This window comes from Massilia sp. CT11-137 (genome assembly GCF_047302885.1).
Taxonomy (GTDB): Bacteria; Pseudomonadota; Gammaproteobacteria; order Burkholderiales; family Burkholderiaceae_D; genus Telluria; species Telluria orientalis.
In genome coordinates, this window is sequence record NZ_JBKYMP010000002.1 from 1,317,444 (window position 1) to 1,375,114 (window position 57,671).

49 protein-coding genes (2 of these 49 cut by a window edge) are annotated in these 57,671 nt (G+C 66.4%); 32 read left to right on the forward strand and 17 right to left on the reverse strand.

What is annotated here, in order from left to right; all coding sequences use genetic code 11:
- The 13 genes from ACEN98_RS22600 to ACEN98_RS22660 form a co-directional block, all read left to right on the forward strand.
- Positions 1 to 231, forward strand: partial view of a TonB-dependent receptor gene (locus ACEN98_RS22600; protein ID WP_413387186.1) — the 3' end only. Its footprint begins 2,415 nt before the window's first position; the window shows 231 of its 2,646 coding nt (coding positions 2,416-2,646); its start codon lies beyond the left edge, outside the window; it ends in the stop codon at positions 229 to 231.
- Positions 232 to 317: 86 nt separating this feature from the next.
- Positions 318 to 1,664 (forward strand): MFS transporter, encoded by a 1,347-nt coding sequence (locus tag ACEN98_RS22605; protein ID WP_413387188.1) that lies wholly within the window; start codon positions 318 to 320, stop codon positions 1,662 to 1,664.
- Between the two features lie 114 nt (positions 1,665 to 1,778).
- Complete coding sequence (locus ACEN98_RS22610; RefSeq protein WP_413337194.1) at positions 1,779 to 2,726, forward strand: glycoside hydrolase family 43 protein; 948 nt, start codon at positions 1,779 to 1,781, stop codon at positions 2,724 to 2,726.
- A 12-nt stretch (positions 2,727 to 2,738) separates the two neighbouring features.
- A complete protein-coding gene (locus tag ACEN98_RS22615) occupies positions 2,739 to 3,794 on the forward strand; it encodes an aldose epimerase family protein (RefSeq protein ID WP_413387190.1) in 1,056 nt (351 codons plus the stop codon).
- Positions 3,795 to 3,910: 116 nt separating this feature from the next.
- Positions 3,911 to 4,798, forward strand: a complete 888-nt coding sequence (locus ACEN98_RS22620) for an SMP-30/gluconolactonase/LRE family protein (protein ID WP_413387192.1) — start codon at positions 3,911 to 3,913, stop codon at positions 4,796 to 4,798.
- Positions 4,799 to 4,938: 140 nt separating this feature from the next.
- Positions 4,939 to 6,681 (forward strand): IlvD/Edd family dehydratase, encoded by a 1,743-nt coding sequence (locus tag ACEN98_RS22625; RefSeq protein ID WP_371765825.1) that lies wholly within the window; start codon positions 4,939 to 4,941, stop codon positions 6,679 to 6,681.
- A 73-nt stretch (positions 6,682 to 6,754) separates the two neighbouring features.
- Positions 6,755 to 7,747, forward strand: a complete 993-nt coding sequence (gene araD1, locus ACEN98_RS22630; RefSeq protein WP_413387194.1) for an AraD1 family protein — start codon at positions 6,755 to 6,757, stop codon at positions 7,745 to 7,747.
- Complete coding sequence (locus ACEN98_RS22635) at positions 7,744 to 9,324, forward strand: aldehyde dehydrogenase (NADP(+)) (protein WP_413387196.1); 1,581 nt, start codon at positions 7,744 to 7,746, stop codon at positions 9,322 to 9,324. Before araD1 ends, ACEN98_RS22635 begins: the two co-directional genes overlap by 4 nt.
- A gap of 144 nt (positions 9,325 to 9,468) precedes the next feature.
- Positions 9,469 to 10,236: an SDR family NAD(P)-dependent oxidoreductase gene (locus ACEN98_RS22640; protein WP_413387198.1), complete on the forward strand. Its 768-nt coding sequence runs from the start codon at positions 9,469 to 9,471 to the stop codon at positions 10,234 to 10,236.
- Between the two features lie 170 nt (positions 10,237 to 10,406).
- On the forward strand, positions 10,407 to 11,960 hold the full coding sequence (locus ACEN98_RS22645; protein ID WP_413387200.1) for an alpha-N-arabinofuranosidase: 1,554 nt from the start codon (positions 10,407 to 10,409) through the stop codon (positions 11,958 to 11,960).
- Positions 11,961 to 11,963: 3 nt separating this feature from the next.
- Entirely contained in the window at positions 11,964 to 13,505 is a 1,542-nt protein-coding gene (locus ACEN98_RS22650; protein ID WP_413387202.1) for a glycoside hydrolase family 43 protein, read from the forward strand.
- Between the two features lie 15 nt (positions 13,506 to 13,520).
- A complete protein-coding gene (locus ACEN98_RS22655) occupies positions 13,521 to 14,537 on the forward strand; it encodes an arabinan endo-1,5-alpha-L-arabinosidase (RefSeq protein WP_413387203.1) in 1,017 nt (338 codons plus the stop codon).
- On the forward strand, positions 14,534 to 16,885 hold the full coding sequence (locus ACEN98_RS22660) for a beta-L-arabinofuranosidase domain-containing protein (RefSeq protein WP_413387204.1): 2,352 nt from the start codon (positions 14,534 to 14,536) through the stop codon (positions 16,883 to 16,885). Before ACEN98_RS22655 ends, ACEN98_RS22660 begins: the two co-directional genes overlap by 4 nt.
- Before the next feature lie 125 nt (positions 16,886 to 17,010).
- On the opposite strand, the gene rsgA is transcribed toward ACEN98_RS22660, so the two are convergent.
- Complete coding sequence (gene rsgA, locus ACEN98_RS22665) at positions 17,011 to 18,039, reverse strand: ribosome small subunit-dependent GTPase A (protein ID WP_413387206.1); 1,029 nt, start codon at positions 18,037 to 18,039, stop codon at positions 17,011 to 17,013.
- A 371-nt stretch (positions 18,040 to 18,410) separates the two neighbouring features.
- On the opposite strand from rsgA, the gene ACEN98_RS22670 reads away from it, so the two are divergent.
- The 9 genes from ACEN98_RS22670 (at position 18,411) to ACEN98_RS22710 (ending at position 28,530) form a co-directional block, all read left to right on the forward strand.
- Complete coding sequence (locus ACEN98_RS22670) at positions 18,411 to 19,373, forward strand: ABC transporter substrate-binding protein (RefSeq protein ID WP_413387207.1); 963 nt, start codon at positions 18,411 to 18,413, stop codon at positions 19,371 to 19,373.
- Between the two features lie 11 nt (positions 19,374 to 19,384).
- Complete coding sequence (locus ACEN98_RS22675; protein ID WP_413387208.1) at positions 19,385 to 20,902, forward strand: sugar ABC transporter ATP-binding protein; 1,518 nt, start codon at positions 19,385 to 19,387, stop codon at positions 20,900 to 20,902.
- Positions 20,899 to 21,933 carry an ABC transporter permease gene (locus tag ACEN98_RS22680; RefSeq protein WP_413337207.1) on the forward strand — a complete coding sequence of 345 codons (1,035 nt, stop codon included), beginning with the start codon at positions 20,899 to 20,901 and terminating at the stop codon, positions 21,931 to 21,933. Before ACEN98_RS22675 ends, ACEN98_RS22680 begins: the two co-directional genes overlap by 4 nt.
- Positions 21,930 to 22,913, forward strand: coding sequence for a galactofuranose ABC transporter, permease protein YjfF (gene yjfF / locus ACEN98_RS22685; RefSeq protein WP_413337208.1), 984 nt, complete (start codon positions 21,930 to 21,932; stop codon positions 22,911 to 22,913). Before ACEN98_RS22680 ends, yjfF begins: the two co-directional genes overlap by 4 nt.
- Positions 22,914 to 23,010: 97 nt before the next feature.
- Positions 23,011 to 23,964, forward strand: a complete 954-nt coding sequence (locus ACEN98_RS22690; RefSeq protein ID WP_413337209.1) for a glycoside hydrolase family 43 protein — start codon at positions 23,011 to 23,013, stop codon at positions 23,962 to 23,964.
- Between the two features lie 53 nt (positions 23,965 to 24,017).
- Positions 24,018 to 24,959, forward strand: coding sequence for a LysR family transcriptional regulator (locus tag ACEN98_RS22695; protein ID WP_036238599.1), 942 nt, complete (start codon positions 24,018 to 24,020; stop codon positions 24,957 to 24,959).
- A gap of 154 nt (positions 24,960 to 25,113) precedes the next feature.
- A complete protein-coding gene (locus tag ACEN98_RS22700) occupies positions 25,114 to 26,799 on the forward strand; it encodes a methyl-accepting chemotaxis protein (RefSeq protein ID WP_413387209.1) in 1,686 nt (561 codons plus the stop codon).
- 97 nt (positions 26,800 to 26,896) lie between these two features.
- Positions 26,897 to 27,595 (forward strand): fumarylacetoacetate hydrolase family protein, encoded by a 699-nt coding sequence (locus ACEN98_RS22705; protein WP_413387210.1) that lies wholly within the window; start codon positions 26,897 to 26,899, stop codon positions 27,593 to 27,595.
- A gap of 5 nt (positions 27,596 to 27,600) precedes the next feature.
- A complete protein-coding gene (locus ACEN98_RS22710; protein WP_413387211.1) occupies positions 27,601 to 28,530 on the forward strand; it encodes a 2-hydroxyacid dehydrogenase in 930 nt (309 codons plus the stop codon).
- Between the two features lie 74 nt (positions 28,531 to 28,604).
- Here ACEN98_RS22710 and ACEN98_RS22715 read toward each other — a convergent pair whose 3' ends face one another.
- The 4 genes from ACEN98_RS22715 to ACEN98_RS22730 are packed head-to-tail and all read right to left on the reverse strand — an operon-like array spanning position 28,605 to position 33,173.
- Entirely contained in the window at positions 28,605 to 29,753 is a 1,149-nt protein-coding gene (locus ACEN98_RS22715; RefSeq protein WP_413387212.1) for an HlyD family efflux transporter periplasmic adaptor subunit, read from the reverse strand.
- A gap of 3 nt (positions 29,754 to 29,756) precedes the next feature.
- Entirely contained in the window at positions 29,757 to 31,181 is a 1,425-nt protein-coding gene (locus tag ACEN98_RS22720; protein ID WP_413387213.1) for an efflux transporter outer membrane subunit, read from the reverse strand.
- A 16-nt stretch (positions 31,182 to 31,197) separates the two neighbouring features.
- Positions 31,198 to 32,700, reverse strand: a complete 1,503-nt coding sequence (locus ACEN98_RS22725; protein WP_160410626.1) for an MDR family MFS transporter — start codon at positions 32,698 to 32,700, stop codon at positions 31,198 to 31,200.
- 26 nt (positions 32,701 to 32,726) lie between these two features.
- Positions 32,727 to 33,173, reverse strand: a complete 447-nt coding sequence (locus tag ACEN98_RS22730; RefSeq protein WP_413387214.1) for a MarR family winged helix-turn-helix transcriptional regulator — start codon at positions 33,171 to 33,173, stop codon at positions 32,727 to 32,729.
- Between the two features lie 163 nt (positions 33,174 to 33,336).
- Between ACEN98_RS22730 and ACEN98_RS22735 the strand changes: the two genes are divergently transcribed.
- Entirely contained in the window at positions 33,337 to 34,662 is a 1,326-nt protein-coding gene (locus tag ACEN98_RS22735; protein WP_413380582.1) for an IS4 family transposase, read from the forward strand.
- Positions 34,663 to 34,693: 31 nt separating this feature from the next.
- Here the strand turns inward: ACEN98_RS22735 and ACEN98_RS22740 are convergent, their stop codons facing one another.
- On the reverse strand, positions 34,694 to 35,773 hold the full coding sequence (locus tag ACEN98_RS22740; protein WP_413387215.1) for an asparaginase: 1,080 nt from the start codon (positions 35,771 to 35,773) through the stop codon (positions 34,694 to 34,696).
- A 332-nt stretch (positions 35,774 to 36,105) separates the two neighbouring features.
- Here ACEN98_RS22740 and ACEN98_RS22745 point away from each other — a divergent pair, with 332 nt between their 5' ends.
- Entirely contained in the window at positions 36,106 to 36,474 is a 369-nt protein-coding gene (locus ACEN98_RS22745) for a hypothetical protein (RefSeq protein WP_413387216.1), read from the forward strand.
- Positions 36,475 to 36,538: 64 nt separating this feature from the next.
- Here the strand turns inward: ACEN98_RS22745 and ACEN98_RS22750 are convergent, their stop codons facing one another.
- Entirely contained in the window at positions 36,539 to 37,393 is an 855-nt protein-coding gene (locus ACEN98_RS22750) for a pirin family protein (protein ID WP_413387217.1), read from the reverse strand.
- 119 nt (positions 37,394 to 37,512) lie between these two features.
- Here ACEN98_RS22750 and ACEN98_RS22755 point away from each other — a divergent pair, with 119 nt between their 5' ends.
- The 6 genes from ACEN98_RS22755 to ACEN98_RS22780 all read left to right on the forward strand — a co-directional run bounded on the left by ACEN98_RS22755 (position 37,513) and on the right by ACEN98_RS22780 (position 47,300).
- Positions 37,513 to 39,054: a dipeptidase gene (locus tag ACEN98_RS22755; protein ID WP_413387218.1), complete on the forward strand. Its 1,542-nt coding sequence runs from the start codon at positions 37,513 to 37,515 to the stop codon at positions 39,052 to 39,054.
- Positions 39,055 to 39,376: 322 nt separating this feature from the next.
- Positions 39,377 to 40,471: a galactose-1-phosphate uridylyltransferase gene (gene galT, locus ACEN98_RS22760; RefSeq protein WP_413387219.1), complete on the forward strand. Its 1,095-nt coding sequence runs from the start codon at positions 39,377 to 39,379 to the stop codon at positions 40,469 to 40,471.
- Complete coding sequence (locus tag ACEN98_RS22765; RefSeq protein WP_413387220.1) at positions 40,468 to 41,571, forward strand: M24 family metallopeptidase; 1,104 nt, start codon at positions 40,468 to 40,470, stop codon at positions 41,569 to 41,571. Before galT ends, ACEN98_RS22765 begins: the two co-directional genes overlap by 4 nt.
- A gap of 1 nt (position 41,572) precedes the next feature.
- Complete coding sequence (galK, locus tag ACEN98_RS22770) at positions 41,573 to 42,685, forward strand: galactokinase (protein WP_413387221.1); 1,113 nt, start codon at positions 41,573 to 41,575, stop codon at positions 42,683 to 42,685.
- Complete coding sequence (locus ACEN98_RS22775; protein WP_413387223.1) at positions 42,672 to 44,474, forward strand: glycoside hydrolase family 2 protein; 1,803 nt, start codon at positions 42,672 to 42,674, stop codon at positions 44,472 to 44,474. The genes galK and ACEN98_RS22775 overlap by 14 nt, the downstream gene beginning before the upstream one ends.
- Before the next feature lie 222 nt (positions 44,475 to 44,696).
- Positions 44,697 to 47,300 (forward strand): NAD(P)-binding protein, encoded by a 2,604-nt coding sequence (locus ACEN98_RS22780; RefSeq protein WP_413387224.1) that lies wholly within the window; start codon positions 44,697 to 44,699, stop codon positions 47,298 to 47,300.
- A gap of 22 nt (positions 47,301 to 47,322) precedes the next feature.
- Here ACEN98_RS22780 and ACEN98_RS22785 read toward each other — a convergent pair whose 3' ends face one another.
- From ACEN98_RS22785 to ACEN98_RS22815, 7 genes are all read right to left on the reverse strand, one after another.
- Positions 47,323 to 47,994, reverse strand: coding sequence for a hypothetical protein (locus tag ACEN98_RS22785; protein WP_413387225.1), 672 nt, complete (start codon positions 47,992 to 47,994; stop codon positions 47,323 to 47,325).
- A 141-nt stretch (positions 47,995 to 48,135) separates the two neighbouring features.
- The gene (locus ACEN98_RS22790; protein ID WP_413344336.1) at positions 48,136 to 48,537 is read right to left on the reverse strand and encodes a VanZ family protein; all 402 of its coding nucleotides are present in this window, start codon (positions 48,535 to 48,537) and stop codon (positions 48,136 to 48,138) included.
- A gap of 72 nt (positions 48,538 to 48,609) precedes the next feature.
- Positions 48,610 to 48,933 carry a hypothetical protein gene (locus ACEN98_RS22795; RefSeq protein WP_413387226.1) on the reverse strand — a complete coding sequence of 108 codons (324 nt, stop codon included), beginning with the start codon at positions 48,931 to 48,933 and terminating at the stop codon, positions 48,610 to 48,612.
- Positions 48,934 to 49,467: 534 nt separating this feature from the next.
- Positions 49,468 to 50,247, reverse strand: a complete 780-nt coding sequence (locus ACEN98_RS22800; RefSeq protein ID WP_413387228.1) for an SDR family NAD(P)-dependent oxidoreductase — start codon at positions 50,245 to 50,247, stop codon at positions 49,468 to 49,470.
- Positions 50,248 to 50,350: 103 nt separating this feature from the next.
- Positions 50,351 to 50,860 (reverse strand): TPM domain-containing protein, encoded by a 510-nt coding sequence (locus ACEN98_RS22805; protein ID WP_413387229.1) that lies wholly within the window; start codon positions 50,858 to 50,860, stop codon positions 50,351 to 50,353.
- On the reverse strand, positions 50,860 to 51,720 hold the full coding sequence (locus ACEN98_RS22810; RefSeq protein WP_413387230.1) for a TPM domain-containing protein: 861 nt from the start codon (positions 51,718 to 51,720) through the stop codon (positions 50,860 to 50,862). The genes ACEN98_RS22805 and ACEN98_RS22810 overlap by 1 nt, the downstream gene beginning before the upstream one ends.
- A gap of 9 nt (positions 51,721 to 51,729) precedes the next feature.
- Complete coding sequence (locus ACEN98_RS22815; protein WP_413343666.1) at positions 51,730 to 52,308, reverse strand: LemA family protein; 579 nt, start codon at positions 52,306 to 52,308, stop codon at positions 51,730 to 51,732.
- A gap of 153 nt (positions 52,309 to 52,461) precedes the next feature.
- Between ACEN98_RS22815 and pyrF the strand changes: the two genes are divergently transcribed.
- Entirely contained in the window at positions 52,462 to 53,283 is an 822-nt protein-coding gene (gene pyrF / locus ACEN98_RS22820) for an orotidine-5'-phosphate decarboxylase (RefSeq protein WP_413387231.1), read from the forward strand.
- A 98-nt stretch (positions 53,284 to 53,381) separates the two neighbouring features.
- On the opposite strand, the gene ACEN98_RS22825 is transcribed toward pyrF, so the two are convergent.
- From ACEN98_RS22825 to ACEN98_RS22835, 3 genes are all read right to left on the reverse strand, one after another.
- Positions 53,382 to 54,626 carry an MFS transporter gene (locus ACEN98_RS22825; protein ID WP_413387232.1) on the reverse strand — a complete coding sequence of 415 codons (1,245 nt, stop codon included), beginning with the start codon at positions 54,624 to 54,626 and terminating at the stop codon, positions 53,382 to 53,384.
- A gap of 45 nt (positions 54,627 to 54,671) precedes the next feature.
- Positions 54,672 to 56,120: an exodeoxyribonuclease I gene (gene sbcB / locus ACEN98_RS22830; RefSeq protein WP_413387233.1), complete on the reverse strand. Its 1,449-nt coding sequence runs from the start codon at positions 56,118 to 56,120 to the stop codon at positions 54,672 to 54,674.
- 76 nt (positions 56,121 to 56,196) lie between these two features.
- Positions 56,197 to 57,150, reverse strand: a complete 954-nt coding sequence (locus ACEN98_RS22835) for a GGDEF domain-containing protein (protein WP_413387234.1) — start codon at positions 57,148 to 57,150, stop codon at positions 56,197 to 56,199.
- Positions 57,151 to 57,258: 108 nt separating this feature from the next.
- Between ACEN98_RS22835 and ACEN98_RS22840 the strand changes: the two genes are divergently transcribed.
- Positions 57,259 to 57,671 carry the 5' portion of a helical backbone metal receptor gene (locus ACEN98_RS22840; RefSeq protein ID WP_413387235.1) on the forward strand. The gene runs 376 nt beyond the window's last position, so the window shows 413 of its 789 coding nt (coding positions 1-413); it begins with the start codon at positions 57,259 to 57,261; its stop codon lies off the right edge, out of view.

Sequence of the window (57,671 nt, forward strand, 5' to 3'; positions counted from 1 at the left end):
TTCGTGGACACGTACAACTACCGCGGCCTCGGCCTGGACCTGGTCGTCGACCCGATCAAGACGCTGGATGCCTCGATCTCGTACAAGATCACGGACAACCTGACGGCAACCCTGGACGGCAGCAATCTGCTGGACCAGGAGTACCACGACTACCACGGCACCCCGTTGCTGCCGCGTGACGTGCGCCGTTATGACCGTGTCGTCGGCTTTGCCCTCCGTTGGAAACACTGATTCAGGTTTCTAATCACTAGGCAATAATCAGGGTGCTGCGCGGAACGAATCCGAGTAGCACCTTCGTCGTTTGGAAAGAGGTCCGTATGCAAACCCAGAAACTCTCCACGCTCGAAAAAGTGGGCTTTGGCGCCGGTGACATGGCGCTCAACGTGGTGATCTCATCGATGATGCTGATCATCACTTTCTTCTATACGGACGTCTATGGACTCAAGACGACCGACCTCGCGCTGCTGTTCGTGCTCGTCAAGATCGTGGGCGCGATTTCCGACCTGATCGTCGGCCAGATGACGGACAGTTTCCTGTCCCGCTGGGGCCGCTACCGTCCGTATTTCCTGTTCCTCGCGATCCCGTACGGCCTGTCCGTGTACGCCGTGTTCAGCACGCCGGACTGGAATTACGACGCCAAGCTCGTGTGGGCCTATTCCACCTACATCGTCATGACGCTGATGACGTCGGGCGTGGGCGTGCCGTACATCTCGCTGATCAGCGGCCTGACGAGCGACCCGCAGGAGCGCCTGTCGGCCAACGGCTACCGCCTGTTCCTCGCGAAGGTCGGCGCGTTCATGGTCACGATCGTCGTGCCGATCCTCGCGCAGCGCTGGGGCAACGGCAACCAGGCCGCCGGCTACCAGGCGGCGATGGCCCTGATGGCGGTGCTGGGCGTCGTGCTGTTCCTGTTCACGTTCTTCACGACGACCGAACGCGTCGTCTACAAGACGAAGCGCCAGCCGCTGCTGGAACAGATCGCGGTGCTGGCACAGAACGACCAGTGGCTGATCCTGTGCGCGGTCTGCGTGACGGGCACCATCGGCTACGTGATCCGCGGCTCCGTCGCGATTTATTACGCCAAGTATTATCTGCACGGCGACACGGAGACCGTGTCCGCCTTCCTGTCGACAGGTGTCGCGGCCGCGATCATCGCGATGGTCGTGTCGACGTGGGTGACCAAGTTCTATTGCAAGGTCAAACTGTTCCGCTACACGCAGCTGATGGTGGCGGTGCTGTCCGTGATGATTTATTTCCTGGTCAAGCCGGGCGACACGGCACTGGCCTTCTTCCTGTACTTCCTGCTGTCGCTCGTCGTCGACCTGCACGCACCGGTGTTCTGGTCCGCGATCGCCGAGACCATCGACTATGGCCAGGTGAAAACGGGCAAGCGCGTGTCGGGCTTCGCGTTCGGCGGCATCTCGGTCGCGCAGAAGGCCGGCATGGGACTCGCGGGCGGCATGGTGGGCCTGCTGCTGAATTATTTCCACTACCAGCCGAACCAGGAACAGAGCGCGCTGGCGCTGCAGGGCATCGCCCTGATGCTGTCCGTGATTCCCGGCTTCTTCCATTTCCTGATGGGGGCGCTGATGTTCAAGTACCGCATCAGCGATGAGTATTACTCTACCGTCAAGGAAGATTTGCGGGCGAGCCAGGCGACTTAACCAGCGTCGTCCCCGCGGAGGCGGGGACCCAATTTTGCATGCGTGATCGGTAGCACCCACTTGGGCCCCCGCCTGCGCGGGGGCGACGTATCAAATGTAACTCTAGAGAACACGATGGAAACCGTACTGAAACCCCTCATCGAACAACGCGCCGACCCGTACATCTACAAGCACACGGACGGCTATTACTACTTCACCGCCTCGGTCCCGCAATACGACCGCATCGAACTGCGCCGTGCAAGGACGATCGCGGAACTGGCCGCCGCACCCACCGTCGACGCGTGGGTCAAGCCGGACACGGGCCCGTACAGCGAGCTGATCTGGGCGCCCGAGCTGCACTTCAACATGGGCGCGTGGTACGTCTATTTCGCCGCCGCGCCGAGCCGCGAGATCAAGTACAAGCTGTTCCAGCACCGCATGTACGCGATCCGCAATACCAACGCGAATCCGCTCGAAGGCACGTGGGAATTCATGGGCCAGGTCGACACGGGCATCGACACGTTCTGCCTGGACGCGACCACGTTCAACCACAACGGCGTGCTGTACTACCTGTGGGCGCAGAAGGATAACGAGATCGAAGGCAATTCGAACCTGTACATCGCGAAGATGAAGACGCCGTGGCAGATCGAAGGCAAGCCCGTGCTGCTGTCGAAGCCCGAACACGATTGGGAAATCCGCGGCTTCTGGGTCAACGAAGGCCCGTCCGTCCTGCGCCGCAACGGCAAGATTTTTATTTCGTATTCGGCCAGCGCCACCGACGAGAATTACGCGATGGGCCTGCTGTGGGCCGACGAGAATGCGGACCTGCTCGATCCGGCCGTATGGACAAAGTCGCGCGAGCCCGTGTTCCGTACATGCTACGATCACGGCATTTACGGACCCGGCCACAACAGCTTTACCTATGCTGAAGATGGCGACACCGTGATGCTCGTCTACCACGCGCGCACTTATACGGAAATCGTCGGCGATCCGTTGTGGAACCCGGACCGCCATACCTTCGTCAAACCGCTGCGTTGGGACGAGAACGGCATGCCGGTATTCGGGCGGCCATCTACCCTCTGAGGAAACAACAACGTGCAAAACGGAATTACCCAAGCGCCGTTCGGGACCTTGCCCGACGGTCGGCAAGTCAACCAGTACACGCTCAAGAACAATAACGGCATGGTCGTCAAGGTGCTGGACTTCGGCGGCATCATCACCGAGATCCACGTCCCGGACCGCGACGGCGTCTTTGCCGACGTCGCCCTCGGCTTCGAAACGCTCGAGCCCTATGTCAAGGACAGCCCGTATTTCGGCGCGCTGATCGGCCGCTACGGCAACCGCATCGGCAAGGGCCGTTTCACGCTCGACGGCAAGGAGGTCCAGCTGACGACCAACAACGGCAACAACCACCTGCATGGCGGCGATCCGGGCTACGACAAGGTGTTGTGGACGGCCGCTGTCGAAGGCGACAGCCTCGTCCTGCGCTACCACAGCCCGGACGGCGAGCAGGGCTATCCCGGCAATCTCGACGCCATCGCCACGTATGTGCTGACCGACGACAACGAGATCGTCGTGCGCTTCCACGCCGTGACCGACCAGCCGACGCCCGTCAACCTCACCCAGCACAGCTATTTCAACCTGGCCGGAGCAGGGCAGGGCGACATCCTCGCTCATGAGATCACGATCGACGCGGATAAATTCGTGCCCATCGATGCGGAATCGATCCCGTTCGGCGAACTGGCCCCCGTGACGGGCACGCCGTTCGATTTCCGCAAGCCGCGCGCGATCGGCGAGCGCATCACGCAACCGGACAAGCAACTGCGCCACGGTACCGGCTACGACCATTGCTGGGTGCTGAACAAGCACCTGGGCGACAAGAGCCTGAAGCGCGCCGTCCACGTGTTCGAGCCCACGACGGGCCGCGTGCTCGAACTGTTCACGCAGGAACCGGGCGTGCAGTTCTACAGCGGTAACTTCCTCGACGGCTCGCTGAGCGGCAAGGGTCATCCCTGGATTTTCCGCAGCGGCTTCTGCATCGAGCCGGAACACTACCCGGATTCGCCGAACCAGCCGACGTACCCGAACACGATCCTGCGTCCGGGCGAGGTCTACGAAACGGAATCGCGCTTCCGCTTCTCGGTGGCGTAGGGTGGGCGGCCCTCCGCCCACGCGTGACGCCAACAGGCCGCGAACGTCACGCGTGGGCACGGGGGGGGCCCCCCCACCCTACCGTGGTGCAGCAAGTGAAACAGGAGAAGGCTGACATGATGGAACTGGTAGTAGATGGCCGGAATATACTCGGCGAGGGCATCGTCTGGGACGACAGGGGCGCACGCCTGTTCTGGACCGATATCGAAGGCAGCGAACTGTGGTCGCACGCCCCCGCGACGGGCGCGCTGCAGCGCTGGCCGCTGCCCGAGCGCCTGTGCTCGATGGCGCTGACGCACGACGACGGCCGCCTGCTGCTGGGCCTTGCCTCCGGCCTGGCGTTCTTCGATCTCGCCAGCGGAGAACTCGACCGCATCTGCGACGTCGAGGCAGACCTGCCCACCACGCGTCTCAATGACGGCCGCACCGACCGCCAGGGCCGCTTCGTCTTCGGCGTGTTCAACCAGGCCGAGAACCCGAAGGAGCCGATCGGCGGCTTCTACCGGCTGAACCACGACCTGTTGCTGGAGCGCCTGCCGCTGGGCGGCGTCGCCATCGCCAACAGCATCTGCTTCAGCCCGGACGGCCGCACGATGTATTACGCGGACTCGGGCACGCGCGAGATCCGTTGCTGCGACTATGATCCGGACACGGGCGCCGTGTCGAACCTGCGCGAATTCGCGGCGGCCGACGCGGCCCCGGGCGATCCGGACGGCTCGACGATCGATGCGGACGGCTATCTGTGGAGCACGCGCTGGGGCGCGGGGCAGGTCGTGCGCTTCGCCCCGGATGGTACCGTCGACCGCGTATTGACGTTGCCGGCGCCGCAACCGACGTGCCCGGCGTTCGGCGGCCGCAACCTGGACGTCTTGTATGTCACTTCCGCAACAGTTGGCCTGCGCGCCAGCCAACTGGCGGATGCACCAAAATCGGGCGGTGTGTTTGCAAAATCGCTAACAATTAAGGGCTTGGCAGAGGTTAAATTCGCTGGCCGGAGCCGATAGCGGTAACAGCGATGTCGATAACGATATCGATTGCTGCTAAAAATTGATTGGAAAGTTATCTTAGCGGCCTTTAGACTTCCTTCATCGCTGAGCTGGACGACGACAAGGGTCGCTCAGATTACAAAAACGACGGAGGAAGAATGTCCGAGACAAAAAAGAAGCCCACCCTGCGTTCAGCAGCGTGGTTCGGTACCCAGGACAAGAACGGCTTCATGTACCGGAGCTGGATGAAGAACCAGGGTATCCCCGATCATGAATTCCAGGGCAAGCCGATCATCGGCATCTGCAACACCTGGTCCGAACTCACGCCCTGCAACGCCCATTTCCGCAAGCTGGCCGAGCACGTCAAGCGCGGCATCCTGGAGGCGGGCGGCTTCCCGGTCGAATTCCCCGTCTTCTCGAACGGCGAGTCGAACCTGCGCCCGACCGCCATGCTGACTCGTAACCTGGCCAGCATGGACGTCGAAGAATCCATTCGCGGCAATCCGATGGACGGCGTCGTCCTGCTGGTCGGCTGCGACAAGACCACGCCGGCCCTGCTGATGGGCGCCGCGAGCGTCGACATTCCGGCCATCGTCGTCACCGGCGGCCCGATGCTGAACGGTAAGCTGAACGGCCAGGACATCGGCTCCGGCACCGCCGTCTGGAAACTGCACGAGCAGGCCAAGGGCGGCCAGATCTCGATGCACGACTTCCTCGCCGCCGAAGCCGGCCATGCGCGCTCGGCCGGCACCTGCAACACGATGGGCACCGCGTCGACGATGGCCTGCATGGCCGAATCGCTCGGCGTCTCGCTGCCGCACAATGCCGCGATCCCCGCCGTCGACGCGCGCCGCTACGTGCTGGCGCACATGTCGGGCATGCGCATCGTCGAGATGGTCAACGAAGACCTGAAGCTGTCGAAGATCCTCAAGCGCGAGAACTTCGAGAACGCGATCCGCACGAACGCCGCGATCGGCGGCTCGACCAACGCCGTGATCCACCTGAAAGCCATCGCCGGCCGCATGGGCGTGCCGCTGGAACTGGAAGACTGGACCGCCGTCGGCAAGGGCACCCCGACCATCGTCGACCTGCAGCCGTCCGGCCGCTTCCTGATGGAAGAGTTCTATTACGCCGGCGGCCTGCCGGGCGTGCTGCGCCGCCTGGGCGAAAGCAACCTGCTGCCGCACAAGGACGCGCTGACCGTGAACGGCAAGACGATCTGGGAAAACGTCCAGGACGCGCCGATCTACAACGACGAAGTGATCCGCAAGATCGACAATCCGCTGATCGACGACGGCGGCATCTGCATCCTGCGCGGCAACCTGGCCCCGCGCGGCGCCGTGCTGAAACCGTCGGCCGCCTCGCCGCACCTGATGAAGCACCGCGGCAAGGCCGTCGTGTTCGAGGACTTCGATCACTACAAGGCGCGCATCGTCGATCCGGACCTGGACGTCGACGAGAACTCGATCCTCGTGATGAAGAACTGCGGTCCGAAGGGTTACCCGGGCATGGCCGAAGTGGGCAACATGGGGCTGCCGCCGAAGCTGCTGGCGAAGGGCATCACCGACATGGTCCGCATCTCCGACGCGCGCATGAGCGGCACCGCCTACGGCACCGTCGTGCTGCACGTGGCGCCGGAAGCGATGGCCGGCGGCCCGCTGGGCATCGTCAAGGACGGCGACTTCATCGAACTCGATTGCAAGGCCGGCCGCCTGCACCTGGACGTGCCGGAAGACGAGATCAAGACCCGTCTCGCCGACCGCGCCGAGAACCAGAAGGAAGCGCCGCGCACCGGTTACGCGGGCCTGTACCTGGATCACGTGCTGCAGGCGGACGAGGGCTGCGACTTCGACTTCCTCGTCGGCTGCCGCGGTTCGGCCGTGCCCAAGCATTCCCATTGATTGATCGACGTTGGACGCGTGAACGGTTTGGCCGTTCCCGCGTCCTGTTCATTCTGAACGAACGGATTCCACCATGCTGCTCATCCAATACAAATCCGCCACCGGCGACCGCCGCGTCGGCATCCTGAACGGCGACATCGTCACCGCCATCACCGGCTACGCCACCACGCTGGAACTGGCCAAGGCCGCCATCGCGCAGGGCAAGAGCCTGGCCAGCCTGGCCGACGCCGCCGCAACCGGCGACAAGGACTCCTACGAAGCGATCGCGCAGGCTGGTCGCGTGCTGGCCCCGATCGACCACCCGGACGCCGCGCACACCTACGTCACCGGCACGGGCCTGACGCACCTGGGCAGCGCCGACGCGCGCGACGCCATGCACAAGAAGATCGGCGGCGACGTCGAGTCGCTGTCGGACTCCATGAAGATGTTCCGCATGGGCGTCGAAGGCGGCAAGCCGGAAGCGGGCAAGGCCGGCGTGCAGCCGGAATGGTTCTACAAAGGCGACGGCTCGATCGTGCGCGCCAGCGGCCAGGACATGGAAATGCCGGACTTCTCGCTGGACGGCGGCGAAGAGCCGGAGATCGCCGGCCTGTACGTGATCGGCGACGACGGCCAGCCGTACCGCGTCGGTTTCGCGATCGGCAACGAGTTCTCGGACCACGTGACGGAACGCCAGAACTACCTGTACCTCGCGCACTCGAAGCTGCGCAACTGCGGCGTCGGCCCGGCGCTGCTGGTCGGCGAACTGCCGGCCCACGTCGAAGGCGTTTCGCGCATCCGCGCCGCCGACGGTTCCGTGCGCTGGGAAAAAGCGTTCGTGTCGGGTGAGCAGAATATGTCGCACACCATCGGCAACCTGGAATACCATCACTTCAAGTACGGCCTGTTCAACCGCCCGGGCGACGTGCACATCCACTTCTTCGGCACCGCGACCCTGAGCTTCGCCGACAATATCAGCGTGCAGGCCGGCGAGACGTTCGAAGTCGAGTCGCCGCAATTCGGCCCCGCGCTGCGCAACAAGCTCGCCGTCCAGTCCACCCAGTTCGCGAAAGTAAAGACCTTATGACCATCGCACAAATCACGGGCGAAGCCCTCATCGGCGGCGTCGCCCAGCGCGGCGCCGGCGGCTCGTTCAAAGCCTGGAACCCGGGCGCGCGCACGCACATCGAACCCGCATTCAACATGGTCGACATCGCCCAGATCGACCAGGCCTGCAGCCTGGCCGGCAAGGCGTTCGACATCTTCCGCAACACGACCGACGAAGAGCGCGCCGCGTTCCTCGACACGGTCGCCGAGCAGATCATGGCCCTGGGCGATGCCCTGGTCGAGCGCGCGATGGCGGAAACCGGCCTGCCGCGCGGCCGCATCGAAGGCGAGCGTGGCCGCACCTGCACCCAGCTGAAACTGTTCGCCAGCCTGCTGCGCGAAGGTTCGTGGCAGGATCCGCGCATCGACCCGGCCCTGCCGCAGCGCACGCCGCCGCGTCCGGACCTGCGCAGCCGCCTGATCGGCGTCGGTCCCGTCGCCGTGTTTGCCGCATCGAACTTCCCGCTCGCCTTCTCCGTCGCCGGCGGCGACACGGCATCGGCCTTCGCGGCCGGCTGCCCGGTCGTGCTGAAGGCCCACTCGGCCCACCCGGGCACGTCGGAACTGGTGGCGCGCGCCGTCGTGAAAGCCGTCGAACTGTGCGGCCTGCCGGCCGGCACGTTCGCACTGCTGACCGGCACGGGCAACGGCATCGGCCAGGCGCTCGTCGCGCATCCGGCCATCCAGGCCGTCGGCTTCACCGGTTCGCGTTCGGGCGGCACCGCACTGATGGCCGTCGCAGCCGGCCGCCAGCAGCCGATCCCGGTCTACGCCGAGATGAGCAGCATCAACCCGGTGTTCCTCCTGCCGCAGGCGCTGGAACAGCACGCCGAGCGCATCGGCCGCGAATTCGCCGCGTCGCTCACGCTGGGCGTCGGCCAGTTCTGCACCAACCCCGGCCTCGTGCTGGCGATCGACGGTCCGGGCCTGTCCACGTTCTGCGCATCGGCGACGGCCGCGCTGAACGACACGCAGCCCGCCACGATGCTGTCGGCCGGTATCGCGTCGAGCTTCCGCCGCGGCGTGGGAGCGTTGGCCAGCAACGAAGCGGTGACCACGCTGCTGCGCCTGGAGCACGAAGAGAACCAGGGCCACGCCGCGCTGTTCCGCGTGGAAGGCGACGCCTTCCTGGCCCGCAAGGAGCTGCACGAAGAAGTGTTCGGCCCGGCCTCGCTGCTGGTCGTGTGCAAGGACGTCGAGCAGATGCGCGTCATCGTCGAGCACCTGGAAGGCCAGCTGACGGCCGCGATCCACCTGGAAGAGGGCGACATCGCGGCGGCGCAGGTCCTGCTGCCGACGCTGGAGCGCAAGGTCGGCCGCATCCTGGCCAACGGTTTCGGCACCGGCGTGGAAGTGGCGCATGCGATGGTGCACGGCGGTCCGTTCCCGGCCACGGCCGACGGCCGCAGCACCTCGGTGGGCACGGGCGCGATCTTCCGCTTCCTGCGCCCCGTGGCGTACCAGAACCTGCCGCAGGCGCTGCTGCCGGCGGTGCTGCGCGACGAGAACCCGCGCGGCATCTGGCGCCGCCGCGACGGCGCGCTGGGCAAAGACTGACACGCCAACACGCCGCTAACGTCACGCGTGGGCACAGGGGTGCCCACCCTACGCAAGCGGCGACGGTAGGGTGGGGTGATTGATGCCGGGGGCATCAATCACGTGCCCACGCGTAACGCATAGAATAAGATTAAGGAGACGACGATGGGTACTTTAGCCAAGTACGGTAGCCTCGAAGGCAAACGGGTATTCGTGACGGGCGGCGGCAGCGGGATCGGTGAAGCGATCGTCGCCGCGCTGGTGGAGCAGGGCGCGCTGGTCGGCTTCGTCGACATCATGCGCGACGCCAGCGAGGCGCTGGTGGCGCGACTCGCTGCGGCGGGCCACAAGGCGCCGATCTACCGTTACTGCGACATCACCGACATCCCGAGCCTGCAGGCCGTGATGGCCGAGATGGCCGCCAAGCTGGGCGACTTCGACGTCATCGTCAACAACGCCGCCAACGACCAGCGCCACCAGATCGGCGAGGTGTCGGTCGAGTACTGGGACGAGCGCATCGCCATCAACCAGCGTCCGATGTTCTTCACCGTGCAGGCGGCGCTGGAAGGCATGAAGCGCCGCGGCGGCGGCTCCGTCATCAACTTCAGTTCGATGTCGTGGCACGCCAAGAACCCGAACTACCCGATTTACGCGACCACGAAGGCATCCGTGATCGGCCTGACGCGCTGCCTCGCGCGCGACCTGGGCAAATTCAACGTCCGCGTCAACACCGTGACGCCGGGCTGGGTGATGACCCAGCGCCAGATCGACCTGTGGCTGGACGAGGCGGGCGAGGCCGAGATCGCGCGCTCGCAATGCCTGCCGGGCAAGCTGATGCCCGAGGATATCGCCGCGATGGTGCTGTTCCTGTCCGCCGACGACAGCAAGATGTGCACGGGACAGGAATTCATCGTGGATGCTGGGTGGGTGTGACGGATATACCGTCGCATTTCCGATCCCGCCGCTACCTTCAAGACCGTCATTCCCGCGCACGCGGGAATCCATACTGGGCCTCTCCGGCACGTGTCCTATGGATTCCCGCTTCCGCGGGAATGACGGCTGTTAATGCAATCACCTTAACGACCAAAACAAACGGAGACCACATGAAGGCATTCCAACCCAAAGTCCTCGCCCTCGGCCTTGCCGCCGCATTCTGCGCCGGCGCCGCGTTCGCCCAGGTGAACGTCACCGTCGACGCGTCCAAGCCCGGCGCGGTGATCGACAAGGACGTCTACGGCCAGTTCGCCGAGCACCTCGGCACCGGCATCTACGGCGGCCTGTGGGTTGGCCCGGATTCGAAGATCCCGAACACCAAAGGGTGGCGCAACGACGTCGTCGGCGCGCTGAAGGACATGCACGTGCCGCTGGTCCGCTGGCCGGGCGGCTGCTTCGCCGACGAATACCACTGGCGCGAAGGCATCGGCCCGCGCAGCAAGCGTCCGGTGAAGGTCAACACGAACTGGGGCGGCGTCCCGGAAAACAATGCGGTCGGTACGCATGAATTCTTCGACCTCGTCGAGATGCTGGGCGCGGACGCCTACGTCAACGGCAACCTGGGCACCGGTACCCCGCAGGAAGCGGCCGAGTGGATCGAATACATGACGTCGGAAGGCAAGTCGACGCTGGCCGAACTGCGCGCGAAGAACGGGCACCCGGCGCCGTTCAAGGTCGCCTATTTCGCGATCGGCAACGAGTCGTGGGGCTGCGGCGGCAACATGCGTCCCGAGTACTACGCCGACCTGTACCGCCAATGGAATACCTTCCTGAAGGCGCCGCAGCACCTGCGTCCGAAGATGATCGCCAGCGGCGGCACCGCCGACGACACCACCTGGACCGACGTCCTGTCGCGCGACCTGAAGGGCCGCACGGACGGCATCAGCTTCCACTACTACACGCTGCCGACCGGTAAATGGGAAGTGAAGGGCGCCGCCACCGGCTTCCCGGAATCGGAATGGTTCTCGACGATGTCGCAGACGCTGCGCATGGATGACTTCATCCGCAAGAACGTCGCGATCCTCGACAAGAACGACCCGGAGAAGAAGATCGGCTTCGACGTGGACGAGTGGGGCACCTGGTACGACGTCGAGAAGGGCACCAACCCGGGCTTCCTGTTCCAGCGTAATACGATCCGCGACGCCGTCGTGGCCGCGCTCAACTTCAACATCTTCCATGCCCACGCCGACCGCGTGCGCATGACGAACATCGCGCAGATGGTCAACGTGCTGCAAGCCATGATCATCACCGACAACGAGAAGATGCTGCTGACGCCGACGTACTACGCCTTCAAGATGTACGTGCCGTTCCAGGGCGCGACGTCGCTGCCGGTTTCGCTGTCGAACAACACGACCTACGGCTCGAACGGCCAGGGCGTGCCGGGCATCAGCGCGTCGGCCGCGAAGGCCAAGGACGGCAAGACCTACGTCGCCCTCGTCAACACGAACCCGCATGACGCCACCGACGTCGTGCTGAACGTCGCCGGCCAGAACGTCGGCGCCGTGCGCGGCCAGCTGCTGACGGCCGATGCGATGGACGCCCACAACACCTTCGACCGCAAGGACGCCGTGAAGCCCGTGCCGTTCAGCGCCAACGCCAGCGGCGGCAAGCTGACGATCAAGGTGCCGGCCAAGTCGGTGCTGGTGGTGGCCGTGGAAGGCTGACCCATGGCGCACGCATTCACTCCGCGTGCGCTGGCTGCGGCGGTCGCGGCCGCATTCGTCCTCGCCGGTTGCGGCGGCGGGGGCGGCGGCGGCACTGCGGCGGTCGGCACGCCCGTCGCCGCGACGCCGGCCGCGCCTGCGCCGGTGACGACGCCCGATACCCCGACCCAGGCGGCGATCACGTTCGCCAACGTGTCCGTGCACGACCCGGCCGTCATCAAGGTCGGCGACACGTGGTACGCGTTCGGCTCGCACCTCGCGGCCGCGAAGACGACGGACCTGATGAACTGGACGAAGATCGCCGACGGCGTCAACGACGCCAACCCGCTGTTCACGAAAGTAACGGCGGCGCTGGCCGATACGTTCGCGTGGGCCCAGGTGACGGACCTGTGGGCGCCCGACGTCATCCAGCTGGACGACGGCAAGTTCTATATGTACTACGACGCGTGCAAGGGCGATTCGCCCCGCTCGGCGCTGGGCGTGGCCGTGGCCGACAAGGTCGATGGCCCGTACGTCAACAAGCAGGTGTTCCTGAAATCCGGCATGTGGGGCGAGGCGAGCCCGGACGGCACGGTGTACGACGCGCTGAAGCATCCGAACGTCGTCGACCCGAACGTGTTCCGCGACGCGGCCGGCAAGCTGTGGATGATCTACGGCTCTTACTCCGGCGGCATCTTCATCATGGCGATGGACCCGGCCACCGGCCTGCCCGTCGCCGGGCAGGGCTACGGCAAGCACCTCATGGGCGGCAACCACGCGCGCATCGAAGGCGCATACGTGATGTACAGTCCGGCCACGAAGTACTACTACCTGTTCACGTCGTTCGGCGGACTGGATGCGGCCGGCGGCTACAACCTGCGCGTGGCACGTGCGACGAGCCCGGACGGCCCGTACCTGGACGCCTCCGGCAAGGACATGGCCGAGGTGAAGTCGGATCCGACGAAACCCCTGTTCGACGACGCGAGCATCGCGCCGTTCGGCCAGAAGCTCGTGGGCAGCCACCAGTTCGCGCTGGCGGCCGGAGAATCCGGCACGCCGCTCGGCTACGTGTCGCCCGGCCACAATTCGGCCCGCTACGAAGCGGCGACGAACCAGTACTTCCTGATCTTCCACACCCGCTTCCCGGGCCAGGGCGAGTATCACGAAGTGCGCGTGCACGAAATGTTCATCAACGAGGACGGCTGGCCGGTGGCGGCGCCGCTGCGCTACGTGCCGCTGGCGAAGAGCGCGACGCCGATCGCACCGACCGTCACCGGCGCGGACACCGCGGGCGCATACAAGATGGTCAACCACGGCAAGGACATCTCGGCCACCGTGAAGCCGTCCGTCGCGATCCGGCTCGACGCCGCCGGCACGGTGACGGGCGGCGCGAGCGGCACGTGGACGCACAAGGGCAACAACAACGTGGCCATCGTGATCGACGGCGTCACGTACAGCGGCGTGCTGTCGCGCCAGTGGAACCCGAACGCGAACGCGTTTGCCGTGACCTTCACGGCGCAGTCGAAGACCGGCGTGTCGCTGTGGGGCATCCGCACGGGCTCGTAATCGAAAGGAGCAGGCATGCGTAAAGCAGTGGTACTCGGCGTCGGCGCGGTGGCGCTGGCCGCGGCGTGGATGGCGCAGGCGTCGCAGGTCGGCGTGCACGACCCCGTGATGGCCAGGGACGGCAGCACCTACTACCTGTACAGCACGGGCCCCGGGATCACGTTCTATTCGTCGTCCGACATGCTGCACTGGAAGCCGGAAGGCCGCGTGTTCGCGGGCGAGCCCACGTGGGCGAAGCGCGCCGCGCCCACGTTCAACGACCATATCTGGGCGCCGGACATCCACCAGCACAACGGCCGCTGGCTGTTGTACTACTCGGTGTCCGGCTTCGGCAAGAACACGTCGGGCATCGGCGTGACGACGAACGCCACGCTCGACCCGCGTTCTCCCAACTATCGGTGGGACGACCAGGGCATGATGGTGCAGTCGGTGCCGGGCCGCGACCTGTGGAACGCCATCGACCCGAACGTCGTCGAGGACGATAAGGGGCAGGGCTGGATGAGCTTCGGCTCGTTCTGGGGCGGCATCAAGCTCGTGAAGCTGGACGCCAGCTGGACGAAGCTCGCCGAACCGCAGGAATGGCACACGATCGCGCGCCGCGAGCGTCCCGCGTTCACGCCGGACGAGGACGCGGCGCCGGCCGAGATCGAGGGGCCGTTCATCTTCAAAAAGAACGGTTATTACTACCTGTTCGTCTCGTGGGGCCTGTGCTGCCGGGGGCCGAAGAGCACGTACCACGTCGTCGTGGGCCGCGCGCAGGACGTGAAGGGGCCGTACCTCGACCGCCAGGGCAAGGATATGGCGAAAGGCGGCGGCTCGCTCGTCGTCAAGGGCGACAAGGACTGGCAGGGGCTCGGCCACAACAGCGCCTACACGTTCGACGGCAAGGACTACCTCGTGCTGCACGCCTATGAAACGGCCGACAAGTACAAGCAGAAGCTGAAAGTGATGGACATCCGCTGGGACAAGGACGGTTGGCCCACGGTCGATCCCAAAGACCTCAACAAGTATGTGAGCGAAGAACTGAAATGAAGCTGACCCGCATCGCCGCGCTGTTGTTCACCCTGGGCGCGACGTGCGCCCAGGCCGCCGACCTGTTCCCGCTGCAGGCCGTGCGCCTGGGGCCCAGCCCCTTCCTCGACGCCCAGGCGACGGACCTGAACTACCTGATGGCGATGGAGCCGGACCGCCTGCTGGCGCCGTTCCTGCGCGAAGCGGGGCTCACGCCGAAGCAGCCCAGTTACGGCAACTGGGAATCGTCGGGACTGGACGGCCACATGGGCGGGCACTACCTGTCGGCGCTGGCATTGATGTATGCGTCGACCGGCGATGCCGAAGTCAAGAAGCGCCTCGACTACTTCGTCGCGGAGCTGAAGCGCGCGCAGACGGCCAACGGCGACGGCTATGTCGGCGGCGTGCCCGGTGGCCGCGCCGCGTGGCGCGATGTCGCCGCGGGCAAGCTCCATGCGGACAACTTCTCCGTCAACGGCAAGTGGGTCCCCTGGTACAACCTGCACAAGGTCTACGCGGGCCTGCGCGACGCGTACCGCTATGCCGGCAACGAGGATGCGAAGGCGATGCTGATCGCCATGGCCGACTGGGCCCTGCGCCTGACGAGCCGCCTGACGGACGAGCAGATGCAGCAGATGCTGAAGGCCGAACACGGCGGCATGAACGAGGTGCTGGCCGACGTCGCCCAGATGACGGGGGACCAGCGTTACATGGACCTGGCGCTGAGGTTCTCGCACCAGGCCATCCTGCAGCCGCTGGAGAAGCACGAGGACAAGCTCACGGGCCTGCACGCGAACACGCAGATCCCGAAAGTCATCGGCTTCAAGCGCATCGGCGACCTCACGGGCCGCAAGGACATGGCGGATGCCGCCGCGTTCTTCTGGCAGACCGTCGTCGACCACCGCACGGTGGCCATCGGCGGCAACAGCGTCAGGGAGCACTTCCATGACGACAAGGACTTCAGCCCCATGATCAACGAGGTCGAGGGGCCGGAGACCTGCAACACCTACAACATGCTGAAGCTGACGGAGATGCTGTTCGAGACGTCGGACAAGGCAGCGTACGCCGACTACTACGAGCGTGCGCTGTACAACCACATCCTCGCGTCCGAACGTCCTGGCACGGGCGGCTTCGTCTACTTCACGCCGATGCGCCCGAACCACTACCGCGTGTACTCGCAGGTGGACCAGGCGATGTGGTGCTGCGTGGGCTCCGGCATCGAGAGCCACGCGAAGTACGGTGAATTCATCTATGCCCATGAGGGCGATGCGTTGTTCGTGAACCTGTTCATCCCGTCGACGCTCGACTGGCGCGAGAAGAACGTCAAGGTCGCCCAGGCGAACAACTTCCCGGACCAGGCCTCTACCCGCATCACGGTGGACGGCGATGCCCGCTTCGCGCTGAAGATCCGCTATCCGGCCTGGGTCGCGCCGGGCAAGCTGGGCGTGAAGGTGAACGGCAAGGCCGTGAAGGTGAATGCGCAGCCGGGCAGCTACGTCAGCATCGAGCGCGCGTGGAAGAAGGGCGACCGCGTCGACGTGAGCCTGCCGATGACGATGCGCCTCGAGCAGATGCCGGACAAGTCGAATTACTACGCGGTGCTGTACGGCCCCATCGTGCTGGCCGCGAAGACGAATCCGTTCCCGACCGAGCACCTGAACTTCCTCGCGGACGATTCGCGCATGGGCCATAGCCCGTCCGGCCAGGTGTGCCCGCTGGAGGCGGCGCCGACCTTCGTCTCGGACAGCAAGGATTTCACCCGGCGCTTCAAGCCGGTCAAAGGCAAGCCGCTGACGTTCACGGCACCCGGCGTCGTGCAGGGCGGGGCGGGGTCGTCGACGGAGTTCATCCCGTTCTTCCGCCTGCACGATTCGCGCTACATGATCTACTGGCAGCAGAGCACCCCGGCCGAATTCGCCCGCATGAAGGAAGAGAACGCGGCGAACGAAGCGGAGCGCCTCGCGCTGGACGCGCAGACCATCGACCAGGTGGCGCCGGGCGAACAGCAGCCGGAATCGGACCACGGCTTCAAGGGCGAGGGTGCCGACGCGGGCCTGAACAACGGCCGCCACTGGCGCCATGCCAACAAGTGGTTCAGCTACCAGTTGAACGATCCCAAGCACGAAGCGAAGGCGCTGCGCCTCACGTTCGCGCGCGGGGACGCGGGCCGCAGGTTCGACATCGTCGTCGACGGGCAGCGGATCGCCGAAGTGGAACTGGCGGCCGGCGAGGACCAGGAGTTCTACACGCGCGACTTCGCGCTGCCGCCCGCGCTGGTGCAGGGCGCGAACGGCAAGCTCGAAGTCAAGTTCGTCGCGAAGGAAGGCTCGATGGCGGGTGGGTTGTACGGGCTGCGATTGATGCGCTGACTCAAAAAGCACTACGTTGAGCTAAAAACCGTCATTCCCGCGCAGGCGGGAATCCAAGCTCTGCACGCGTCGCGATAACGCGTGCAAATTGGGTCCCCGCCTGCGCGGGGACGACGTTTCAGACGTTAACGTTTAGCCTGCGCCCGCGCCTTCGCCATCTTGTTGAGTACCTTCCACCGCGCCCGCTCCGCGATGCGATCCAGCGGCGTCGCCGCCGCATGCCGCACCTCGCGCAACAGCTTGTGGTAGTTGCGCAGCCGGTCCGCATCCACGACGCCGCGCACCCCGCATCCCGGTTCCTCCACGTGCGTGCAGTCATGGAAGCGGCAGTGCGCGGCCAGCGTCTCGATGTCGTCGAACGCCGCGTTGACGTCGTCCTCGTCGGCGTCCGGCTGCCAGCTACGCAGGCCCGGCGTGTCGATCACGCACGCGCCGCCCGCGCACAGGTGCAGCGAGCGTGACGTCGTCGTGTGGCGGCCGCGGTCGTCGCCCTTGCGTACGCCGCCCGTTTGCTGGTGCGCGCCGGTCAGGGTGTTCGTGAGCGTCGACTTGCCCACGCCGGACGTGCCGACCAGGACGAGCGTCTGGCCTTCTCCGGTCCACGGCGCCAGCGTGTCGGCCGCGCCGGTTTCCTGCGGATGCACGCGCACCACGGGCACCGTCGGCGGCAGGCGCGCGCCCACTTGCGCCGCTTTCGTATCCGCGTCGGGCACGAGATCGCCCTTCGTCAGCACGATCACGGGCGCCACGTCGCAGGATCTGGCGACCATCAGGTAGCGCTCCAGCCGGCGCAGATTGAAATCGCCGTCGAGGCCCATGACCAGCAGGGCCGTGTCGACGTTGGCCGCCAGCCGCTGGCGCGTGCCGTGGGCGTCGCGCCGTACCAGCTCGTTCAGCGGGTCGACGAGCGTGTGGACCCACGCTTCGTTTTGCTCGTTAAGGTCGAACAGCACCCAGTCGCCGACGGCAAGCGAGGCGTCGAGGGATGGATGCGGCCGGGCGGGGAATTCGCGCAGGCCGTCGTGCAGGACGAGCGCGGTGCGGTGCACGCTCGCCACGCGCGCGGGTCGTCCGCGGTCGTGCGGGGCGAGGCGTGCGGCGATAGGGTTGGTGAGTCCGATGCGGCGCAGTGCCGCGATATCGAAGGCTATCATGGTCGTTGTGTTCCTGTTGCGAAGCGCGCGGACGCGCGGGCACGCTGCCGCACGCAATACGATGCGGCGGCAACGATGGATTCGGTCAGGGGTAGTCGGCGCGGCTGGCGCGCCCATTCGCAACGACGATGAGCGACGACGGTGATCGGCGAAGAAAGGCGGTCAGGCGGCCGACGGGAGGGCAATATCCGGCTGGTTCATGGGGCGCTCCTCGTCAGTGAATGAAAAGGCAAGTATAGCGCGGCGGCTCGGCCATGCAACCGACATTTGTATTGATGCCGAAATGGATATGTCTACCGTCAAAAAAATGATTGGATAGATATGTCAGTTCTGTCATAGTATCCGTGCACAACAATTCCGGAGACTAAGTGATGATCATCACCCGCAGAACCCTCCTGGGCGCCGCTGCCGCCATCGCGTGCGCCGCCGCCATCCCGGCTTTCGCCGCCAAACCCCTCACGATCGGCTTCTCGCAGGTCGGCGCCGAAAGCGAATGGCGCACCGCGAATACCGCCTCGATCAAGGACGCCGCCAAGAAGGCCGGCGTCAACCTGAAATTCGCCGACGCCCAGCAGCAGCAGCAGAACCAGGTCAAGGCCATCCGCTCGTTCATCGCCCAGCGCGTCGACGTGATCGCGTTCTCGCCGGTCGTGGAAACCGGCTGGGAGACCGTGCTGCGCGAAGCGAAGAACGCCAAGATCCCCGTGATCCTGACCGACCGTGCCGTCAAGGTCACCGATCCGTCGCTGTTCGTCAGCTTCATCGGTTCCGACTTCGTGGAAGAGGGCCGCCGCGCCGGCCGCTGGCTGCTGGACTACGCCAAGAAGAATGGCGACAAGCCGCTGAACATCGTCGAGCTGCAGGGCACGACCGGTGCCGCGCCGGCGATCGACCGCAAGAACGGTTTTGCGGAAGTCATCGGCACGAATCCGAAGCTGAAGATCATCCGCTCGCAGACCGCCGACTTCACCCGCGCCAAGGGCAAGGAAGTCATGGAAGCCTTCCTGAAGTCGGAAGGCAAGAAGATCAACGTGCTGTACGCGCACAATGACGACATGGCCATCGGCGCCATCCAGGCCATCGAGGAAGCGGGCCTGAAGCCGGGCAAGGACATCATCATCATCTCGATCGATGGCGTGAAGGGCGCGTTCGAAGCCATGAAGGCCGGCAAACTGAATGTGACGGTCGAGTGCAATCCGCTGCTCGGTCCGACGCTGATCCAGACGGCGCAGGACGTCGTGGCCGGCAAGCCGGTCCCGAAACGCATCGTCGTCAACGAGGGCGTGTTCCCGGCTGAGGTGGCGGCGAAGGAACTCCCGAACCGCAAATACTGATCGGGCGGGGCATGATCGATTCGAAGCAGCCGGTGCTGGAAGTCACCGGCATCCATAAAGCCTTCCCGGGTGTGAAGGCGCTGTCCGATGCCGGACTGCGCCTGTTCCCCGGCGAAGTCCACACGCTGATGGGCCAGAACGGTGCGGGCAAGTCCACGCTGATCAAGGTCCTCACCGGCGTCTACCAGCCGGACGCCGGCAGCATCGTGCTGGAGGGCCGGGCCATCCAGCCGCGCTCCACGCAGGATGCGCAGAACCTCGGCATCAGCACCGTCTACCAGGAAGTCAATCTGTGCCCGAACCTGTCGGTCGCGGAAAACATCTTCATCGGCCGCTATCCGCGCCGCTTCGGCATGGTCGACTGGCGCTCGATGCGGTCGCAGGCCATGGCGCTGCTCGCGCGCCTCGAGATCCACGTCGACGTCAGCAAGCCGCTCGCCGATTACCCGCTCGCGATCCAGCAGATGGTCGCCATCGCCCGTGCGCTGAACACGGAATCGCGCGTGCTGATCCTCGACGAACCCACGTCCAGCCTGGACGAGGCGGAAGTGCAGATGCTGTTCTCGGTGCTGCGCCGCCTGCGCGAAGAGGGCATGGCGATCCTGTTCGTCACGCACTTCCTCGACCAGACGTACGCGATCTCGGACCGCATCACCGTGATGCGCAACGGCGAGCGCGAAGGCGAGTACGCGTGCGCGGACCTGTCGCGCCTTGCCCTCGTCAACAAGATGATCGGCGCGCCGGCCGACGCGGAACACGCGACCGAGACGGCGGCCGCCGGTGAATCCAACGCACACGGCGAAGTCTTCCTGCGCGCCCGCGGCATCGCGCGCAAGGGCGTGCTGTCGCCGGTCGACCTGGAAATCCGCCGCGGCGAATTGCTGGGCCTTGCCGGCCTGCTGGGCTCCGGCCGCACGGAGACGGCGCGATTGCTGTTCGGTGCGGACAAGCTTGATGCCGGCAGCTTCGACATCGACGGCAGGCAGGTGAGCTTCTCGAACCCGCGCGACGCGATTCGCGAGGGCATCGGCTTCTGCTCGGAAGACCGCAAGCACGAAGGCGCGATCCTCGCGCTGTCCGTGCGCGAAAACCTGATCCTCGCGCTGCAGGCGCGACAAGGCATCTTCCGCGCCATTCCATTCAAGCGCCAGCAGCAGCTGGCGACCGACTACGTCAAGTGGCTGGGCATCAAGACGGCCAGCATCGAGACGCCGATCGGCACGCTCTCCGGCGGCAACCAGCAGAAGGTCTTGCTGGCGCGCTGGCTCGCGACCGATCCGCGCCTGATGATCCTCGACGAACCGACGCGCGGCATCGACGTGCGCGCCAAGCAGGAAATCATGGATTACGTCAGTAACCTGTGCCGCAAGGGCATGTCCATTCTCTTCATCTCGTCCGAGCTGCCGGAAGTGCTGCGCGTGTCCGACCGCATGGTCGTCATGCGCGACCGCAAGGCGTGCGGCGAATACCGGCGCGGTGAACTGGACGAGACGTCCGTGCTGCACGTGATCGCAGGGGAGACGGCATGAGCACGACCGGCGCTACCGTCAAACCGTCCGCGCAGGCAGGGGCATCGCGCACCGCCTGGCTGCAGCACCCGCTCGTGCGGCCGCTGGGCGCGCTCGTCGCGCTGCTGCTCGTCGACGCGTTCCTCGTGCCCGGCTTCTTCCACCTCGAGGTCAAGGAAGGCCACCTGTACGGCGCGATCATCGACATCCTCAACCGCGCCGCGCCGCTGATGCTGGCGGCGCTCGGCATGACCCTCGTCATCGCCACGCGCGGCATCGACATCTCCGTGGGCGCCGTCGTCGCCCTGTCCGGCACCGTGTCCGCGATGCTGATCGGCGGCAGCGAGCCCACGACGCCGATGGCGCTCGCACTGGCGGCGTCGCTGGGTGTCGCGCTGCTGTGCGGCCTGTGGAACGGCGTCCTCGTCGCCGGCATCAAGCTGCAGCCGATCGTCGCCACGCTGATCCTGATGGTGGCGGGCCGCGGCCTCGCGCAGCTGCTGACGGACGGCCAGATCGTCACCGTGTACTACGAGCCGTTCTTCTTCCTGGGCAGCGGCTATCTCGCCGGCCTGCCGTTCTCGCTGTTCGTCGTCGCTGCGGTGTTCGCGGTGACGCTGCTGCTGGTGAAGAAGACGGCCCTCGGCCTGTTCATCCAGGCGGTCGGCATCAATCCGGTGGCGGCGCGTCTCGCGGGCCTGCGCACGGCCACCTTGATCACCTTCGTGTACGTGTTCTGCAGCGCCTGCGCGGGCCTGGCCGGCATGCTGATCACGTCGAACATCAAGAGCGCGGACGCGAACAACGCGGGCCTGCTGCTGGAGCTGGACGCGATCCTCGCCGTCACGCTGGGCGGCACGTCGCTGGCCGGCGGCAAATTCAGCCTCGTGGGCAGCATGATCGGCGCGCTGATCATCCAGACCCTGACCTACACGATCTACTCGCTGGGCGTGCCGCCCGAAGTGAACATGGTCGTCAAATCCATCGTCGTCTTCGTCGTCTGCATCTCGCAGTCGAGCGAATTCAAGAACATCCTGCGGAGGTCCGCATGAGCGCGGTCGCAACCGGTTCCCGCGGCGTCACCAGTGCGCCGTGGTTCACGTCCCTCGTCACCGTGATCCTGCTGGTCGCGATGATGGGCATCGGCGGGTCCGTTTATCCGGGCTTCCTGTCGCTGCAGGTGATCTTCAATCTCCTGATCGACAACGCGTTCCTGCTCGTGATCGCGGTGGGCATGGGCTTCGTGATCCTGGCGGGCGGCATCGACCTGTCCGTCGGTTCCGTGCTGGCGCTGTCGACGATGATCTCGGCCTGGCTGCTGCAGCACGCCCACTGGCCGCCGGCCGCCGTCATCGCGCTCGTGCTGCTGCTGGGCGCGTGCTTCGGCGGCGCGATGGGCGCGATCATCCACCTGTTCAAGCTGCAGCCGTTCATCGTCACCCTGGCCGGCATGTTCCTGGCGCGCGGCCTGTGCTACCTGATCAGCGTCGAGTCGATCACGATCGATGACCCGCTGTTCACGGCGATGTCGCAGACGCAGGTGCCCATCCTCGACGGCTTCCTGTCGCCGGGCGCCATCATCGCGCTGGTCGTGCTGCTGGTCGCCATCTGGCTCGCGCACTTCACCGCGTTCGGCCGTGCCGTGTACGCCGTCGGCGGCAACGAGCAATCCGCCGCGATGATGGGCCTGAACGTGGGCCGCACCAAGGTCCTCGTGTACGCGCTGTCGGGCTTCTGCGCGGCGCTGGGCGGCGTGCTGTTCGCCTTCTACATGCTGTCCGGCTACGGCCTGCACGGTCAGGGCACGGAGCTCGATGCCATCGCCGCCGTCGTCATCGGCGGGACGCTCCTCACCGGCGGCTACGGCTACATCGCCGGCGCATTGTCGGGCGTGCTGGTGCTGGGTGCCATCCAGACGCTGATCGCCTTCGACGGCACGCTCAGCTCGTGGTGGACCAAGATCGTCATCGGCGCGCTGCTGTTCGTCTTCTGCGTCGTGCAGAGGGTGATGGGCGGCCGCGCCAAGCAATAACAAGTCACGTTGCCACGGCGCTGAACGTGCGCCCCCGCCGCGGCGGGGGCGACGTGGGCTTATTGCCCACCGAATAAACATAAAAACTGGAGACTACATGCTCAAGCCCCTGATCGCCGCGACGCTGCTCGCGACGACGGCACTCGCCGGTGCCGCCAACCCCATCACCAGCAAGATCTTCACCGCGGACCCCGCGGCCCTCGTCGACAACGGCCGCGTCTACCTGTACGTGGGCCGCGACGAAGCCCCCGTCGGCGGCAAGGACTACCTGATGAACGAGTGGAAGGTGTTCTCCAGCTGCGACATGCAGAACTGGACCGAGCATCCGGCCGGCGTGCCGTTTTCCATTTTCAAATGGGCGGCCAAGGATGCCTGGGCCACCGACGTCGCCAAGCGCAACGGCAAGTACTACCTGTACGTGACGGTCGAGCACAAGACCGTCCCGGGCAAGGCGATCGGCGTGGCGGTGTCCGACAGCCCGACGGGCCCGTTCGTCGACGCGCGCGGCACGGCCCTGGTCACGAACGACATGACGCACGAAACGCCGATCAGCTGGGACGACATCGACCCGGGAGTCTTCGTCGACGACGACGGCCAGGCCTATCTGTACTGGGGCAACACCGTCATGAAGTACGCGAAGCTGAAACCGAATATGATCGAGCTGGACGGCCCGATCCACACGGTGGGCCTGGAAGCGTTCACCGAAGCGTCGTACCTGCACAAGCACGCCGGCAAATACTACCTGTCGTACTCGCGCAAGTGGCCGGAAGAGACCGTGTACATGACGGGCCCGACGGCTACCGGGCCGTGGTCCTTCGGCGGCGTGATCATGGAAAAGAACGAGAATGTCGGCACGATCCACCACGCGATCTTCGATTTCAACGGCAAGTCCTACATCGCATATCACAACGGCAAGCTGCCGACCGGTGGCGAGTTCCGCCGCTCGGTCGCCGTCGAGGAATTGCACTATGGCCCGGACGGCAAGATCCTGCCCGTGCCCCAGACAGTACAAGGTCCTGCCGCCAATCCGTCGGCAGCCTGCAAGCGATAAAAGTTCCGCGTAAAACTACGCAGAACCGATATCGATAATGATATGATTGTCTGATGGACACGACCAATCCGAACTGGTTTCTCAAGGCCCGCCTCAAGACGCGTCAACTGCTACTCTTGATCGCGCTGGACGACTACCGCAACATCCACCGCGCGGCCGATGAGCTGCACATGACGCAGCCGGCCGCCTCCAAGCAGATCAAGGATCTGGAGGAGATGCTGGACGTCAAGCTGTTCGAACGCCTGCCGCGCGGGATGGAGCCGACGATCTACGGCGAAACGATGATCCGCCACGCGCGCATGGCCCTGACGAGCCTGGCGCTGGCGCACGACGACATCGTCACGCTGAAGGCCGGCCTCACGGGCCAGGTCGAGGTTGGCGTGATCATGACGCCCGCGATGGCGCTGCTGCCGCGCGCCATCGCCCGCGTCAAGGAAGAAGCGCCGCTGCTGCGCATCGGCGTGCAACTGGAAACCAGTAACCTGCTGCTGGACAAGCTGCAGCATGGCACGCTGGACTTCATGATCGGCCGCATCTTCGACACCGGCGACACTTCCGGCCTGATCTACGAAGAGCTGACGGAGGAACCGGCCTGCGCGGTCGTGCGCCCCGGCCATCCGCTGCTGGAGCGCAAGAACCTCACCTTGCAGGACATCGCGCCGCTGCCGTGGATCGTGCCGCCGCACGGCAGTATCCTGCGCTACCGCTTCGACATGATGTTCCGCCGCGCCGGCCTGGAGCCGCCCGCGAACGTGGTCGACACGACGGCGATGCTGATGATCACGGCGCTGCTGCAGCAGACGGATTCGCTGCACGTGATGCCGATCGAGGTGGCGCAATACTATGCGTCGCTGAACGTGATGCGCATCCTGCCCATCGAGATCCCGTGCAAGATGGATGCGTTCGGCATCATCCGCCACCAGGACCATCTGCTGTCGCCGGGTGCCGACCTGCTGTTGCGTGCCGTGCGGGCCGCCGCAAAAGAGATCTATTGAATCCAATGCACCAAAACGTTGCGTGCACACTTCATCATTTAAATATATTGCCCTGATTTAACATCTCGACATCGACTCGAATCTTTCCGTACCGTAACATTTCTGGGATGTGGGAAACCAGAAAAACGGGACATCCGTGCGGAAAGAGAGAACGATGAACATTCGAAATTTAAAAATTGGCAAGCGCCTCGCGCTGGGCTTCGGCTTCCTGTGCGTGGCGCTCGTCTTCATGGTCGGGCAGGGCACGATCATGCTGGGCCGGGTCAATGACGGCACCGACGAGATCGTCAACATGCGGCTGCCGCGCATGGAACTGACGTCGCGCATGCTGAGCGACGTGAACGACATCGCCATTGCGCTGCGCAACATGATGCTGGACGACAGCGCCGACGACCGCGCGAAGCAGGTCGCCAGCATCACCGCCATGCGCAAGGACCTCGACAGCCTGCTGGTGCAGCTCGACGGCCTGCTGCGCGCTCCCAGGTCCCGCACCTTGCTGGCGCAGGAAGTCGAACTCAATGCGAAGTACACGCAGGGGCAGGTCGACCTGATCCGCCTGATCGAGAGCGGCGACGACGCGGGCGCGCGCGCCTACCTGAAGACGAAGCTGCGCCCCGTGCTGGCGGACTACAAGGCCGTGATCGGCCAGCAGATCCAGGTCCAGGCCGGCCTCGCCAACGACACGGCCCGGGAAGCCCAGGTCATGTACACGAACACGCGCACCTTGATGATCGTGCTGGGCGCCGTCATGCTGGCGCTCGCCTGCGCGCTGGCCTGGTGGATCAGCGCCTCGATCACGCGGCCGCTGCGCCGTGCGCTGGACGTGGCGACCGCCGTCGCCGGCGGCGACCTGACGTCGCGCGTGGACGTCGACAGCACCTGCGAAGTGGGCCAGCTGCTGGGCGCCCTGAAGCGCATGAACGAGAACCTGGTGGGCACCGTCGGCACCGTGCGCGGCGGCACCGACGCCATCGCGCTCGCGTCCGGCGAAGTGGCGGCGGGCAACCGCGACCTGTCGGCGCGCACCGAGCAGCAGGCCAGCGCGCTGGAAGAGACGGCGTCGTCGATGGAAGAACTGACGTCGACCGTGAAGCAGAACGCCGACAATGCGCGCCAGGCCAACACGCTGGCCGCGACGGCATCGACGGTCGCGGCCAAGGGCGGCGACGTGATCGAGCAGGTCGTCGACACGATGGCGCAGATCCACACGTCGTCGAGCCGCATCGTGGACATCATCGGCGTCATCGACGGCATTGCGTTCCAGACCAACATCCTCGCGCTGAACGCGGCCGTGGAAGCGGCGCGCGCCGGCGAGCAGGGCCGCGGCTTCGCCGTCGTGGCGGGCGAAGTGCGCAACCTGGCGCAGCGCTCGGCCGCCGCCGCCAGGGAGATCAAGACGCTGATCGCCGACTCCACCAGCAAGGTCGACACGGGCAGCTCGCTCGTGCGCGAGGCGGGCAGCACGATGGGCGAGATCGTCGACAGCGTGCGCCGCGTGGCCGACATCCTCACGGAGATCACGGCCGCGAGCCAGGAGCAGAGCGCCGGCATCGAACAGATCAACCAGGCCATCACGCAGATGGACGACGTGACCCAGCAGAATGCGGCCCTCGTCGAGCAGGCGGCCGCCGCGTCGCAGGCGATGCAGGACCAGGCCGCGCGCCTGGCGGAGGCCGTGGCCGTGTTCCGGCTCGACGGCGGCGCGCCGGCGGCAGCGCCGACACGTGCGATGACTTCCGCGCCTGCACCGCGCTTGAGCAAGCCGGTTGCGAAGGCGCCGGCCCGTCCGCAGGCCACTGCCGCGAAGGTGTCCGCCGAGAGCGACTGGGAAGCGTTCTGACCGTTATTGCCTTTTCGTCCAGCTTGCGATTGTGATAGGCTGTCCGGTGCATCCGGCTCATGGCCGCTGCACCGTCACTGTCTTTACAAGGATACGCATGACTGGCTTCGTCATTACGCCTCCCGCCGTCCCGGCCCTCGCCGTGGCCGGCTCCGACCAGGTTTTCCCGCTGCGGCGCGTGTTCTGCGTGGGCCGCAACTACGCGGCCCACGCGCGCGAGATGGGTTCCGATCCGAACCGCGAACCGCCGTTCTTCTTCACCAAGCCGGCGGACGCCGTCGTGCCGGCCGGCGGCACCGTGCCGTACCCTTCGTCCACGCGCGAGCTGCATCACGAAGTCGAACTGGTCGTCGCACTGAAAGGCGGCGGCACGAACATCGCGCCGGAACAGGCGCTGGACCTCGTGTGGGGCTATGGCGTGGGCCTGGACCTGACGCGGCGCGACCTGCAGGCCGTCGCCAAGAAGGATGGCCGCCCGTGGGACATGGCGAAAGGCTTCGACGCCTCCGCGCCGTGCAGCCCGCTGATCCCCGTCGCGCGCACCGGCCACCCGCAAGAAGCGCGCATCTGGCTCGAAGTGAACGGCCAGCTCAAGCAGGAGGGCAACCTGAACGAAATGATCTGGCCGATCCCCGACGTGATCGCGGCCCTGTCGCGCCTCGTCGCGCTGGCGCCGGGTGACCTGATCTACACGGGCACGCCGGCCGGCGTGGACGCGCTGAACCCGGGCGACAAGGTGCGCGGCGGCGTCGACGGCGTGACTTCGTTCGAACTCGAGATCGGCGCGGCAGAATGAGGGTAATGCGGAAGACGGTCCTGCAGATCGGAGGCTTCGCGCCCGAGATCCAGGCCCGGATCGACGCCGAATTCCGCTGCGTCGGCCTCGCGGATCTCGAGCGCGAGCCCGGCCTGGCGAGCGAGGTCGGCGCCATCCTCACGCGCAGCAACCAGGAGGTGCCGGAAGACGTGGTGCGGCGCCTGCCGGCGCTGGAAATCATCGCCACGTGCGGCGTCGGCTACGACCTGATTCCGCGCGCGCTTGCGGCCGAACGGGGCATCGTCGTCGCCAACACGCCGGACGTGCTGAACGCGGCCGTGGCCGAGCTGTGCATCGGCTCCCTGCTGGCGCTGCTGCGCCGCCTGCCGCAGGCCGACCGCTACGTGCGCGCGGGCGCCTGGACGAACGCGAACTTCCCGCTGGCGACGAGCCTCGCGGGCAAGCACGTGGGCATCGTCGGCATGGGGCGCATCGGCAAGGAGATCGCGCGCCGGCTGGAGATGTTCGGCGTGGCGCTCGCCTACCACGGCCGCACGGACCAGCAGCTGGCGTGGCGCTACGAGCCCGACCTGGCCGCGCTCGCGCGCGATTCCGACATCCTCGTCGTCGTGGCGCCCGGCGGGGCCGAGACGCAGCACCTGATCGATGCGCGCGTGCTGCACGCGCTCGGACCGAACGGCTACCTCGTGAACGTGGCGCGCGGCACGCTCGTCGACGAGGCGGCATTGCTCGCGGCGCTGGAGCAGGGCACCATTGCCGGCGCGGCGCTGGACGTGTTCGACAACGAGCCGGACATCGACCCGCGCTTCTTCGCACTGGACAACGTGCTGCTGACGCCGCACCTGGGCAGCGCCACGCACGAGACGCGCGCGGCGATGGCGCAGCTCATGCTCGACAACGTGCGCAGCTGGTTCCGCAGCGGGCGCGCGCTGACGCCGGTCGAACCGGGCTGATGGTTGGTGGGCACGGGGTGCCCACCCTACGGTTGGATCCGTCGTAGGGTAGGCTCGCCGAGCCCACGCGGCCGTTAGTTGGCCATATTCCTGGCGACGATGGCGTCCGTCGCCGCCCGCGCCTGCTGCAACGGCTGGTTCAATACGGTGGTCGCATAGGCCGGCGCCGGCGCGGCCACCGTGCCCAGCGCGCTGCCGCCTTTCTGGCTGATGTCCACGTCGACCGTGGCCGACAGGCCCACGCGCAGCGGATGCGCCGCGAGTTCCTTCGGATCGAGCGAGATGCGCACCGGCACCCGCTGCACGACCTTGATCCAGTTGCCCGTCGCGTTCTGCGCCGGCAGCAGCGAGAACGCGCTCCCCGTGCCCGCGCCGAGGCCCACGACCTTGCCGTGGTAGACGACCTTGCCGCCGTAGATGTCCGCCTCGATGGTGGCCGCCTGGCCCACGCGGATGTCGCGCAGTTCCGATTCCTTGAAGTTGGCGTCGACCCACAGCTGGTCCAGCGGCACGATCGACAGCAGCGGCGCCCCCGGTGCGATGCGGCTGCCGACCTGCACGCTGCGCTTGGCCACATAGCCCGACACCGGCGCGACGATGGCGTTGCGGCGCGCGGCGAGCCACGCGGACAGGTAGTCGGCCTTCGCGGCCAGCACGTTCGGGTGTTCGGCCGGGGAGACGCCGGCCACCGTCACGCGCGCGGCCGCCAGCTGCTTCTGCGCGACGACGAGCGCCGCCCGCGCATCGTCGACGGCGCGGCGGGCGTGCGCCACGTCTTCGCCGGAGACGATGTTGTCCGCGGCCAGCGGCGCGCGCCGTGCCAGGTCTTCCTGCTTCGACTTCAGTTCCACGCGGCGCTGGTCGACGAGGGCCTCGTACTGCGCCACGTTCGTGTAGCGCTCGCGCTGCTGGCGCACGGCGGTGCCCAGCCGCGCCTCGGCCTGGGCCAGCGCGACCTCGGCATCGGATGGATCGAGGCGCACGATCTCCGTGCCCGCCTGCACGAGCTGGGTCTCGTCGGCGCGGATCTCGACGACGCTGCCCGTCACCTGCGACGACACGTTCACGAGGTTGCCGCCGATGTAGGCGTTGTCCGTCTCGACGCGCTTCGACAGGACCAGGGCGTAATAGGCCGAATAGGCCGCGCCGGCGGCGAGGAAGGCGGCGGTGATGCCGGCCAGGACGACGCGGCGCTTGTTGTTGGTGGGTGCTTGGGTGCTCATGGTTTATTTGGTATTCGATTGGGTGTGATAACCGCCGCCGAGCGCCTTCACGAGGGCGACCTGCGTCTGCAGGCGGGCATCCGTCAACTGCAGGTCGACGTCGCGCTGGCGCAGCACGGCCAGCCGCGCCTGCAGGACCGCGGCGCGGTCGGCGAGGCCGCGCCGCATGCGCGCCTCGGCGTTCGCGGCCAGCCTGCGGCTCGCGTCAATGGTCGCGGCGTGTGCTGCCGCCTCCTGCGCGATGCCTTGCAGGGTGGCCGCTTCGCGCGCGACGTCGCGCACCGCGTTCAGCACGGCCTCGTTGTACTCGGCCAGCAATTCGTCGCGGCTGCTGCGCGCCTGGCCCAGCTGGGCGTGCAGGCGGCCACTGTCGAACAGGGGCAGGTCCAGCGTTGCGCCGATCAGTGGGGTGCGGCTCGGGTAGCGCAGCAGCTTGCCGAGCGACGTCGCATCGAGGCCGATGGCCGCGGCGAGATTGATGTCGGGCCGGAACGCGGCTTCGCTCGCGGCCACGCGGCCCAGCTGCGCCTCGACGCGCCAGCGCGCGGCCTGCAGGTCGGGCCGGCGCGCGAGCAGCTCCATGCCCAGCTCGCGCGGGACGGCGTCGCTTGCCGGTACGGGCTGGAAGCGGGCGAGGTCGGTCAATGCGGTGGCGTCGCCCCCGATCAGCGCGCGCTGGCCTTCGCGTTCGCGCGCGGCGTCCGTGTCGTAGCGCGCGGCCTGTTCCTGCAGGCTGGCGAGGTCCTGCTCCGCACTTTGCAGGCTGTCGAGACTCACGAGCCCGTGGGCCATGCGGGCCTTGCGGCCGGCGATGACGTCGCGCTGCACGGCGATGAGGGCGTTCGTGTTGTCCTGGCGCGCCCACAGCATTTGCAGGCGCAGATAGCTTTGCACGACGGACGCCGCCAGCACCTGGCGCGCCTGCGCGCTTTCCGCGGCGGCCGCATTCGTCTCGCCCAGCGCGGCGGCGATGAGGGCGCGGTGCTTGCCCCACCAGTCGACGTCGTAGCTGGCGCGCAGGGACACGCTGGCGTCGTTGAACCACGCCCCGCCGATCGGCGGCGGGAAGAAGCCGTTCGACGAATAGCGCTGGCGGTTCAGGCCCGAGGCCAGGTCGACCTTGGCGCCTTCGTTGGCGACTTCCGCGCCGAACGCGGCGCGGGCGCGGGCGACGCGCGCGGCGGCGACGCCGAGCGTCGGGTTGTCGCGCAGGGCGCGGGCCACGAGCGCGTTCAGTTGCGGGTCGTGGTAGTCGAGCCACCATTGCTCGGCGGGCCACACGGTGGCCGGCAACTGGATCGCCGGCGCATGCTGGGCCTTGGCGAAGTCCGGGCCTGGTGCCTTGTTCGCGTCCGGCGGGACGCTGATGCAGCCGGACAGCAGCGTCAGTGCCGCGGCCGCGATGGGGATGAATTGGATGTGTCGCACGTTAGGGTCTTTCGGTCTATTCGAGGGCCGCATGGTCCACCTGCGCCGGCGCGGCGGCGGCCTTCGGTGGGCGGATCAGCAGCAGCATCGGGATCACGGCCATGGTCAGCAGCATCATCAGCCAGTAGTCGTCGACGTAGGCGATCATCGACGCCTGGCGCGTGATCTCGTTGTTGATGAGGGCGGGGCCGGCCTGCGTGGCCATGTCGTAAAGGCTCGTCGGATCGTGCACGGCGGGATTCGCCGCGGTGACCTGCGTGGCCAGCGACGCGTGCGCGATCTGCGTGTTGCGCACGAGGAGCGCCTGCACGAGGGCGATGCCGATCGACGAGCCGATGTTGCGTACGAGGCTGTACAGCGCCGTGCCTTCCGCGCGCATCTGGGGCGACAGGGTCGCGAACGTGGCGGCCGACAGCGGCACGAACACGAGGCCCAGCCCGACGCCCTGGATCACGCCGGGCCACACGATGTCGGATTGGGACAGCACCAGCGTGTAATGCGTCATCTGCCACAGCGAGAACGCGGTGATCGCGAAGCCGACGCCCAGCAGCAGCCGGAAATCGACCTTGCCCGTGAGGCGCCCGACGATCATCATCGCGGCCATCGTGCCGAGGCCGGACGGCGCCGTGACGAGGCCCGCGAGCTTGGCCGGATAGCCCATCAGGCCTTGCAGCATCGTCGGCATCAGCGCGCGCGTCGCGAACAGCACCATGCCGACGATGAAGATCAGCAGCAGCCCCGTGACGTAGTTCGCGTTCTTCAGCAGGCGGAAATCGACGAACGACTGACCGGCGGGGCGCGTCAGCGTGTGGCCGATGAAATAGGAAAACGCGAGCGTCGTCAAAATCAGTTCGACCCACGTCTCCGTCGACGCGAACCAGTCGTTCTGCTCGCCGCGGTCCAGCAGCATCTGCAGCGCGCCGATGGCGATGGACAAGGTGACGAAGCCGAACGTGTCGAAGCGGACGCGCCGGGCCGGATCGGCCGCGTGGATGTAGCGCCAGATGCCCCAGAAGGCCAGCGCGCCGATCGGCACGTTGATGAAGAAGACCCAGCGCCAGCTGTAGCTGTCCGTCAGCCAGCCGCCCAGCGTCGGCCCGAGGATCGGCCCGATCATCACGCCCATGCCCCACACGGCCATCGCGGAGCCGTGTTTTTCGCGCGGGTTGATGTCGAGGAGGACCGACTGCGACAACGGCACGAGCGCGGCGCCGAACACGCCCTGCAGCATGCGCGCGATGACGATTTCCGTCAGCGTCGCCGAGATCCCGCACAGCACCGAGGCAAGCGTGAAGCCGGCGACGGAGACGAGGAACACTTTCTTCAAACCGAAACGGTCGACGAGCCAGCCGTTCAGCGGCGTCGCGATGGCGGCGGCCACGATGAACGACGTCAATACCCACGTGATCTGGTCCTGCGACGCCGACAGCGATCCCTGCATGTGCGGCAGCGCCACGTTGGCGATGGTGCCGTCCAGTGCCTGGATGATCGTCGCCAGCATGATCGAGATCGTGATCATGGTGCGGTTGATGGGTGCCGCTGTCGTCACAGGCCGTCCTCGAGGCGCTTCCTGAGGGTTTCCAGCAGGACGGTCGCGGCGGCCAGCGCTTCGCGGTCGAGGCCGGCCAGCAGGTCGGCGCGGAACGGCTGCGCTTCCGCGAGCACCTCGGCGTAGACGGTCTTGCCGGTGTCGGTCAGCTGCACGAGTTTGACGCGACGGTCGGTGGGCGAAGGCGCGCGCGTGACGAAACCGTCGCGCTCCAGGCGGTCGAGCATGGACACCATCGACGGCCCCTCGACGCCGACCAGGTCGGCCAGCGCCCGCTGCGACATCGGCGCGCCCGACTTGGCGATCATCGCGATCGTCATCCAGCCGGACTGGCCGATGCCCAGGTGCTTGAGGCGCTTGTCCAGCGCGAGCCGCCACAGGCGCGCGCTCGTGTGCAGGGCCGCCGAGAAGCGTTCCTCGACCGACTCAGGTAGTTTGCTCATCATTAGCCATAAAATAGATAGGAACCTATCGATTTTATGCTGCGCAACCGAACTGCGCAAGTGACAACACCGGGGTCAGAGCCTAATGCCGTTCAGTTAAGACTGAACGGCATTTTTATTTAATCGTTGTAAACGCCGGGCATCGCTGTTAACCTTCGTCGCCATGTTCGACGACACTCTGCATTTTCTGGCAAATCATCTTGAGGCTCCCGACTGGGCAAGGTTGGGGGAGCATTTGCCATACGAATGGATCGAGCAGGCCGTCATGAGCACGGAAGCGACGAGTATCCGACATCGTCGCCTGCCTGCCGAGCAGGTTGTATGGCTGATGGTGGCACTGGCTTTGTATCGGCACAAATCGATCAGCGAAGTGCTGGATGATCTTGGTTTGGCGCTACCGGACGCGCAGACGCCGTTCGTCAGCAAAAGCGCTGCGGCCCAAGCGCGCCAGCGCGTCGGACCTGAGCCCTTGAAGTGGCTATTCGAGCGCTCGGCAAGGCATTGGGTGACGCAGGACAGGAAGGCTTACCTGTTCAAAGGACTGCAGCTGTTCGCCATGGACGGGACGACCTTGCGCACGCACGACACTGCGGAAAATCGCAATCACTTTGGCGCCCAGAGTTACGCCAGCGATACGGTCGCCAGCTATCCGCAAGTGCGCGGTGTCACCCTCACGTCGCTGCCCACGCACCTGGTGCATAGTGCCGCGTTCGGCCCATACTCGACCAATGAAATGCTGTACGCAAAGCAGCTTGTCGAGGCTATTCCGGATGAATCGCTGACGGTCTTTGATCGAGGCTTTCTCTCGGCCGAAATCTTGTGCGGCCTGACAGGCAGCGGCGCCGAACGGCACTACATCATTCCAGCCAAATCGAACACCAAGTGGGAAGCGCTCGAAGCCGAAAGCGACGATATGCTGGTGCGCATGCGTGTGTCGCCCCAGGCCAGGGCCAAGTGCGCAGAATTGCCCGAGTTCTGGGAAGCGCGCGCGATCACCGTCGTCGACGCACAGGCGCGCAAACGCATCCTGCTGACCTCGCTGCGCGACCGTCGTCGCTACAAGCCAAGCGATATCGCCGCCTGTTACGACAAGCGCTGGGGGATTGAAACGAGCTACCGGGAGCTCAAGCAAACGATGCTCGGCACGGCACTGACGCTGCGCTCGAAAACAACGGATGGCGTATATCAGGAAATCTGGGGAACGCTTATCGCCTACAACCTGATCCGGCTCGAGATCGCCAAGGCTGCGCTGGCGGTGAAGTGCGAGCCGACCGAGGTCAGCTTCATCCGGGCATTCCACCTGATCCAATTCGAACTGCACTGGGCCGGCGTCACGAGATCGTATGGAAAATTGCCTGCGTCGATGAGACACTTGCGGGAAAGGCTGGTTAGCCTCCTGAAAGACGAACGGCCCGGCCGCAAATGCGACCGGGCCGTCAAGGCAACGCCAAAGCGTTATGCCGTCCGGAAGGTCAAGAAGCTAGCTTAACTGAACGGCATTAGGGGTCAGGCATTAGGGGTCAGAGCCCGTTTTTAATCAATTGCCCAAAATCGGGCTCTGACCCCGGTTTGTCCAAGGTGAACACGGCGTGCACGTCGCCGGCCACGACGCCGCGCGCGTTCCTGATGGGTGGTGCGCGGTACTGCTCGAGATGCCGGCGGCGCGTGTCGTCCAGCAGGCCCAGTTGATCGAGCACGGCGAACGTGGCCGGATGCAGCGCGCGGACGGCGCCATCGGCCACCTTGATCGCGATGCCGATGCCGGCCGAGCGGATGCCGATGGCCTGCACCGCGTCCGCGCCGATCTTCGCGACCCAGTCGCCGCCGCCGGCCCGCATCCACGCGAGGTCGGTGCGCGCGTCGCCCGACACCATGTCGGGATGCGCCGTCATCGCGTCGAACAGGTCGCCCAGCGCGGCGCCGAGGCGCGCGTCCGCGCTGCCTTGCGCGAGGCGCGCGTACAGGTGCGCGAGGCGTGCCAGCGGCATCGCGTAGTTCGGCGCCGAGCAGCCGTCGATGCCCGTGGGGAGCGTGTCTTCCGTCATCTGCACGCAGTCGGCCAGCGTACTGCGGATCGCGCGCTGCAGCGGGTGCGCGGGATCGACATAGCCTTCCGTCGGCGCGCCGTGCAGGCGGCACCAGGCGAGGAAGCCGCTGTGCTTGCCCGAGCAATTGTGGTGGACCGTGCGCCAGCGGCGTTCGGCCGGCACGGGCAGCCCGACGGCGTCGTAGTAGAGCGGCGCCGCGCAGCCGCAGGCGAGGTGGCTTTCGTCCAGGCCGATCTTGTCGAGGATGGACGTCACGCCCACCAGGTGCTTTTCTTCGCCCGAGTGGCTGGCGCACAGCAGGGCCAGCTCGGCACGCGTGAGACCGAAGCGCGCGGGGCCGTCGTCGAGCACGAAGGGCAGGGCCTGGAACGGCTTCAGCGCGGAACGGGTGAAGGTCATGAAGTCGGGATCGCCCGCCGACCACAGCAGGCGGCCGGCGACGTCGACGACGGCGATCGAACCGTAATGGATGTTCTCGACCGCGTAGCCGCCGGCAAGCTCGCCGTCGGGCGGATAGCCACGCGTGGTGGCGACCAAAGGCACTGGATGCATCGGTTCGCTCCTTCGTCTGGATGGGCTGTTCGAAGCCGACACTGTAACGGATTCCGGCCGCCCGGGGAGCGCAAACGCGGCCCGGAACGATGCCAAAAACTATATGCATCCACAGCATTTCGGTCCGGTTTTTCGACAGTTCATCCCTCCATTTCGACGCTTTGGCGTCTCGCCGATGACGCCTCAATCCGCCTTTCCTACACTGTCATCACTCGCCGCACATTAACGACGCGGTGATACGAAAAACGGTGGACCGTTAGAGCATCCGACGATTCTTTTGAAATTGTGCTCATGGTCCGTAATACATATCGAAAATTAATCTCGGAGCAATCATGCGTATCGTACAAGCCCTGGTCTTCACCGCCGCCGCCACCCTGTCCCTGGGCGCTTTCGCCGACCCGTCCATCGCGCCGTCCTCGGCCACCGCCAGCGCCGTCACGATGTCGTCGTCGACGCACACCGCCTACCGCCTGACCCAGGATGAAGCCGAACACATGCGCGGTTCGTTCCGCCTCACCGACGGCCGCACGATCACGGTCACCAACCGGATGAACAAGCTGTACGTGGACCTGGACGGCAAGCGCGAGGAAATGGTGCCGGTCGCTCCGAAGAAATTCGTCACGCGCGACACGGGTGCCCAGATCGCCTTCAACCAGGTGCCGTTCGCCGACGAGGTCGTCGTCAACCAGGCCGCGCGCTGATGCGCGGCGCCGAACACGGCCGGCCTGGCCGATGCGGACCGGGCCGGCGCATGTCAACCGCGGGTCAGATCGGCGCGCCGAAGCGCCCGGCCTGGTAATCGATGATCGCCTGCTGGATTTCTTCGTGCGTGTTCATCACGAACGGCCCGTGCGCCACGACGGGTTCGCGGATCGGAAAGGCGTGACCGAGCAGCAGCACGCTGTCGTGGTCGGCCAGGATGTCCAGTTCATCGCCCTCCGCATCGAACTCCGCAAGGTGCATTGCGCTGACCGTTTCCGGCACCCCCTGGATCACGCCGCGCACGACGTACAGGAACACGTTGCGGTCGAGTAGTCCATCCACGTGCAGGCGCGCACCCGCGTTCATCTCCACCGTGCACAGCGACACATCCGTCAGCGATGTGATCGGCCCCGTCACGCCGCCATACGTGCCCGACACGAGGTGCACGCGCACGCCATCGCCCTTGTCCACGACGGGAATCTCGTCGCGCTGCAGCCCGATGTAGCGGGGCGCCGTCATCTTCAGCGCGGGCGGCAGGTTGACCCACAATTGCAGGATCTCGAGCGGCCCGCCGCGTTCCATGAACTCGCGCGGCGACACTTCCGCATGCACGATGCCGCGGCCGGCCGTCATCCATTGCACGCCGCCGGGGCCGATCACGCTTTCATGGCCCGTGCTGTCGCGGTGCGCGAGCAGGCCGTCGAGGATGAACGTCACCGTCTCGAAGCCGCGGTGCGGATGCGGGCCGAACGGCAGGCCGCGGTTATGCGGCGGATAGACCTGCGGGCCGTGATGGTTGAGGAACAGGAACGGATCGACCTGGTCGAGATGCGGACCCGGCACGGGGCGCTGGGTGATGAGGTCGCCGATGTCGTCGCGCAGCGCGGGGTGCACGCGCCGGATGATCTTGTGGGTCATGTTCGTCTTCGTTCGAATGTGCAGCGACTACGATAACCGATTGCGCGCGGAGGAGTCGCCAGCAATCTTTACGCATCCCTGCTATGCTCGTTTCCCCCTTTCACTTGGAGATGGAGACAATGCATACGAAGACCAGCGCACGCAACCTGGCCGTGGCCATCAGCCTCGCCTGGGCAGCAAGCGCGACGGGCGCACCCGCCCAGGCCGTTCCCGGCGACACGGCGATCAAGGCGGCCAAACATGCCGTCACGGCGTACCGCGACGACGTCGTCGACACCTTGGCCAAACTGGTCAGCTACAACACGGTCGCGGACAAGGACATCCCGTGCGACCGCAACCCGCGCCACCAGGCGTTCAAGGACGCCCTGAAACAGGAAGCGACGCGCCTGGGCCTGGACTATGCGGACTACGGCTGCGTGGCCATCGTCGGCCTGGGCAAGGGCGCTGAGCGCGTGGGCCTCGTCGCGCATGGCGACGTGCAGCCCGTCGACGCGAGCAAGTGGAAGAAGTCGCCGTTCGAGCTGGACCGCACGAGCGAGCCGGGCCGCCTGCTGGCGCGCGGCGCCGAGGACGACAAGGGCCCGATCGCCACCGCGCTGTATGCGATGAAGTCGCTGAAGGACCTGCAGGTGCCGCTGTCCAGGCGTATCGAACTGTACGTCTACATGGCCGAGGAATCGGACTGGGGTCCGCTGGAAGCCTTCATCAAGACGCACCCGCTGCCGCAGATGAACATCACGCTCGATGCGGAGTATCCGGCCGTGACGGCGGAGAAGGGCTATGGCACGCTGGCCGTGACGATGCCGGCCACCACGGCCGCGCCGCCGGCGGGCAGCCCGTTCGTCAAGGCATTCAGGGGCGGCTTCTTCGGCAGCCAGATTCCGGAAGATGCGCAGGCCACGATCGCCAACGCGACGCCGGCACTGGAAGCGCAGATCCGCGCGCGCGCCGGCAAGCAGACGGGCATGCACTACCAGTTCGAGCGCAAGGACGGCGACCTGCTCGTCGTCGCGAAGGGCCTGTCGGCGCACTCGTCGAAACCGGAAGACGGCGTCAACGCGATCAGCATGCTGGCCGACGCGCTCGCCGTGCAGGCATGGCCGGACACGACGGCAGGCGCGCTGGTGAATTTTCTCAACGAGATGGTGGGTACCGGCTACTACGGCGAGAAGTTCGGCAGCATCGCCTACCGCGACGCATTCATGGGCCCGATGACGTTCGCGCCGACCGTGATCCGCCAGCAGGATGGCGGCGCGCCGTTTGGTGGCCTTGAAGTCGCGATCAACCTCAGAAGGCCGCAAGGCAAGACGACCGAACAGCTGACCAACGAGATCAACGCCGCGCTCGCGCAGTGGCAGGGCGCGCACGTGCAGCTGGCGAAGGTGAACATGCAGATCGGCGAACCATGGGTGCAGAAGGATGCGCCGCAACTGCCGGTGCTGATGAAGACGTTCGCGTACTTCACGGGCAGCAAGGATCCGAAGCCGGTCGCGATCGGCGGCGGCACGAATTCGCGCCTGTTCCCGCACGCGGTCAGCTTCGGCCCGGCAATGCCGGGCACGGTCTACACGGGCCATTCGGAGCATGAGTTCATCACCACGAAGCAGCTCCTGCTGAACCTGCAGATGTACACGGCCGTGCTCGCCGAGCTCGCGAAATAGATGTCGCAATGCAGCGCCGCCGGGTCCGTTTCCGGGGGCGCTTCACGATGTTGGACGCCCGGCAGTCATGTAGGCCAGCTTCTCGCCAAAATGTGTAAATTCTTCCAAAAGTTTTGTAGGTTTAGGCCTACATGAGCATGGTCTTCATAGGGGATAAATACCCGTTTCCCTAGGAGAGACAGCAGGCCGGGCCACGGCCGCCCGACCGGCCTCCCTGTGCCCCGTTGATTGTCGGAAAAGCTAGAGGTGGCCCCGAGAAAATGTGGCGAAAACGCCATGATAGGATCAGACCTGACGTAGCAATGCCTGACCTGTCGATGCCATGCACAGCCAAGAACTGATCAAACCTGACGGAAGACACCTGACGTTGTACAGCAGCCGGCCCATCCCGGACGGCATCGTCGCGACCAGTCCCTTCGCCGAATCGCAACACGCCAACCCGCACCTGCGCTGGCATCCGCTGCGCGGCGAATGGGTCGCATATGCAGCGTTCCGCCAGAACCGCACGTATCAGCCGCCCCCGCAGTACAACCCGCTGGCCCCCACGCGCGATCCCGAACACCCGACCGAGATGCCGGCGGGCGACTACGAGATCGCCGTGTTCGACAACCGCTTTCCGTCGCTCGCGCTGGACGCGCACGAGCCGCCGACGCTCACCGTGCCGACCGCGCCCGCCAACGGCAAGTGCGAAGTCGTCGTGTTCACGCAGGACCCGCAGGCGGCCCTGGGCCGGCTGCCGCTGGCGCGCATCGAACTGCTGCTGGCAGTGTGGGGCGACCGCACGCGCAGGATCGGTGGCCGGCACCACATCCAGTACGTGCTGCCGTTCGAGAACCGCGGCGTGGAAGTGGGCGTCACGTTGCACCACCCGCACGGCCAGATCTACGCGTACCCGTTCATCCCGCCCGTGCCCGCGCGCCAGCTCGCACAGGAACGCGAGTACTACCTGCAGCACGGCACGAGCCTGTTGTGCGACATGGCGCGCGACGAGGCGGCCGACGAGAAGCGCGTCGTGTACCGCGACGACGAGGCGATCGCCTTCGTGCCGGCCTGCGCGCGCTATCCGTACGAGGTGTGGGTGATGCCGACCGCGCCCTGCAAGGATTTCGCGGCCTTGAGCCCCGCGCAGCGTACGAGCCTGGCGCGCGCGCTGAAGACGGTGCTGCTCAAGTTCGACACGCTGTGGGAACGCCCGTTCCCGTACCTGATGACGTGGTACCAGGCGCCGACGGATGGCGCGGATCACCCCGAGACGCAGCTGCACTGCCAGTTCTATCCGCCGTACCGCACGCGCGACCGGCTGAAATACCTGGCCGGCACGGAGATCGGCGCCGGCATGTTCGCGATGGACGTGCTGCCCGAGACCACGGCGTACGAATTGCAGCAGGTCGAGGTGCGGCTGGAGGACGGGACATGAGCCGCGCCGCCGAGGTCGCGGACAAGCTCGCGCTGCTGCGCGCGGCATTGGCGGAGGCAGGCGCGCAGGCGATCCGGCTGCGCGGCACCGACTGGTTCGCGTGGGCGACGGCGGGCGGAGATTCGTCCGTGCTGCTGGGCGCCGATTGCGGCGTGGCCGAGGTGCTCGTCACGCGCGACGACGCCGTGATCCTGACGGACACCATCGAAGCCGAGCGCCTCCGCGTGGAACAGGTTCCGCCGGGCTTCACATTCCACATCGCGCCGTGGGCCGAGACGGAGCTGCGCGACACTTATGTGCTGGGCGTGGCGAATGGCGGCGCCGTGCTGTCCGACCATCCTCGCCACGGCAACAGTCATGCCGAACAGCCGCTGCCCGCGAGCCTGCGCCTGCGCCGCATGGTGCTGCTGCCGGCCGAACAGGAACGCTACCGCGCGCTGGGCCGCGACGCGGCCAGCGCGATGGCGGAGACACTCCGTGCCGCGCGGCCCGGATGGACCGAACTCGAACTCGCGGCGGCAGGCGCACACGCCTTGTGGCGACGCGGGATCCAGCCCGCGCTCGTGCTGGCCGCGGGCGCACGGCGGCTGCCGCTGTTCCGCCATCCCGTGCCGGCCAACGAGCCGCTGGGCGCACGCGCGATGCTCGTGTTCTGCGCGCGCCGTCACGGCCTCGTGGCGAGCCTGTCGCGTGGCGTCGCTTTCAGTCCGCTCTCCGACGACGAGCGCAATGCGCAGGCCGACCTGCTGCAGGTCGAAGCGACGGGGCTCGACGCCGTGCGTCCGGGCCAGTCGCTGGCGGCCGTCTACCACGCGCTGGAAGCCGCGTACCGCCACGTGAACCGGCCGGACGCGATCCGCGAGCACCACCAGGGCGGCATCACGGGTTACCAGGCGCGCGAGATCGTCGCGAGTCCGAGCACCGCGACCGGGATCGAGACGGGCATGGCGTTCGCGTTCAACCCGAGCTTCGCCGGTATGAAGGTGGAAGACACGTTCCTGCTCGGCGCGAAGGGGCTGGACAACCTGACGCTGGATCCGGACTGGCCAGCGACGACAATCCAGGGCCGTGCGCGCCCTGTCTGGCTGGAGGTGACATGACATGAACAATCCCGAGACCTTCTTCGGCGGCGCTCCGGAAGCGTTCGCGTCGGCCCCCGGCCGCGTCAACCTGCTGGGCGAGCACACGGACTACAACGACGGCTACATGCTGCCCGTGGCGACGCCGCAGCGTACCGAGATCGCCCTCGCGCGCAGCCACGACGACCAGCACCACCTGTACTCCGGCACCCTGGACGGCAACGTCACGTTCGCGGCAAAAGGGGGCAGTGCGCCGCAGGGCTTCGGCAGCTATATCGAAGGCTGCATCCGCCTCGTGGAAGCGACGGGCGTCACCGTGCCGCCGCTGCGCGTGTTCGTGACCACGAACCTGCCCGTCGGCTCGGGCCTGTCGTCGTCCGCGGCGCTCGAAGTGGCGATGCTGCGCGCCATGCGCAACCTGCTCGGGTTCTCCCTCGACGACGTGAAACTGGCGCAGATCGCGCAGCGCGCCGAGATCGAGTTCGCCCGCGTCAACTGCGGCATCATGGACCAGATGGCGTCGAGCCTGTGCGACGAACGCAGCATGCTGTTCATCGATGCGCGCACGCTGGAACACCATCTCGTGCCCCTGCCGGAAGGCGCGGAGCTGATCGTCGTCGACTCCGGCGTGCCGCGCACGCTCGCGGCCAGCAAGTACAACGAACGCCGCGCCGAATGCGAAGAGGCGTCGCGCAAGCTGGGCGTGAAGGCGCTGCGCGACGTGACCGACCCGGCGGCCGTGGAGTCGCTGCCCGAGCCGCTGCGCCGGCGCGCGCGCCACGTCGTGCTGGAAGACCTGCGCGTGCTGGAAGCGGCGAAGGGCGTGTCGGCCGAGCGCTTCGGCGAACTGATGAACGCGTCGCACGAGAGCCTGCGCGACGACTACGAGGTTTCGATTCCCGAGCTCGACCAGCTGGTGGCCGCGTTGCGCGCCGCCCCGGGTGTGCTCGGAGCACGCTTGACCGGCGCGGGATTCGGCGGTGCCTGCGTCGCACTATGCCGCGCCGAAGGTAAAGAAAATTCGGCACGACAGGCAGCGGAAACTGCACTCTCCACCTACAACAAAGCAGGACGTCAGGGTCGCATCCTGATCCCGGTCCCGACTCAAGGAAAGGAAAACAATGAGCCAGTTTGAGTATCCCCGCCCGCAGCTGGTCCGCGACAATTGGATCAATCTGAACGGTAAATGGCGCTTCCGTTTCGACGATGAGCTGGTCAACAAGATGCCGGCCGGCGTGACCGGCTGGACCCACGAGATCAACGTGCCGTTCGCACCCGAGACGGAGATGTCCGGCATCCAGGACACCGGCTTTCACCGCTTTTGCTGGTACGAGCGCGACTTCGAGCTGATGCCGTCCGAGGAGCGCGTGATCCTGCACTTCGGCGCCGTCGATTATTTTTCCCGCGTGTGGGTCAACGGCCAGCTCGTGGCCGAGCACGAAGGCGGCCACACGCCGTTCAGTGCCGACATCACGTCCGCGCTGAACGGCAACGGCAGGCAGACCGTGACCGTGTTCGTCGAGGACGATCCGGCCGACCTCGCCAAGCCCCGCGGCAAGCAGGACTGGCTGCTGGAACCGCACTCGATCTGGTATCCGCGCACGACCGGCATCTGGCAGACCGTGTGGATCGAGAAGGTGGCGCGCACCTTCATCCGTTCGCTGCGCTGGACGCCGATCTTCGAGACGTTCGAGATCGGCTGCGAAGTGTTTGCCGGCGGCGACATCCAGGAAGACATGTTCGTCGAGGTCAAGATCTGGCACGGCGAACAGCTGCTCGCGGACGACAATTACAAGCTGCTGCAGGGCGAGGCGAACCGCAAGATCGCGCTGTCCGACCCCGGCATCGACGATTCCCGCAACGAGCTGCTGTGGAGCCCCGAGCGGCCCACCTTGCTGGACGCGGAGGTGATCCTGCGCTGTGGCGACAAGGTCGTCGACACGGTCAGGTCGTACACGGCGCTGCGCGCGTTCCACATCAACCGCGACCGCCTGCTGCTGAACGGCCGCCCGTATCCCTTGCGCCTCGTGCTGGACCAGGGCTACTGGACCGAATCGTTCCTGACGGCGCCGTCCGACGAGCATTTGAAACGCGACGTCGAACTGGCCAAGCTGATGGGCTTCAACGGCGTGCGCAAGCACCAGAAGATCGAAGACCCGCGCTACCTGTACTGGGCCGACAGGCTGGGCCTGCTCGTGTGGGAAGAGATGCCATCGGCCTACCGGTTCTCGCCGCGCGCGATCACGCGCATCGTCAAGGAATGGACGGAGGCGATCGAGCGCGACTACAGCCACCCGTGCATCATCGTGTGGGTGCCGTTCAACGAATCCTGGGGCGTGCCGAACCTGACGCTGACCCAGGCGCACCGCAACGCGGTCGAGGCGCTGTACCACCTGACGCGCACCCTCGACGCGACCCGCCCGGTGATCGGCAACGACGGCTGGGAAGCCTCGGCCACCGACATCCTGGGCATCCATGACTACGACTGCAATCCGGACAAGCTGAAGTCGCGCTACGAGGTCTCCGACCCCGTACGCACGCTGTTCGACCAGCGCCGCCCTGGCGGACGCATCCTCACCTTGGACGGCTTCCCGCACCGCGGCCAGCCCATCGTGCTTACCGAATTCGGCGGCATCGCATTCGATCCGAACGCGACGCCCGAGGACGGCACGTGGGGCTATACCCGTGCCCATACGGCCGAGAGTTATCACGCGCTGTACCGAGATCTGCTGAAGGTGGTCAACGAGACCTTCATGTTCAGCGGCTTCTGCTATACCCAGTTCGCCGACACGTTCCAGGAAGCGAACGGCCTGCTCAACGCGGACCGTACACCCAAGCTGCCGTTCGAGTTGATCAGCGCGGCAACGCGCAACGTCGCCCTCGAACCCAAGGACGTGGAAGAGGAGGGAGACAAGCCGGGCTGACGCAGGCGCCGCCCGGCGCGCTCCGAACCCCGACGCGAGCACGGCACCCTTTGGGCGCCCGCCCCATCGCAGCGCGGCCACGGTTGATTAGCTCACCCTTGGCCACGCTGTGGACGGGTTCGCTCGTCCGTGCCGCGTGCAGAGCGTTCGCCGCAGCGGCGCGGTCGGTCGGCCCACGCCACCGATCAATTGAACGCCCCGCGCGGGCGAGAAGGAGCCATCATGTCCACGATCGTCGTTTTCAGCCACCTGCGCTGGGATTTCGTGTTCCAGCGGCCGCAGCATTTGCTGTCGCGCCTGGCACAGCATTACCCGGTCCTGTTCGTCGAGGAACCGGTGTACGATGACGGCGCCCCGTTCATGGAACGATCCAGCCCCGCTCCGAACGTGACCGTGTGCCGCGCGCACACCCCGATCCACGCCAACGGTTTCCACGACGACCAGCTGCGGCTGCTCCAGCCCATGGTCGCGCAGTTGGCACCGCCAGGAGAGGAGGTCGTCGCGTGGTTCTACACGCCGATGGCCCTGCCGCTGCTGCAATCGTTGCGGCCCGCGCTCGTCGTGTACGACTGCATGGATGAACTGGCCTCGTTCCGCAATCCTCCGAAGCAATTGCTGCAGCGTGAAAGCGCACTGCTCTCCATCGCCGACCTCGTGTTCGCCGGCGGCCCCAGCCTGTACGAGGCCAAGCGCCACCGCCACCCGAACGTCCACTGCTTTTCCAGCAGCGTCGACGTCGTGCACTTCCAGCAGGCGCTGGACCGCACGCGCACGCATCCTCAGCAGGACGCCATCCCGCACCCGCGCCTCGGCTTCTACGGCGTGCTGGACGAGCGCTTCAACCCGGACCTCGCCGGCGTCGTCGCCGACGCGCACCCCGAGTGGCAGATCGTGCTGGCCGGACCGGTCGTCAAGATCGATCCGGAGCGTCTTCCACGCCGCCCCAACATCCACTACCTGGGCCAGCAGCCGTACGCCGCCTTACCCGACCTGCTGGCGGGCTGGGACGTGTGCCTGATGCCGTTCGCCATCAACGAGGCGACCAGGTTCATCAGCCCCACCAAGGTGCTCGAATACATGGCGGCGCAACTGCCGATCGTCAGCACGCCGATCGCCGATGTCGCCAATCCCTACGGCCACGTGGTCGCCATCGCGGACACGCCTGACGAATTCGTCGCGGCCTGCGAGGCGGCACTCGCGCAGACCTCCGAACAGCGCCGCCACATGGTCGACGCGATGCAGGCCGTCGTGGCCGCCACGTCGTGGGACAACACGGCCGCGCGCATGCGCGAGCTGATCGACACGGCGCCGCCGCACACGGACCGGCGCGCCACGCCGCGCAGCCTGGATGCGGCCAACGATCCTGCCGCCGCGTCCTTGCGCGGGTCGAAAGTGAACACGCTGCGCGCGCACGAGCCGCACGTGGGCACGGTCGTCATCGGCGGCGGACCGACGGGGCTGTCGGCCGCGTACCACCTCGGTGCGGATACCTTGCTGCTGGACCGCAACGAATCCGTCGGCGGCTGGTGCCGCTCCATCGAGGACAACGGCTTCACGTTCGATCACGCGGGCCACATCATGTTCTCGAACGACCCCTACGTCCTCAAGATGTATGAGGTGCTGCTGGGCGATAACGTGCACTGGCAGAACCGCGAAGCCTGGATCTACAGCAAGGGTGTCCACACCCGCTACCCGTTCCAGGGCGCGCTGTACGGCCTGCCGCCGAAGGTCGTCACGGAGTGCGTCATGGGCGCCATCGAGGCGCGCTACGAAAGCGCGGAGAGCAGGACGGCGGCCGCGCAGGCCGTCGACGACTGCTGCGCCGACGGCACGACGGACGTGTGCAATACCGACCGTTCGGTGAAAGGCGAAGTGAAGAACTTCGAACAGTTCATCTACAAGGTCTGGGGCAAGGGCATCGCGAAGCACTTCGCCATCCCGTACAACCGCAAGATCTGGACGGTGCCGCTGTCCGAGATGGAGACGTCGTGGCTGGGCGGCCGCGTGCCGCTGCCGAACCTGGAAGAGATCATCCAGGGCGCGCTGGAACCGTCGCCGAAGCCGCTGGGGCCGAACGCCCGTTTCGGCTATCCGCTGAAGGGCGGCTTCCAGGCATTGATGAACGGCTTCCTCCCGCATATCAAGGGCAAGATCGAACTGAATGCCGACGTCGTGCAGGTGCTGCCGCGCGAACACATCGTCGCCCTGCGCGACGGGCGCCGCTTCCGCTACGACGACCTGATTTCCACGATGCCGCTGCCCGAGCTGATCAAGGCGATCGGCAACGAGGCGCCGGAAGAGGTGAGGGCGGCGGCAAAGGGCCTGCGCCACGTGTCGATCCGCTGCGTGAACATCGGCATCGACCGCGTCGCCACCGACAAGCACTGGATCTACTACCCGGAAGACACGATCTTCCACCGCATCTTCGTGCAGGGCAATGCGAGCCCAGGCTGCAATCCGCCGGGCGGCTTCGGCTTCACCTGCGAGATCTCGTATTCACCGTATAAACCGCTGCCAGTCGACGGCGAGGCGCTGATCGCGCGTGCCATAGAGGATTGCCGCAAGGTCGGCATGATCCAGGACGGCGACACGATCCTCGCCGCGAACCAGGTCGACATGCCGTACGCCTACGTGCTGTACGACCACGCGCGCGCCCGCAACGTCGAGACGTGCAAGGCATGGCTGAAGCAGTACGACATCACGCTCGTCGGCCGCTACAGCGAGTGGGAATACTACAATTCCGACCACGCCCTGCTGGCCGGCAAGCGCGGCGCCGACATCGTGCATGCCAAGCGCGCGCGGGCGCAGAAAGCCAGTTCGGAATAGGCGCGCGCCCGCCTGGTGCTGCCTAGTGTTGTATGGCGCCGCCGGACAGGCTGACCCGGTCGCCGGTGCGGAAATCCGGCGTCGCCTGCTGGGTCACGACCTGCGTGCTGCCGTCGTCCATGCGCAGGGTGACGCGGTAGACGCGGTCGGACGAGGAACCCGTCGTGCCGCCGGCGCTGCTGCCCATGGCGGCGCTGGCGCTGGTATCGCCTTCGGTGGCGGCGCTGCTCGACCGGGGCATGACTTCGATGGCGGCGACGGTGGCGTTCGGGCTCATGCTGGACGCGGCCGTGCCGCCGCCCGACGCGCCGTAGCTGCTCTGGCTGCCGCCGGTCATGCCGCTGCCGGTGCTGGCGCCCTGGTCCTGCATCATGCCGGAGGTGCCTTGCGAGCCGGACGTGTCGTAGCCGCTCGAACTGCCCGCCGCGCCGGAGCTGCCGGAGGAACCGGACGAGCCCGAGGACCCGCTGGCGCCACCCCAACTGCCCGATCCTTGCGATCCGGTGCCGCCGCCGGTGCCCGACATGCCGCCGCTGGTCGACGTGCCCGTGGCCGTGCCGCTGCTGCCTGTCTCGCCGCCGCCGCTGCTGCCGCTGCTGCCCATGCCGCCGCCGCGCCAGGAACTGCACGCGGACAGCCCGACTGCCAGCGCCAGCAAGCCCGCCAGGAAGACGCTCTGGTGTTTTTGCTTCATGATCAACTCCTTCTGATGGGATAGTGTCAGGTTAGATGAGTGACGATGCCGCGTGCCACTTTGGTAAGAGGCGTGTTCGGTATCGGCGTTCAAACTGCCTGTCGTTGAACATGAGCCACGTCAAAGTCGTGGCGCGCCGGCTCAGCGTCCGGCGTCGACGGTGGCGCGCGCTGCCAGCAGGGCCATCACGCTGCCCACCACGATGGCGGCGCTGACGTCGACGGCCCAGTCGCGCACGCTGGCGCCGCGGTAGGGAAAGAAACTCTGCACGTATTCGTCGCCCGCGCCCATCGCCGCGACCGCCAGCACGGCCTTGCAGGCGCGTGCGAGCGGCGTGCCGCGGCTGCCGCTGAACCACAGCGCAGCCAGCACGGCATAGGCGATCGAATGCAGGACGGCTCCCGGTGCGTAGGCGGCGATGTCGGCGCGGGCGCCTGGAACGTTGCCGACCGTAATGATTGTCACATACACCAGGACGGCTCCGGCAAGGCACAGCAGGCGCACGCGCGGATTCTGCAGGAAGGCGAATAAAGGCATCGTCATGGCAAGGCAGCTCGGAAAAACGCTCACCTTACCATGCTCGTTGTGCACGTGCACATGACACGTGTGCCGGCCTCAGATCGTGAGGGCTGGCGCGCCGTTCGGGTAGTGGGCGTCGAAACAGCTGGCGCAGTCGGCGCAGAACAGGTGGGCCACGCGCACCGAGGACTGGCGCAGGACCAGTTTCAAGTGGCCGCTCTGGCATTTGGGACAGATCTCCCGGACGCTGCCGAAAGTCAGTACGTTAAGGGGTTGCCCGTCATCGTCGAGGTGGTCGACGACCATGCGCGGATTGAGCTCGCTGAGAACCAGGCAGTCTTCCGGTTCCGCATGGCGGCGGCGCGATGGTTCGGGGTGCTGCTGGGGTGGCGACATCGTCTCAGGTACAGGTAAAGTCATTGGACCGGCTCCTTGGAATAGTCTTGTCCCCACGCGACTGGAAAAATCGCGAGGCGCGAATTTCATCATAGCGGAAACCTGAGATGGTTCAAGTACGACAACGAAAGATTTGTCCAGTGCGTGGCGAACACAACAACAAGGATACGGAACAAAAAAATGCCCGCCAACGGAGGACGGGCACAACCCAAGATCGGGCCAAGAGACGCAGAATCCGGTGCGGTGTGCCGCGAGCGACACACCTTCTGCGATCACGCATATCGGTTGCGTGTATGCAGATGAACTCAGTATAAAGACACAATGTGAAAGGGTGATGACACATATCAAGGGTGTGCCCCTTTGTGCCGGAACGTTTTCGGATGGGACCGGTCACGTCGCGTGACGCCGATAAAAAAAAAGCCCGCTGTTAGCGGGCTTCAAACTATTTTCTTGGAGGAGAATAGTGGAGACAGGTGCCATTATGTTGCGGTGCGATATATGTGTCCAATGATGAATTCGGATATCTGTCATTGCCCCGGGTGATAATGGTTCAGCTCGCTATTCATTCTTGACGGGCACCGTGTAGTTCAGCGCCATGCGGCCACCGTCCGCATACAACGTCTGGCCCGTCATGTACGACGCATCGTCGCTGGCGAGGAACGCGGCGATGGCGGCGATTTCTTCCGGTTCGCCGCAGCGGCCCAGCGGCGTGCGCGACAGGATCGTGTGGCGCGCCTCCGGGCTGCCCAGCACGGCCTGCTTCGCCAGTTCCGTCAGGATCGTGCCCGGGCCGATCGCATTGACGCGGATGCCGTGCTGGGCCAGGCTGATGGCCATCACGCGCGTGAGCTGGTTGACGCCGCCCTTGGACACGACGTACGGGATCTGGTTTGGAATCGTCAGCTCCGCGTTCACGCTCGACATGTTGATGATGCACCCGCGCTGTTGCGTATCGTTGCGCTTGACCATTCCGCGCGCGACGGCCTGGCTGCACAGGAACATGGACTTCAGGTTGATGCGCAGGACGCGGTCGAAATCCTCCTCGTCGAGGTCGAGGAAATCGGCGGCATGCGTGACGCCGGCATTGTTGACGAGGATGTCGACGTGGCCGAACGCGGCCAGCGTGGCGGCGACCATCGCGTCGACTTCGGATTTGACGCTCACGTCCGCCTGGAAGAAGCGGGCAGTGTCGCCCAGCGCCGCGGCCGTGGCCGCGCCTTCGGGCCGCACGTCGACGAGCATCACGCGCGCGCCCTCGCGCACGAGGCGTTCGGCGCACGCCAGGCCGATGCCCTGGCTGGCGCCGGTGACGATGGCGACTTTATCGATGAGTTTCATGGTGTCCTCGCTGCTGCGGTGAAAAGAAAAGGCCGCCATTGTAGCGGGACGGGTCAGTCGTCCAGTCTCCGGAGGCGCCGCCGCCGTCGAAGGTGCCGATCGTTCAAAGCATCACGGGCCGGTCCGGCAATTCGTTCGGCCGCGCGCCGCCGGACGGGAAATGCTGGCGCAGCAGCTGGTTCACCTGGGCGATCGCGGCCAGGGTCGCCGCGTGGAACTCGCCGCGGGCGAAGCCGCGCGTCATCGTGTCGCACACGCCTTGCCACGTGGCCGCGTCGATCTTGCGGTCGATGCCCCGGTCGGCAATGATATCGACCTTCCGGTCGGCAAGATTTACGTAGATCAACACTCCGCAGTTGTCTTCGGTATCCCAGATGCCGTAGTCGGCGAACAGGGCGATGGCGCGCTGGCGGGTCGTCACGCCGGCCCACGCGAGCGACAGCGGCATGCCTTTTTCGACGATCAGCCGCACTTCGCCGCGGTGCGTCTGTTCGCCCCCCGTGATGGCTTCCATGATCGCCGTGAGGGCTTCCGGCGGGAACGCGCGCTCGGCTTCGTTGCGCGTGCTGAGTAGATGGCGCAGGGCGCGCCGCAGGCGGTTCGGTTCGTCCATCACCAGTCTCCCGAGGCGCCGCCGCCGTCGAAGCTGCCGCCACCACCGCCCGAAAAGCCGCCGCCGCCGCCATCCGAAAAGCCGCCAGAAAAGCCGCCGCCGCCGCCGCGCCAGCGGTCGTTGTCGTGCTGGTGGGCCGTGTTGGCGAGGATGTTGCCGAGGATGAAGCCGGTCGTGCCGCTGCCCCAGCCGGCGCCGTAGCGGCCGGGCTGCGCGAGGTGCGTGCGGCGCGGGCGGAACACCGAACGCAGGACGGTGATGCCGACGAGGATCAGGAAGATGCTGACGACGATGTTGGGGCCGTCATCCTCCTGTTGTTGTTGCGCGGTCGGCTGCGCCTGCGGTGCGGGGAATTTTTCCTCGTTCAGCAGGGTGGCGATGGCACCCACGCCCGCGACGAGGCCGCCGTACCAGTCCTGCTGGCGGAAGTGCGGGGCGATCGTGTCTTCCAGAATACGCTTCGATTGCGCATCCGTGAGCACGCCCTGCACGCCGCGCCCCGCCTCGATGCGCAGGCGGCGCAGCGCCTTCGGATTGTCTTTCGCAACGACCAGCAGCACGCCGTCGTCGACACCCTTGCGTCCAAGCTTCCATTCGTCGGCCACGCGGATGCTGTACTGCTCGATGGCTTCCGGTTCCGTCGACGATATCAGCAGCACGGCGATCTGGCTGCCCGTCTTGGCCTCGTAATCGGCCAGCACGCCTTCCAGTTTCTGGCGCTGGTCCGGCGTCAGCATGCCGATCTCGTCGGTGACGCGCGCGCGCAACGCCGGCACGGGCTTGAACTGCTGGGCGTGCGCCTGGCAGGCCAGCAGCAAGGTCAGCATCCAGGCCCACAGCAACCGCGGCAGGGCGTTCATGGCATGGCCTTATTTGCCGAAGTTGACGGTCGGCGCCGTCGAAATGGCTTTCTCGTTCTCGACCGTGAACGACGGCTTGGCCTGGTAGCCGAACATCATGGCGGTCAGGTTGGTCGGGAAGCTGCGGACCGTCACGTTATAGTCCTGCACGGCTGCGATATAGCGCTGGCGGGCCACCGTGATGCGGTTCTCCGTGCCTTCCAGCTGCGACTGCAGGTCGCGGAAGCTGGCGTCGGCCTTGAGCTGCGGATAGTTCTCCGACACGGCCATCAGGCGCGACAGCGCGCTCGACAGCTCACCCTGCACCTGCTGGAATTTCTGGAAGGCTTCCGGGTTGTTCAAGACTTCCGGCGTGATCTGGAAGCTGGTCGCGGCCGCGCGCGCCCGCGTGACGGCTTCCAGCGTCTCCTTTTCATGCGTCGCATAGCCCTTGACCGTGTTCACCAGGTTGGGAATCAGGTCGGCGCGGCGCTGGTACTGGTTGACGACCTCGGCCCACGCGGCCTTGGTGGCCTCGTCCTTGGCCTGGAACTGGTTGTAGCCGCAGCCCGACAGCAGCGTGGCGGCCAGTACGGCGGCCAGCAGCATGCCGGCCCAGCGCGTGAACAGGGAAGGTTTCATCTGAGGACCCGTAATTAGTTGTCGAATGGCCAAAATATAACCGAAATGCTACAGCGATGGCGAGACAAACGGGCGGAAGGCTACAATAGAGGGTTTGCAATCAGATCAGAGAGGCCGCCCATGAACTTCATCGACAAACTGAACGCCGCCTGGAAGCGCAACGATTCCCTGCTGTGCGTGGGACTCGACCCGGACACGGCCCGCTTCCCCGCGCACCTGCAGGGCCGCCCCGACGGCATCGTGGCGTTCTGCAAGGCCATCATCGACGCCACCGCCGACCTGGCCTGCGCCTTCAAGCCTCAGATCGCCTATTTCGCCGCCCTCGGCGCGGAAGACCAGCTGGAAGCCATCTGCCGCTACCTCCGTGAGAACTATTCCCACATCCCGCTGATCCTGGACGCCAAGCGCGGCGACATCGGCGCGACCGCGCACCAGTATGCGCGCGAAGCCTTTGACCGCTATGGCGCCGACGCCGTCACCGTGAACCCGTACATGGGCTTCGACTCGGTCGAACCGTACATGGAGTGGAAAGACCGCGGCGTGATCGTCCTGTGCCGCACGTCGAACGCGGGCGGCTCCGACCTGCAATTCCTCGACGTGGGCGGCCAGCCGCTGTACCAGCATGTGGCGCGCCTCGTCGCGGAGAAGTGGAACAGGAACGGCCAGTGCGCCCTCGTCGTGGGCGCCACGTTCCCCGAAGAACTGGCGCAAGTGCGCGCCATCGTCGGCGACATGCCGTTGCTCGTGCCCGGCATCGGCGCGCAAGGCGGCGACATCGAGGCGACCGTCAAATCGGGCCGCACGGCCGCCGGCACGGGCATGATGATCAATTCCTCGCGCGCCATCATCTACGCGCAGCCGCAGGGCGATGAAGACTTCGCCGCGGCCGCGCGCCGCGTGGCGCTCGCGACGCGCGACGCTATCAACGCGCACCGCGGCTAAGAGTCCGTCCCAGTAGGCGGGGGGCGGGGGGACCCCGCCCCTGTGCCCACCATGCGTGAGCGCGACGCATACGCTTGGTGGGCGGAGGGCCGCCCACCCTACCGTATCTGGCCGTCCCCGCGCTGGCGGGCGACAGCCAGGTAGCGCATCCCGACCGCCAGCGCCGCGAAGCCCGATGCGGCGGCGACGCCCAGCGCCCAGCGCGGCCCCACATGGTCGGCCACCCAGCCGACGATGGGCGCGCCGATCGGCGTCGTGCCCAAGGCAATGCCGAGCCGCAACGCCATCACGCGGCCGCGCATCGCGGGTTCCGTGGACAGTTGCAGCAGGCTGTTCGATGTATTCGTGAAGGTGAGGGCGGCCACGCCCGTGAGCGCCAGCGCGGCCGCGAACCACAGGTAGCCGGGCGACACGGCCGCCAGCGCGCAGCCGGCGCCGAACACGCCGGCACCGACGACGAGTGCGCTGAACCGGGTATGCTCGCGGCGCGCGGCGAGGAGCGCGCCGACGACGCTGCCGACCGCCATCGTCGACGACAGCAGGCTGTAGCCCCGCGCATCCGTATGGAACACAGAGACGGCCATCGTGCCGATGAAGATCGGGAAGTTCAGGCCGAACGTGGCGATCAGGAACAGCATGCCCAGCAGCGCCATCAGGTCCGGCCGCTTCCATACGTAGCGCACGCCGTCCAGCATGCCCCGCCCGCCTGCGCTCCCGGGCGCGCGCGGGTGCAGCTCGTCCTTGCGCAGCCAGGCCAGCGAGCACAGGACCCCGACGTACGACAGCCCGTTGACGACGAATGCCCAGCCGGTGCCGACGCCGGCGATCAGGAGGCCGGCGGCCGCGGGACCGATCATCCGCGCGGCGTTGAACGACGTCGAGTTCAGCGCGACCGCGTTGGGCAAATCGGCATCCCCGACGAGGTGCGCGACGAACGTCTGGCGCACGGGCGCGTCGAAGGCCGAGGCGCAGCCGAACAGGAAGGCGAACACGTACACGTGCCACAGCGCGACGACGCCGGCCAGCGTCATCGCGCCGAGCACGAGGGCGAGCGTGCCCATCGCGGTCTGGGTGACCATCATCAGCTTGCGCTGGTCGACGTGGTCGGCGGCCCAGCCCGTCCACGGCAGCAGGAGTAATTGCGGGCCGAACTGCAGGGCCATCACGGTGCCGACGGCCGACGCGTTGTGGTGCGTCAGTTCCGTCAGCACGAGCCAGTCCTGCGCGGTACGCTGCATCCACGTGCCGACGTTGGAGACCAGGGCGCCGATGGCCCAGAGGCGGTAATTGAAGTTGCTGAGCGAGCGAAAGGCGCGGGACATCGAGGTGTGAATGGTGGGCATTCGAGGCCAGGCGCCTCAAATGAAACGTGCCCACCGTCATGCCGGTCAGTACCGGCTGGGGGCGATCATCTCCGCGTAATCATACAGGGCTCCGAGGATTTCTTCAGCGCGCTCGTCCGCCGTCTCGGACAGCGCGTCGATCTCGGCAAACAATTGATCGACTGTGCGCGCAGCACCCGCGCCGTCGAACAGGCGCGCGGCGCGGTGGTCTTCCCAGGCCTGCTGCTCGTCCTCGCCCAGCGTGTGCGGGAAGTTGCGGGCGCGGTAGCGGAACAGCAGGTGCGACAGGCGCTCGTCCTCGAACGACGGGCGCAAGGTCGCCAGCTTCGGCGCGGCTTCCGCGCGCAATGATTCCAGCCGGCGCCGGTCGCCGTTCGAGACGAATCCGCCGTACAGGTCTTCGTCGACGTCGACGCTGGCGGTGACCGCCTCGCGCTGAAACACCTTCTGCCAGATCGCCGTCATGTCCGGCCCGGCCGCGGCGCTGCGGGCGTGGGCGAGGCATTGTTCGACGTCCAGTTCCCACCGGGCCGCCATCTGTGTGCTGAGCGTTTTCAGGTTACCGACCAGCATCGGCGACTTGTTCAGGTGCACGCTCTTGATCGGGAGGCGCGTCATCCCTTCCGGCATGTCGGCGGCACGGGTGAACAGGCGCTGGCGGATCGTTTCGACGTTCAGGTTGAACAGTTCGGACGGGTCGTGGCGGCAGTCCCACACGAGGACTTCGTTCTTGTTCGTGGGATGCGTCGCGAGCGGCCAGACGACGCCCAGGCAGCCGCGCTCGGCCGGGAACATGCCGGATACGTGCAGGAACGGCTGGCGCAGTGCGCGGTCGAGGTGCAGGCCCATCTGTTCCGCGACCTTGTCCTTGCGGCGCAGTTCCAGGCAGAAGTCGAACAGCTTCGGCTGCTTGCTGCGCAGCAGGCGCGCGAGCGCGATGGTGGCGCGCACGTCGGACAGCGCGTCGTGCGCGGCGTCGTGCACGAGGCCGTTGTCGCGCGTGAGGTGTTCGAGCTTGAAGCTGGGGCGGCCATCGTCGTGGCGCGGCCACGTGATGCCGTCCGGACGGAGCGCATAGGCCATGCGGACGACGTCGAGCATGTCCCAGCGGCCGCAGCCGTTCTGCCATTCGCGCGCATACGGGTCCATCAGGTTGCGCCACAGCAGGAAGCGCGTGACCTCGTCGTCGAAGCGGATCGTGTTGTAGCCGACGCCGATCGTGCCCGGCTCGGAAAACGCGGCGCAGATGCGGGCCGCGAATTCATGCTCGGGCACGCCGTGTTCCAGGCAGTGCTGCGGCGTGATGCCGGTGATCAGGCAGGCTTGCGGGTCGGGCAGGTAGTCGGGCGCCGGCTGGCAATACAACATGATCGGTTCACCGATCTCGTTGAGGTCGGCGTCGGTGCGGATCGCGGCGAACTGTGCGGGACGATCGCGCCGCGGTTCCGCGCCGAAGGTCTCGTAGTCGTGCCAGAGGAAGGTGTGGTTGCTCATCGTGGCGCCATTCTAACGTGCATGATTCGCACGGCCTAGCACCGGCTCAATCCGGCTTTGGGAACCTTAGTGAACTTCAGGTGCCGATCCGGTCGCGTCCCGCTTCCTTGGCGCGGTACAGCGCGGCGTCGGCGGCCTCGATCAGGCCCCGTTCGTCCTGGCCGGGTAGCAGCGTGGCGACGCCGAACGATCCGGTGACGTGCGGCAGCGGCAGGCGCATGTCGTCGAACACGACGGCCTCGCGCATGCGCGCGCACAGGCGCTCGGCGACCGTCAGCGCCTGCGCCTGCGGGGTGGCGGGCAGGATCGCCATCATTTCTTCGCCGCCGTAGCGCACGGCGAAATCGGTCGGGCGCAGGCCCGCGCGGATCACGCCCGCGGCCGCGCACAGGGCGGCGTCGCCCGCGATGTGGCCATGTGTGTCGTTGAAGCGCTTGAAGTGATCGAGGTCGATCATCACGAGCGACAGCGGCCCGCCGTCCTGGCGCGTGCGCGTGACGAGCTTGGGCAGCGCGTCGTTCAGCCAGGCGCGGTTGTACAGGCCCGTGAGGCCGTCGTTGAACGACAGCTGGCGGTAGAACTCGCCCAGCTTCTGGCGCCGGCGCAGGCGGGCGTTGGTCGCGCGGATGCGGAACGACAGCAGCCGCAGCAGGTTGCGCGCCACGCCGTTGTGCCCATCGATCAATTGCCACACGCGGTCGGGTTCGATGACGAGCAGCTCGCTGTCTTCCAGCGCGACGATGGCGTCGAGGTTGGCGGCATCGTCCAGCACGGACTGCTCGCCCACGCTTTCGCCCGGCAGGATGCGCTCGACATTGCCTTCGCCCAGCGCGCCCTCCACGGCGAGGCTGCCCGCGAGCAGGATGTAGAGGCGGGCGCGCAGGCCGTCCTCGAGCGCTTCGCCCCGCGGCAGCCGCACGAGCCGGGAATCGGCGAGCGCTTGCGTGACGGCGGGATCGTCGATGTCGCGAAAGAGCTGCAAGTCGCGAATGCGGTAGGGGGATGCACCGAAAGTGCCGGTCACGATCATCGGATTGACTGCCAGGCGACAACTTATATTGACAACCTCGCATGATACCTTAACGAAACACCAGCGCCGAAGCTTGGCGCCGATAAACAACAGTGTTTCAATGGCGGCATGACTACCACCCCCGATTTCCTGGTCGACGCCCTCGGCCACCAGCACGCACCCGCGCCCGCAGCGCGCATCGTCTGCCTCGTGCCGTCGATCACCGAGCTGCTGTGCGACCTGGGCCTCGCCGGCAAGCTCGTCGGCCGCACCGGTTTCTGCATCCACCCACGCGACGTGGTCGCGGCCATCCCCAAGGTGGGCGGCACCAAGGACGTCAACATCGAGAAGATCCGCAAGCTCGCGCCCACGCACGTCGTCGTCAACATCGACGAGAACGCCAAGCCGACCGTCGAGGAACTCGCCGGGTTCGTGCCGCACGTCGTCGTCACGCATCCGAACACGCCGCGCGACAATGTGCCCCTGGCGCGGCTGATGGGCGGGATCTTCGGCGCGGAAGAGGCCGCCGCGCGCTGGTGCCT

What these genes read in the sequence shown, in the direction of transcription:
- ACEN98_RS22605 (WP_413387188.1), top strand. Translation starts at nt 318, where the DNA reads ATGCAAACCCAGAAACTCTCCACGCTCGAAAAAGTGGGCTTTGGCGCC.
- ACEN98_RS22610 (WP_413337194.1), top strand. Translation starts at nt 1,779, where the DNA reads ATGGAAACCGTACTGAAACCCCTCATCGAACAACGCGCCGACCCGTAC.
- ACEN98_RS22620 (WP_413387192.1), top strand. Translation starts at nt 3,911, where the DNA reads ATGATGGAACTGGTAGTAGATGGCCGGAATATACTCGGCGAGGGCATC.
- ACEN98_RS22625 (WP_371765825.1), top strand. Translation starts at nt 4,939, where the DNA reads ATGTCCGAGACAAAAAAGAAGCCCACCCTGCGTTCAGCAGCGTGGTTC.
- araD1 (WP_413387194.1), top strand. Translation starts at nt 6,755, where the DNA reads ATGCTGCTCATCCAATACAAATCCGCCACCGGCGACCGCCGCGTCGGC.
- ACEN98_RS22635 (WP_413387196.1), top strand. Translation starts at nt 7,744, where the DNA reads ATGACCATCGCACAAATCACGGGCGAAGCCCTCATCGGCGGCGTCGCC.
- ACEN98_RS22640 (WP_413387198.1), top strand. Translation starts at nt 9,469, where the DNA reads ATGGGTACTTTAGCCAAGTACGGTAGCCTCGAAGGCAAACGGGTATTC.
- ACEN98_RS22645 (WP_413387200.1), top strand. Translation starts at nt 10,407, where the DNA reads ATGAAGGCATTCCAACCCAAAGTCCTCGCCCTCGGCCTTGCCGCCGCA.
- ACEN98_RS22650 (WP_413387202.1), top strand. Translation starts at nt 11,964, where the DNA reads ATGGCGCACGCATTCACTCCGCGTGCGCTGGCTGCGGCGGTCGCGGCC.
- ACEN98_RS22655 (WP_413387203.1), top strand. Translation starts at nt 13,521, where the DNA reads ATGCGTAAAGCAGTGGTACTCGGCGTCGGCGCGGTGGCGCTGGCCGCG.
- ACEN98_RS22660 (WP_413387204.1), top strand. Translation starts at nt 14,534, where the DNA reads ATGAAGCTGACCCGCATCGCCGCGCTGTTGTTCACCCTGGGCGCGACG.
- rsgA (WP_413387206.1), bottom strand. Translation starts at nt 18,039, where the DNA reads ATGATAGCCTTCGATATCGCGGCACTGCGCCGCATCGGACTCACCAAC.
- ACEN98_RS22670 (WP_413387207.1), top strand. Translation starts at nt 18,411, where the DNA reads ATGATCATCACCCGCAGAACCCTCCTGGGCGCCGCTGCCGCCATCGCG.
- ACEN98_RS22675 (WP_413387208.1), top strand. Translation starts at nt 19,385, where the DNA reads ATGATCGATTCGAAGCAGCCGGTGCTGGAAGTCACCGGCATCCATAAA.
- ACEN98_RS22680 (WP_413337207.1), top strand. Translation starts at nt 20,899, where the DNA reads ATGAGCACGACCGGCGCTACCGTCAAACCGTCCGCGCAGGCAGGGGCA.
- yjfF (WP_413337208.1), top strand. Translation starts at nt 21,930, where the DNA reads ATGAGCGCGGTCGCAACCGGTTCCCGCGGCGTCACCAGTGCGCCGTGG.
- ACEN98_RS22690 (WP_413337209.1), top strand. Translation starts at nt 23,011, where the DNA reads ATGCTCAAGCCCCTGATCGCCGCGACGCTGCTCGCGACGACGGCACTC.
- ACEN98_RS22695 (WP_036238599.1), top strand. Translation starts at nt 24,018, where the DNA reads ATGGACACGACCAATCCGAACTGGTTTCTCAAGGCCCGCCTCAAGACG.
- ACEN98_RS22700 (WP_413387209.1), top strand. Translation starts at nt 25,114, where the DNA reads ATGAACATTCGAAATTTAAAAATTGGCAAGCGCCTCGCGCTGGGCTTC.
- ACEN98_RS22705 (WP_413387210.1), top strand. Translation starts at nt 26,897, where the DNA reads ATGACTGGCTTCGTCATTACGCCTCCCGCCGTCCCGGCCCTCGCCGTG.
- ACEN98_RS22710 (WP_413387211.1), top strand. Translation starts at nt 27,601, where the DNA reads ATGCGGAAGACGGTCCTGCAGATCGGAGGCTTCGCGCCCGAGATCCAG.
- ACEN98_RS22715 (WP_413387212.1), bottom strand. Translation starts at nt 29,753, where the DNA reads ATGAGCACCCAAGCACCCACCAACAACAAGCGCCGCGTCGTCCTGGCC.
- ACEN98_RS22725 (WP_160410626.1), bottom strand. Translation starts at nt 32,700, where the DNA reads ATGATCACGATCTCGATCATGCTGGCGACGATCATCCAGGCACTGGAC.
- ACEN98_RS22730 (WP_413387214.1), bottom strand. Translation starts at nt 33,173, where the DNA reads ATGAGCAAACTACCTGAGTCGGTCGAGGAACGCTTCTCGGCGGCCCTG.
- ACEN98_RS22735 (WP_413380582.1), top strand. Translation starts at nt 33,337, where the DNA reads ATGTTCGACGACACTCTGCATTTTCTGGCAAATCATCTTGAGGCTCCC.
- ACEN98_RS22740 (WP_413387215.1), bottom strand. Translation starts at nt 35,773, where the DNA reads ATGCATCCAGTGCCTTTGGTCGCCACCACGCGTGGCTATCCGCCCGAC.
- ACEN98_RS22745 (WP_413387216.1), top strand. Translation starts at nt 36,106, where the DNA reads ATGCGTATCGTACAAGCCCTGGTCTTCACCGCCGCCGCCACCCTGTCC.
- ACEN98_RS22750 (WP_413387217.1), bottom strand. Translation starts at nt 37,393, where the DNA reads ATGACCCACAAGATCATCCGGCGCGTGCACCCCGCGCTGCGCGACGAC.
- ACEN98_RS22755 (WP_413387218.1), top strand. Translation starts at nt 37,513, where the DNA reads ATGCATACGAAGACCAGCGCACGCAACCTGGCCGTGGCCATCAGCCTC.
- galT (WP_413387219.1), top strand. Translation starts at nt 39,377, where the DNA reads ATGCACAGCCAAGAACTGATCAAACCTGACGGAAGACACCTGACGTTG.
- ACEN98_RS22765 (WP_413387220.1), top strand. Translation starts at nt 40,468, where the DNA reads ATGAGCCGCGCCGCCGAGGTCGCGGACAAGCTCGCGCTGCTGCGCGCG.
- galK (WP_413387221.1), top strand. Translation starts at nt 41,573, where the DNA reads ATGAACAATCCCGAGACCTTCTTCGGCGGCGCTCCGGAAGCGTTCGCG.
- ACEN98_RS22775 (WP_413387223.1), top strand. Translation starts at nt 42,672, where the DNA reads ATGAGCCAGTTTGAGTATCCCCGCCCGCAGCTGGTCCGCGACAATTGG.
- ACEN98_RS22780 (WP_413387224.1), top strand. Translation starts at nt 44,697, where the DNA reads ATGTCCACGATCGTCGTTTTCAGCCACCTGCGCTGGGATTTCGTGTTC.
- ACEN98_RS22785 (WP_413387225.1), bottom strand. Translation starts at nt 47,994, where the DNA reads ATGAAGCAAAAACACCAGAGCGTCTTCCTGGCGGGCTTGCTGGCGCTG.
- ACEN98_RS22790 (WP_413344336.1), bottom strand. Translation starts at nt 48,537, where the DNA reads ATGACGATGCCTTTATTCGCCTTCCTGCAGAATCCGCGCGTGCGCCTG.
- ACEN98_RS22795 (WP_413387226.1), bottom strand. Translation starts at nt 48,933, where the DNA reads ATGACTTTACCTGTACCTGAGACGATGTCGCCACCCCAGCAGCACCCC.
- ACEN98_RS22800 (WP_413387228.1), bottom strand. Translation starts at nt 50,247, where the DNA reads ATGAAACTCATCGATAAAGTCGCCATCGTCACCGGCGCCAGCCAGGGC.
- ACEN98_RS22805 (WP_413387229.1), bottom strand. Translation starts at nt 50,860, where the DNA reads ATGGACGAACCGAACCGCCTGCGGCGCGCCCTGCGCCATCTACTCAGC.
- ACEN98_RS22810 (WP_413387230.1), bottom strand. Translation starts at nt 51,720, where the DNA reads ATGAACGCCCTGCCGCGGTTGCTGTGGGCCTGGATGCTGACCTTGCTG.
- ACEN98_RS22815 (WP_413343666.1), bottom strand. Translation starts at nt 52,308, where the DNA reads ATGCTGCTGGCCGCCGTACTGGCCGCCACGCTGCTGTCGGGCTGCGGC.
- pyrF (WP_413387231.1), top strand. Translation starts at nt 52,462, where the DNA reads ATGAACTTCATCGACAAACTGAACGCCGCCTGGAAGCGCAACGATTCC.
- ACEN98_RS22825 (WP_413387232.1), bottom strand. Translation starts at nt 54,626, where the DNA reads ATGCCCACCATTCACACCTCGATGTCCCGCGCCTTTCGCTCGCTCAGC.
- sbcB (WP_413387233.1), bottom strand. Translation starts at nt 56,120, where the DNA reads ATGAGCAACCACACCTTCCTCTGGCACGACTACGAGACCTTCGGCGCG.
- ACEN98_RS22835 (WP_413387234.1), bottom strand. Translation starts at nt 57,150, where the DNA reads ATGATCGTGACCGGCACTTTCGGTGCATCCCCCTACCGCATTCGCGAC.